This window comes from uncultured Henriciella sp., assembly GCF_964005855.1.
GTDB lineage: Bacteria > Pseudomonadota > Alphaproteobacteria > Caulobacterales > Hyphomonadaceae > Henriciella.
Genome location: NZ_CAXFSW010000006.1, coordinates 54,978 through 112,648, shown reverse-complemented (window position 1 = coordinate 112,648; position 57,671 = coordinate 54,978). Strand labels below are relative to the sequence as shown.

The following is a 57,671-nucleotide window of genomic DNA, read 5'->3' as shown; positions in this document are numbered from 1 at the left end:
CGTCGACCGCATCTATGAGCTGGCCGGCGGCACCGCCGTCTACAGCCAGTCGCCCATCCAGCGCCGCTTTCGCGATGTTCATGTGGCGACCCAGCACATCATGGTCGGTGCTTCCACATGGGAGACGACAGGGCGGCTCTTCCTCGGCCAGCCGGCCGATACGGCCATGCTCTGACGCTCAGTCGTGGCTGGGCAGGACGATCTCTCTGTGCGTCTCGAACAACTCGCCCAGAAACTCGCTGAGCGCCCGGATGCGGGCAAGCGGGGCGAGATCCTCATGGGTGCTCAGCCAGAAGCTGCGCTCGACCCGCACCTTGTCTTTCAGGAGAGGTCGAAGCGTCTCGTCGCGCGCCGCCATGAAGTTCGGCAGGACCGCAATCCCGAGTCCCGCCCGCGCCATCTGCAGCTGCGCAATGATGGATGGGCTGCAGTATTGCAGGGACAGGCCTGGCGCGATCTCTGCGTGATAGCGAAGCTGCGGTGAATAGATGAGATCGTCGACATAGCCGATCAGCGTGTGGGCGGCGAGTTCGTGCGGGGCGCCGGGCACGCCCTTGCGTGCGAGATAGGCCGGACTGGCGAACAGGTGCAGGGCGTAATCCGACAGCTTGCGAACCTTGAGGCGCCCCGATGTCGGCCGGGCCAGCATGATCGCCATGTCAGCCTCGCGCTTGGGCACGCTCGCAAAGCCGGACATGGCAATAAGGTCGAGGGCGATGGCCGGATAGCGGTCCCGGAAGCCTGCCAGTGCCGGGGCAATCAGACTGTTGGCGAGGCCTTCGGTCACGCCAAGGCGCACGCGTCCGCTCGCTTCCATTCCACCCGTATCGGCCTGCGCGTAGATTTCCAGAGCTGACTGTTCGATGGCCTCAGCCCTGGCGACGATCTCTTCGCCGGCCGATGTCAGGATGTGGCCCCGCCGCGTCCGCTCGAAGAGCGAGAGGCCAAGGTCAGCCTCCAGCCGCCGCAGGCGTCGCCCGACCGTTGTGGCATCAAGGCCCGTCCGCGCGGCGGCATCTGACAGTTTCGCATGCCGGCTTATCTCAAGCAGGAGTTTCAGATCATCCCAGTTCATAGCGCGGTCCCTGCCTGCGATATTGCAGGTTCAACCTGCATGTGTGCGTATTTAACTGCGTGAGCGCCAGAGATAAACAGGAACAAAGATAGTTATGGGAGAAAACCAGATGCGCAGCGTTGACCATTTCATTTCCGGCAAGACGGTAAAATCCGGCTCTGGCCGTTTTAGCGATATCTATAATCCGAATACCGGAGAGGTGCAGGCGCAGGTCGGTCTTGCCAATGATGCCGAAGTCGATCAGGCGGTTGAGGCCGCAAAGGCCGCGCTTCCCGGCTGGATGGCGACCAATCCCCAGCGCCGCGCCCGTATCCTGTTCAAGTTCAAGGACCTGCTGGAGCAGAATATCGATGAGCTCGCCGAGCTCCTCTCCGCCGAGCATGGCAAGGTGGTCGCAGACTCAAAAGGCGACGTCCAGCGCGGCATCGATGTGGTCGAGTTTGCCTGCGGTATCCCGCATCTTCAGAAGGGCGAATATACCGAAGGCGCTGGCCCCGGCATCGATGTCTATTCCATGCGCCAGCCGCTGGGCGTCTGCGCCGGCATCACGCCGTTCAACTTCCCGGCCATGATCCCCTGCTGGATGTTCGCGGTCGCGGTCGCCTGCGGAAATACATTCGTGCTGAAGCCGTCCGAGAAGGATCCGTCCGTGCCGGTCCGTCTGGCTGAGCTTTTCCTCGAAGCGGGTGCGCCAGAAGGCGTGCTCAATGTCGTGCATGGCGACAAGGGCTCGGTCGATGCCATCCTGAAGCATCCGGATGTGAAGGCTGTCAGCTTCGTCGGCTCATCCGATATTGCCCAATACGTCTACGCGACAGGCACCGCGCACGGCAAACGTGTCCAGGCTATGGGCGGGGCAAAGAACCACGGCATCATCATGCCGGATTGTAATATGGAGCAGGCGGTCAAGGACATTGTCGGCGCAGCCTATGGCTCGGCTGGCGAGCGCTGTATGGCGCTGCCGGTTGCTGTCACCGTGGGCAAGAAGACCGGCGACGAGTTCGTGGAGCGCATGCTGGAAGCCGCCCAGAACCTGAAAGTCGGTATCTCGACAGACGCTGACGCCCATTACGGCCCGGTCGTTTCGGCCGCACACAAGGCGAAGGTCGAGGACTATATCCGCATGGGTGTCGAGGAAGGCGCTGAGCTGAAACTCGATGGCCGGGGACATACGCTTCAGGGCCATGAGAATGGCTTCTTCGTCGGCCCGTCGCTGTTCGATCATGTGAAGCCGGAGATGCGCAGCTACAAGGAAGAGATCTTCGGCCCCGTCCTGCAGGTCGTGCGCGCCGAGACTCTGGAAGAGGCAGCAGCCCTGCCGTCCAATCACCAGTATGGCAATGGCGTTGCGATCTTCACCTCGGACGGCCGCGCCGCGCGCGAGTTTGCCGCGCAAGTCAATGTCGGCATGGTCGGCATCAATGTCCCGATCCCGGTGCCGGTGTCCTATCACACCTTCGGTGGCTGGAAGCGGTCTGCCTTTGGCGATACCAACCAGCACGGCCCGGAAGGCGTCCGCTTCTGGACCAAGATCAAGACCGTCACCCAGCGCTGGCCGGAAGGCGATGTTGGCGATCAGGCTTTCATCATCCCGACCATGCAGTAGGATAACCGCCTTTCAGACAAGGATGGACGGATGCTTCTGACTGAAGAACAGACGATGATTTCGGACATGGCGAAGAATTTCGCCATGAACGAGCTACGCCCCAATGCGGCGAAATGGGACAAGGATGGCAATCTCGACCGTTCCAAGCTGGAAGCGCTGGGCGAGCTTGGCTTTGGCGGCATCTATACGAGTGAGGAACATGGCGGCTCTGGCCTGACGCGCCTCGATGCAGCCCTGATCTTCGAACAGCTCTCGCGCGGCGACATCAGCCACGCAGCCTTCCTGTCGATCCACAATATGGCGACATGGATGATCGACAGTTTCGCGCATGACCAGCTTCGCGCAAAATATGTCCCGCGCCTGACGGCCACGGAACTTATCGCCTCTTACTGCCTGACCGAGCCGGGGGCCGGGTCTGATGCGGCCAGTCTCAAGACCACGGCCAGGCTTGAGGGGGACGAGTATGTCCTCAACGGCGCCAAGGTCTTTATCTCGGGCGCGGGCTTCTCTGATGTCTATGTCGTCATGGCACGTACCGATGAGGGCGGCGCACGCGGCGTCTCGACCTTCATCGTCGACAAGGATGCGCCAGGGCTTTCCTTTGGCAAGCATGAAGACAAGATGGGCTGGCGCGCCCAGCCCACGGCGATGGTCAATTTCGACGATTGCCGCATCCCGGCGACGAACCGTGTGGGTGATGAGGGCAATGGCTTCAAATTCGCCATGGCCGGCCTTGATGGTGGACGCCTCAACATTGCTGCCTGTGCCCTTGGAGGGGCGCAGGACGCGCTGGACCGCGCCTTCGCCTATGTGCAGGAGCGTGAACAGTTTGGCCGCGCCATCATCGATTTTCAGGCGACGCAGTTCAAGCTCGCCGATATGGAAACCGAACTCGCTGCCGCCCGCGCGCTTCTCTATGAGGCCGCCTCCAAGCTCGACAGGAAAGCGCCGGACGCGACCAAGTTCTGCGCCATGGCAAAGCGCTTTGTCACCGACACATCGTCCAAGGTCGCCAATGACGCGCTCCAGCTGCATGGCGGTTATGGCTATCTCGGCGACTATGAAGTCGAGCGCATCGTGCGCGATCTCCGCGTCCACCAGATCCTTGAAGGCACCAATGAAATCATGCGCGTCATCGTCGCGCGTGAAATGATGAAAGGCCAGGTATGACCGATCAAGTCATCATCGCCCGTAAAGAAGGCCGGGCAGGGCGGATCACGCTCAACCGCCCAAAAGCGCTCCATTCGCTCAATCAGGAAATGTGCGAGCTGATGATTGAGGCGCTGCTCGCCTGGCGCGAGGACGAGGCGGTTGAGCTGGTCGTTGTCGATCATCTCGAAGACACGCGTGGCTTCTGCGCGGGCGGCGATATCCGCATGCTGCAGGACTCCGGCAAGGCCGATGGCAAGGAGGCGCAGGCTTTCTTCGCGGCGGAATACCGCCTCAACACCCTGATCGAGGAATATCCGAAGCCTTACGTTGCCATTCAGGACGGGGTCACCATGGGCGGCGGTGTCGGTATCTCCGTGCACGGCGATGTGCGCGTCGCCACCGCCAACACGGTCTTTGCGATGCCGGAAAGCGGGATCGGTCTGTTCCCGGATGTCGGCGGCGGCTGGTTCCTGCCACGCCTCGACGGTGAGCTGGGCCAATGGCTGGCGCTCACGGGGGCGCGCCTCAAGGGTAAGGATGTCCTCGCCGCCGGTGTGGCCACGCATTTCGTTGAGGATGCATCGGGTCTTGCAGGCAAGCTCGCCGAGCAGGGCCTGGAGGCCCTCGATGGTCTGGAGCAGTCGGCAGAAGGCAGCTTTGCTGAGCACCGCGCCGAAATTGATCGCTGCTTTGCCAAGGAGACGGTCGAGGAGATTATCTCCTGTCTCGAAGCGGGCAGCGAGTGGGCACAGAAACAGGCCGACACCCTGAAATCCAAATCACCGCTCACGCTGAAGGTCGCCCATCGCCAGCTGCGCGAAGGCGGCAAACTCAGTGAATTCCGCGAGAATATGAAGATGGAATACCGCATCGGGGCGCGCATGGTTTGCACCGAAAACTTCATCGAAGGTGTGCGCGCCGTTCTCGTTGACCGTGACAATGACCCCAAATGGGTCCCGGCCGATCTTGCCTCAGTGGATGAAGAGCTGGTCGACAGCTTCTTTGCGCCGCTGGGTGCGGACGAGCTTACATTTCTCTAGGGAGGAGACCTCACAATGACGAAGATCGCTTTCATTGGCCTTGGTAATATGGGCTCCGGCATGTGCGCGAACCTCGCCAAGGCCGGCCATGACGTGCTCGCATTCGACCTGAATGAAGACGCCGTAAAGGCCGCTGTCTCCGCAGGCGCCACAGCCGCTGCAACTGTTGGCGAGGCTGTGAGCGATGTCGATGTGGTCGTCTCCATGCTGCCAGCCGGAAAGCATGTCCATCAGGTCTATTTCGGCAATGATGGCGTCACGGCGCACGCAAAGCCGGGGACGCTTTTCCTCGATTGCTCGACAATCGCTGTGGAGGAAGCCCGCGATGCGGCTGCCAAAGCGGCTGAAGCCGGCTTTTCCTATATGGACGCACCTGTGTCGGGCGGCGTCGCAGCCGCCGAGGCAGGGTCCCTCACTTTCATGGTCGGCGGTCCAAAGGACGGTTTCGAGAAGGCAAAACCCGTGCTCGATGTGATGGGCAAGAACGTCTTCCATGCCGGTGACCCCGGCAATGGACAGGTCGCCAAGATCGCCAACAACATGCTGCTCGGTATCTCCATGATCGGCACCTGTGAAGCCTTCAATCTGGCTGAGAAGCTGGGCCTTGATGCGCAGACCTTCTTCGACATCTCCTCGACAGCCTCCGGCCAGTGCTGGTCCATGACGAGCTATTGTCCCGCGCCAGGCCCCGTTCCTGCCGCGCCGTCCAACCGTGATTACAAGCCGGGGTTCGCCGTCGCCATGATGCTGAAGGATCTGCGCCTTGCCATGGGGGCGGGCGACGATGTCGGCGCTGATACGCCGCTCGGCAATCACGCCCAGCAGATCTATTCCAAGCTCGATGAGGATGGTTTCGGCGATCTCGACTTTTCGGGCGTCATGCGCCGCCTGAAGGGTGAACTCTAGTCTTTCTTCTTGCTGCCCGGATCATCGAAGTCGCGCGTCCACTGGATCGACAGTTCCTGCCCCTGATCCTCGCCCGTATTGGTAGCCGCTTCGACCTCGATATTCTCGATCGGCTCCCATTCGATGGCGAGACCAGGCGCGCCGGCCGCGCCTGAGCGCACTTCCAGATAGACATTGTCTGTCAGATATTTCCCGCTGGTCACCTCGACGCCTCCACCGGCGCCGCTGCCGACATCGAATGTGTCGAGGCCAAGCGCGGTTTCGATCCCGCCGAGCAGGTCAAACCCGCCGCCACCTGAAAGCTGCGCCAGTGCTGCCGCCAGACGTGCTGTCTCTAGCGCCGTCAGCTGCGTCGGCGAGCGGCCGAACAGGACACGCGAGAGGACTTCATCCTCCGGCAGCACCGGCTGCGACGTCAGCTCGATTTCCGGGCGGGAGATCGTGCCGGTGACGTTCAGGATCGCCGTGATGTCGTCGCGGGCCTCATGAACCGCTCGGACGGAAAGCCGCGATTCATCCAGTTCGGGCGCCAGTCTCACTGTGCCTTCCCGGAACTCGAAACGCTTGCCGAGCAGATCGAACCGGCCGCGCACGATTTCCGCCTGTCCGGTAATGACCGGATTGCCAATCGGCCCGACAATATCGGCGTTGAGGCCAAGCTCTGCATTGACGCCGCGCCCGCTGACATCAATCTGGTCCGGGGCGTTGAGGGAGATATCGAGCCGCGTTGCCGCTTCCTCTGCTGTTTGGTCTTCTTCTTCCTGCTTCGGATCGCGGAAGTTGACATCGAGCGTTGGCGGTCCGCCCTGGGGCAGGTTCTCAAGATTGAGCTGACCTTCATCGACGGTCAGGTCTCCCGTTATCTCAAGCAGTTCTGGCTGCTGGTTGAGCGACAGCGTGCCGCTGACCGTGGCGGAGCCTTCGCGCCGTTCTGTCACGACCAGCTTGTCGGCGCGAATTTCCACATCGCTGCGGCCCGAGCCATCGATGGCCATAGAGCCGCTGCCCTCCAGCGTGCCGCCGGCCCGGCCACGCGCGCTGAAGGCGTCCAGGGTCACGGTGCCAGAGCCAAGGCGGGTATCGGCGGAAATGCGGTTCAGCACCATGCCGAGATCGCCATGCTCAAAGACGCCGTCCCTGAACTGAACCGTGCCGGAAAATGTCTCGTCCAGCGTCGGCAGGCGCCCGGAGAGGTCTGCCGCCACCTCGCCCTGCAGCACCATCTGAGGTGGCACGAAGAGGGCGGCAATCGCCTCGATCTCGCCATTGGCCTGCACCGAAAACGGCATTTCAGCGCCGGGAACAGGCTGGATAAAGGGTGCGTTGCCGGATGTCGTCACAGGAATATCGACCGCCGCACGCGCTTCCAGCGTCTCATTGTCGAGGGCGCGCAGATTAAGATCGAGCAGATCGGGGGAGAGCTCGCCGGAAACGAAGAGGTCGACCGGCGCGATGTCCGAGCCTGGCCGGGAAATGCGCTTCATCTCCGCTTCAATGGGGCCGGAGAGGCCACCGCCGGGCGTCTCGCTGAAGGCCAGGCTGAGATCGAGGGCGCCATCCAGTGCGGGGCGCCCCATCAGGACGAGGACCGGGGCAAGCTGCAGGCCTTCGGCGTCGACGCGGATCTGGGTCTCCCCGCGCGTGCTGAGCGACGGGGTCAGGGAGCCGCCCAGTGCCGCAAGCTCTGCAGTCACCTCATAACCGTCTTCATAGGCAGTGTAGCGCAGCTTTTCTTCGGTCACGAAGCCGACATCGCCGAGAATGGCGCTGATCGAGGCGCTGAGATCGGGCGCGCCCTCCGTCAGGCCGCGCACATTGCCGTCTATGTTGAGCGCTGTGGGATATGAAAGATCATCCAGCCGCGTACTGCCTTCCATCTCGACAACGAAGTCCACATTTGACGGTGCTCCGTTGGCCCGGATGATGAGCGCGTCCGCCCGTGTCGGCCCGGCAGACACTTCTTCCAGAATGGCGTCGACAGCCAGCGCCTCGCCATTGATGTTGGCGCTTGCATCGATGCGCCGGGCCGGCAGACCCTTGGGCAGATCGCCGCGCACATTGGCCTCGCCCGTAATTGCCGCGATCTCGCCGCCAGAGCCGCTTAGGTCCGCATCGGCGCGCAGCGTGCCCCAGTTTGCTTCCAGCCCGCTCACCTGCCAGTCGCTGCCATTGAGGGTGAGCGCGGTATCGAAATCGAGCGGCCCGTTGGTCGTATCGGCGTTGAGACGCGCTTTCGCGCTCAGTGCGCCCTCGCCATAGGTCCCGTCCGCGCCAAGATCGATATCGGTGAAGGTTAGCGTGTCATTGGCAAGCTGCGGGGCATTGAGATTGATGACGAAGTCCAGGCTGTCCAGCTGGCCGGAGGCTTCGGCGCCGCCCGTGACGCTCTCCAGCATGTAGCCAGCCACAACCGCTTCGCCAGCCGATAGCTGCGCGGAGGCTGACACGCGCCGGTCGCTGGAGATGCGCCCCGATCCGTTGAGCGAGAGGGTGCCGCTTTCCAGCGTGACCGCGTTAAGGTCGACCGAATTGTCGGCGCGCAATTGTCCCTCCGCGGTCAGGAAAGCCTCATCGGAGGCCCAGTCACTGATCGGAGAGGGCAGGTCTCCGAGCCGGCTTGCAGAGATGCGTGTGTTGAACCGGGTGACGCCGCCGCCTGCACGGTCTGCCTCGAAATTGCCTGCCAGATTGACGGGCCGGGCAAGATCAGCCTCGGCACCATCGATCTGGAAGCTGCCCGACATATCGGCGCTGAGCTGGGGGCCGAAAGCGAGATCGCCTTGTACGGAGACCTGCCCGGCCTTGCCACGCACGCTTGTTTCGCGAAAGTCGAGGGTCTTCGCGCCAAGGTCATAGTCAGCGTTCAGGACAAGCACCGGCTGGCGCCCGGCAACCTGTCCGGCCATGCCGGGCAGGACCGTGCCCTGCGTCTCCAGCGTCGTGCGCACGGACGCAGTGGCGTTGCCATAGATCGCGGTGACCGGTCCGGAAATGGTCTCTGCCTGCAAGGACGGGACATCGACGCCGGCAGCGCGGATATCGCCGTCGAAACGCGCCGTCCCATCGGAATAGACAAGCACACCATCCAGCGTCGCCTGGCCGACACTGACATTCTCCATCTCGGCATAGCGGGTCGGATTGTCGGCGGTCAGGCGAAAATCGCTCGTATAGCCGCCATCGCCGTTTTGTCTGGCAATTGCGCTGAGTTCGAGACCTTCGGCGAGCGCGGTCACATCCAGCACCGGCCCGGTATCATCGCGGGACAAGTCACCCTCGATATTCAGCGTGTCCCCCAGCGTCCCGGCGACAGAGCGGCCCAGCGGATGAAGGCCCGGATGGATCTCCGACTGGAAGCTGATGAGGTCGCCGCGCGCCCTGGCGTCGAGCTGCAGAAGAGATTGGTCGTTCACCTCAATGTCCGCGTCACCCTGCCAGTCATTGAGCGCGCCATCGGCATCAAGCGAAGCGGAAATGGACTGATCCTCTTCCAGCCGGGCAAGGCTGGCAAAAAGACCGCCAGCGGGCCCGTCCAGGCTCAGCTTGCCATCCACGCGGAAATCATCCGACCAGGTAAGGTCGGCGACCAGTTCGTCGCCATTGCCATCCAGGGGCAGAACTTCCAGCTGCGTGCGCCCGCCATCGCGCCCGATCAGGCCCTGACCATTTATATTCAGCGACAGGGCACGCGGCAGGACGCCCTCATCGGCACGCAGCTCACCAATCCTCAGCCGGTCCAGCTTGCCGGTCCGTATAGGCATCGATCCGCCACCGGTGTTGTCCTTCTGCTTGGACTGCAGGATGGGGCGCCGCATGACATGGATAAGATCGGCTTCCAGCGCCTCGATTGTGAGCGCGCGCCGGCGCAGCGCGAAGGGTTTCCAGTCGGCGAGCAGGTTCTCGGCGACCAGCCATACGCCTTCCTCGTCCGAAACCGTCAGGCGCTCGATCCTGAATTTGCCAAGAAGATCGCCGCTCAGACCTTCGACTTCAATCTCTTGGCCCGACGGGTCTGCTGCCTCGATCCGGGTCTCGACAAAGCCCCGGCCGAAGCCTGACTGGGCTGCAAAGCGCAGGGCCAGTAGCAGCACGAGCGCGAGCACCAGCAGCACGCCGACCGCGATCAGCACCCATTTGAGGATGCGGCGTCCAAGGCTTTTCTTCTCGCCGGATGTGTTTGGGGCGGACTGTTCGTTACGCATCAGAATGCCTGCCCGATAGAGATGTAGATCTGGACCGGGTCGTCAAAATCGGTTGGATTCAGCGGCGTGGCCACGTCAAGCCGGATCGGCCCCGCCGGTGTGGTATAGCGTACGCCAAGACCCGCACCATAGCGCGTCTCGCTGTAATCAGAGAACTGGTCGGTCGAGACAGCCCCCGCATCGATAAAGCCAACAATGCCAATCTTGGGACGCAAGGCGTACCGTGCCTCCAGAGACGCCTCTATGAGTGACGAGCCGCCAAGCGGGGTCCCATCCTCCGCGCGCGGTCCGATGGCTTGATAGGCATAGCCGCGCACACTGCCGCCGCCCCCTGAATAGAAGCGGGTATCGACAGAAAGGTTTTCGACATCGGCGCCGACGACCGCGCCCGCCTTGAACCGGCCGGCCAGAACGAAACGTCTCTCATTGAAAGGCAGATAGGCGCTGACCTGGCCGACAGACCGCACATAAGGGCTGGTCTCGTCGCCGAAAGTGTAACTCGGCTCGACCCGGGCATTGGCCCGCCAGCCAGAACGCGGGTCCAGCAGGCTGTCCGTCTTGTCGAGGCGGGCATCGGCAAAGACGGAGAGGATTTGCAGGTCGCGGCTGCCATACTCGTCTTCCTCGCGCGCGATCTCGCCCTGCACGCCGTAGGAATAGGTGAAATCAGGGCCCTGTACGACTTCATAGGCCGCCCCGAGCGACACCGCCTGACGGTCATAGGCATCGGTTGTTTCATTGTTGACGCCCGTCGACAGGACAAGCCCGCGCCCATAGCCGAATTCATTGGGCCGGCGCCAGACCACTTCAAGCGCCTGTTCAAGTTCGGCGACGGTCAGATCCGCTGTCAGGAGGTCGCCGCGGCGGGTCAGATTACGGCGCGCGAATTCCGCGGTCACACCAAAGCCTTCGCTGGTCGAATAGCTGCCGCCGAGGGCAACCGTGTTGCGCGGGCGTTCGGTCAGCTTGATCTCGACATTGCGGATCTCCTCGCCCGTTTCTGTCGTGCCTGAAGGCTCTGAGGCGAGCGAGGCGCGCGCGACGCGAAACATGCGGGTTTCCGCAAGCCGCGTATTGAAAAGCGACAGCTTGGCCGGATCGTAAACCTCGCCCTCCTCATAGGGGACGAGGCGCTGCAGATAGCTTGCCTTTGTCAGGACGTCTTCCTCAGGGAAGGTCGTTTCGCCGAAGACAACGCGGGGACCGGACGTCGTTTCATAGGTCACGCTGATGGTTTCGGCGTCGCGGTCGCCCAGGACGCGGCGCTCGTCCACGCTGGCATAGGGATAGCCCTCATCGCGCAAGGTGTTCACAATCCAGCGTTCGGCGTCGATCACGTTGGAAGGAATGGCAGGCCGGCCGCTTTTGACAGGCAGGTTGTCGCGAATGGTCTTCTGGTCTTCCTCGGTGGGGGCCTCTCCACGAAAGGAGACAGCCACTTTGGCCAGCGCGAAACGGGGTCCGGTATCGATCCGCAGGCGGGCTTCAGGCGCATCGGTGCCGAGAATGGCAAGGTCGATGCGCGGGTCGTAATATCCCTTGCTGTTGAGCGCGGCGCGGGCGGCCTCAGCTGCGCGTCGGCCCTGCCTTCGGGCCTCAAGGGCGGTCTTCGGGGTATTTTCGTCCGGCAACGCATTGCGCACCGCTTCGCGCAACGCCTCGTCCGGCCGGTCACCAGCATACTCAACATCTACGGTCTTGGCTGCCGCCACGCCGGCGAAGATGAGGGCAGCGAGCAGGGAAAATAAAAATCTATTCAACATTCTTCCCAAGCCAGTCCGGCACATTCGCGGCGCGAAAACCGCAGAAAAAATCCCCCAGTCGTCTGGGCCCTTGTACATAAGCGGTATGTCGCGTGCGAACGAATTCAACGTCCGTATTCTGCTTATGTTGCTGGTCAAAGCGCGCAATTTACAGTTCCGACATGTGCGCCCGGCCGACACGGCTTCTGGTCGGCGCCGGACGGCCTTATGACAAGAGACAATGGCAGGTTTTCAGGTGAATTTAGAAAGGGGTTAGGGAAATTCGTGTTAGCTCCCTTTCGGTTGAGTTGCGACGGAAAGGGCAGTGTGGCACGAAACGGGGCCTGAAATTCTTATCTTGGGGAGTCTGTATCTTTGACTGAGAAGAGATCCCCGCCACGCCCCCGGACATCGCCATCGCCCTGGATGAAGGAACCGCCCGTTGGAGAGGCGCTGCGTTACGTCTATCGGGAGACGGTTGGGGAGCCGGTCCCGGAAAGGCTGCAGTCGCTGATCGAACGCCTGCGAGAGCAGGAAAACAAGGGGAAGTAGGGCGCGGCGGAAGCTCGTCCCTGTTGGGAGGTCGGTGATTGGCAGATCACTTGGACATGTCGTTTGTGGCGCGCATGGAAGCGCTTCTTCCCGAGCTTCGGGCCTTCTCCATAAGCCTTTGCAGAAATACCTGCCTGGCAGATGATCTTGTTCAGGAGACCTGTCTCAAGGCCTGGACCTCGCAGGAAATGTTCGATCCGGCCGAGCCGATGCGGCCCTGGCTCTTCCGCATCCTGCGCAATGAATACTATATGCAGCAGCGCCGCTCCTGGCGCAGCGTGAATATCGAACCGGACGCGGTGGCGCGTGCGCTTGTGACCGAGACGAGGCCGGAGTCGGCCAAGGATTTTGCTCGTCTGGAACGCATCATCGCCGAGCTGCCCGATGGCCAGCGCGACGCGCTGATCCTCATTCTTGCAGCCGGCATGACCTATGAGGAAGCGGGTGAGGTCTGTGGTTGTTCGGCCGGAACGGTCAAAAGCCGCGTCAGCCGGGCCCGCGAAACCGTGCGCCAGCGTTTTGTCTCGGCGGAGCGGTCTCCGGATATGTTGCCCTCCTCGGTCGAGGCCGGGTTCCCGGCCCTCCTCTCGCGTCTCGATGAGATGCTGGCCAGCGCCCAGTCGTCGGCGTGACCTCGCCGCACGTCCCAGATTCTGCGTTTCCCCAATGGGCGTTCTCTGACCGGCGGGCGGTTTCTGACCCATTTGAGCCCCTGGATGAGGCTGAAGCGGCTCGCGCCGGGCGCCTGAAACGCAGCGAAGACGCGCAGGACTTTCTGCACGCCCGCTGGCTTGCCCGCTCGCTGGCGGCGCAGACGCTGCCGGGTGCGGGCGATATCCGGATTGAGAGCTTTGACGATGCCCGCCCGCAGATTACGGGGTGGCCGGAGGCGGCGATCAGCTGGTCGCGGTCCGGCCCGCTTGGCGTGGCCGCCATTCAGGCGGGCGGCCTCATTGGGATCGACATAGAGCGGAAGGCTGCGCGGCAGACCGGTCCCATGCTGGAGATGGTGGCCCAGCCCCAGGAGGCCGAGTGTGTGCTCTCACCGGGCGCAGAAACCGAGCGTCTTGAGCGTTTCTACCGGCTCTGGACAGCCAAGGAAGCGGTGCTGAAGGCACGGGGAAAGGGGCTGCGCGGCGGCGCGAAGAAGGTTGAAATACCGGAAGATTTTATCTCAGGCGAGCGGGATGCAGCCACACTGGTGGAGACTTTCGGGGCGTTTCGGCTGGTCAGGCTGGACGTAGGAGCTGAGGCTTGCTGCAGTCTTGTCTTCAGCGTGCGAACAGGGATTTGAACATCCAGCCGGCAAGCGATTTGCCGCTGGTGTGCCGCTCGTCCTGCATGTCAAAAACCATAAGGGAAACAGTGCCAAAGGGCGGCGCCTCGATGCCTTCCTTGCGGATGTCAAAGCCCATCGAGCCATAGAACTCCCGCATCTGGGGTTCAGCCAAAATCGCGATGAAGCGGTGCTGGCCTTTGGCGACATAGCCGAGCACGGCGCGCATGATGGGCCCCAGCGTCTTCGATCCGCGCCGCTCTGGGGCGGTCACCAGTTTTGAAACGATGACACAGCTCGTGCCTGCCGGCAGGATGCCGGGAAGATCAAAAAGCCTAAACTTTTCAGGAGGGTCATCGACCTCGACCGGGATGACCTGCGCGCTGGAGACAAGGTCTGCCCCGTCGAACAATGCATAGGTCTGGCCGAGCCGGTCTGCCTCGTCACGAAGCAGCCGGCTTTCATGATCCGCGCCTGCCATGGCGAATTGCTTTTCGGCGCAATAGACGCGGTAGCGCAGATGCTGGACCAGCGGCAGGGTCGCGTCGGTCATTTCGACAAGGTCGAACTCACTCATAGGGGTCATCTCCGACAGACCAGGCGCGCGCTTGCTTGTCGAAGCGCAAATCGTAACGGCTACGGGCATTTGGGCCGATGACGAAAGGCGGATCGAGGGTCAGTTTCTGGGGGTGGAGGCCCCATCTTCTGGCAAAGAATTCCTTGATGGCAACGCCTTTGACGAGGTCGGCGCCCTTGAGGCCGGGAAGGCCCCAGGCGGCGGCGACCGTGCCGGGTAGCCAGTCGCAGGCGAGGACATCGGCGGGCGCGACCAGCGTCCGGCCATGCTCTTCCCAGCTCAGCGGGGCGACTGTGTCGTCGCTGGCGCCGGTCAGAAAAGCCTTTCGGGACAGAGGGTTAAGCGCACCGAGCTTGCCTTTCGGATAGGCTTTTTCGATGAGGTCGAGCCGCGCCCAGAGGCTGCCGTCTTCGAGATAGGCCTCAATGGTGACGGGCAAATCATCGGAGCCTGGAATACGGGTTTCGGGCCGCCCGCGCACGGTGAGCTGGCCGCTTGCTGGCAGGGCCTGAAGCAGGGTCAGGCGGGTGATGCGGACGGGGTAAATGGCGGTATTCTCCGCATCCTCAAACCAGTCTTCGGGCGTTTCGTGGGGCGGGCCGTGGACGAGGCCATCCAGTATGACGGGATCGAACGGATCCCCGGGATGGATCGCGCATCCCAGGTCGAGAATGGCCTCAAATCCCTTGCTGTCACGGCGCATGGAGATAACCGGCTGCATGGCGGGGCCGTGGAAAAGGTCGCCGGACGCATAAGGATCAGCGCGCTTCTTTCCATGCTTTTTGGCGTCCAGTCTGGGCTTCGGTCCACGTACCGGCTGGCTGATCTTTCCGTTGGAAATTTCATACCAGGGCGCGTCGCCCGAGAGGCTGTCACGGCCGCGCAGCGTCGCGCTGCCGTCAGGGGTCACGCGTGTCTCGACGCTGAGACCTTCGCCGGTGAGGCTGCCCCAGCGTTTTGGGGAAAAGTCCCTTAATTCAATCGGGTATCCTTCGAAACCGGCCGCGGCCGCCTGACGAAGGGCCATTCCGGCTTGTGAAAGCAGCGGCAGGGCGGGGAGGGTGTGCGTTGGTCTATGCGACTGTATCCAGCCGGAGTTTCCATCAGAAAACACGGTGCACTGGCGGTGCATGGACGGTGCATGGGCGGTGCACAGACGGACGCTGAGCTTGCGCATCTCATAGATCTTCATGCCATCGACCCAGAGAACGCCGCGTCCCGTCACGATGGTCGCCTCGTCGCTCTCCTCGACCGAGGTGATCTCTACCATGGGGGTTGCCTGTTTCGCGGTCGGCATGACCTGTCCGCGATAGGTCCAGTTGACCTCGCCCTCTTCAGCAATCGGCTCCCAGACAGGATGGTCGAAACGGTTAGCGAGACCCTTGAGGTCGGCGGCGCGGGCGAGGAGCTGGACCAGCATGTCGAGACCGAGCGAACCGGGCTGGACCGGATCTGAGAAGAAGTGCGCCTTGAAGTACCAGGCATAGGGATCAACCGACTGACGTGCGCGAATACGGCCAAGGCCGGCCTCGCCGCCTGCCGGTTCAAAGCGGTCAATGACGTCGAAGAGGGCAAGCCGGTTTTTCGAGGGCTGAAGCGCCGTTCCGGCTTCGCTTGGCGGGTCGGCCGGGGCGTCGAAGAAGGCGCGGTCGGCCTCGGTCGGTTTGAGGCCGGCCTGCGCGGCGAGTGAGGCCTTGGTGAAAAAGCCGAAGCTCGTCTCAAGCGTGATGACAGGTGTGCCGTCGCCAAGCGTGGCGGTGAGGTCAAAGAAGACGATGGTCATCGGCCCGACGCGAGAGCAGCGGGTGAGCGTCGTGGCCGTCCGGATGGTGCCGTCGCCGGGGCGGATCTGCCGGGCGAGCTTTCCGGCCCCGTCGAGATTGCGGAAGCGGGTTTCGCCGGACAGGGCAAAGCCGCAATAGGAAGCGAGCCAGCCGCAAGGTTGCAGGATGACTTCGGTGAGGACGCTGAACGGCATTGTGCCTGTGCCGCCATCCTCAAAATACCAGGCGTCTTTTGGGATGTCGTATTCAGCGACAGCGGTGAGACCGGCCGCCTGCTGACCGGCGGGTTCTGTCACCGAAAGCACGCGGCTCACCATATGATAGGGCGGCTGGGGCAGACGGGGGACAGCGCCCTTCGTGTCGAAGGGTTTATACATGCTGCCAAAGGCGGCGCTTGGCGCGCCGGAGCCGCATTCCATCAGGGCGGCGCTGTCACCGCGCACATCGCAGGCGTCATTGACGTACCAGGGTATGGCGGCGGTCTTTGGCGTTTTCGGCCATTGGCGGCGCAGACGGATACCGAAGCGCGGGCAATAGAAGACCTTGCGGCCATCAGAGCGGGCAAGGAGGCTGGCGAAGACCATGGGTTCTTCGCCGTCGATCACCTCATCGACGAACACTTCATAGGTCACTTCATGGTCTGCGTCTGGCGTGACCTGGCCCCGGCAATAGAAGGTCGCGGGCTCACCCGGTGCCGGTTCGAAGACATGGCTGTCGCGCTCTACGGTGAGGCCAAGCCCGGCGGCGGTGAATTCCAGCGCCTGAACGGCCGCTTCGGCCATGAGCGTGCCCGGCATGCAGGGGTCTTCATGGAAGTGGCCATCATAGAACCAGGCGTCCTTTGGGACATGGTGGCGGGCCTTGAGATAGCCGCGCCCCCATGGGCCGCCCTCTGGCGCAAATTCCATCACCTCATCGAACAAAGCGAGCTTTCCGGCAGGCAGGCGGGCGGGCCGTGTATGCGGGGCGGCGCGCTCAAAACCGGCCCCGAAACAGCGATAGGTGTCGCCTGCGCGGAATGCTGCGACTTCGGCAGCATCGAAGCTGCGCTTCGTGGAGGCAGAAACCTTGTCGAGGCGCGGGTCTGCGGTGGGCGCGCCTTCGCTGGCATCCCAGAGCACGCCTTTGGAATTGGCCAGCTCCTCATCGGTGAAGAAACCGGCCTGCCCATTGCGGACCGAAAGAAGCAGGCGCTCATCGGCGTAGCAGTCATATTCGAAGAAGAACATGCGCACGCCGGAGAGGTTGGCGTGGCCCTTGATCGAGATCTGAAAGCGCAGCGTCTCCCCGACGCGCGGCAGGCCGCCTTCATGGAAGGTCAGCTCACAACCAAGCAGGCGATAGACCCGATCTGAACAGTTCAGCATGTCGGCGCCCATCCATGAGATGAGCGCAAGGTCTGCCTGTCCTGCCTCGATCAGCGGGCCGGGACGCAGCATGCCGTCGCTGACGGCCCAGAGGTCTTCCGTGACATCGGTCTCGGTCCAGATCGTGCCCTTGCCCTGAACGAGCGCTTCGGCGTCGATGCCCGTGATGCGGTCACAGAGAAGCATGGGTGGACGCGGCATGCGGACCTGACGGCGATACTTGTCCTGCGCAGCGAAGGCCTTGCCGAACACGTCCGAGATGTTCCCGGCGGCGGCCTGTTCGATCTGCGCGCGCGTAAAGGACGGGCCGGTGGGCGTCTTGCGCTCCAGAGGCGCGACGGCTTTTTGGGCCTGCGCGGGGGCGGAGGCGACCCGTTTGGCAGGCGCCGGCTTGGGTGGCGTCGGGGCTGCAGGCTTTGTGTCTGCCGCGGCTGATTTGCGGTCCAGAACAGCCGTGCCCACCGTCTTCACGACAGGCGGGGTCCAGCTGGCGCCGGGGGGCAGTGGCAAGGTGCGCGCCCGGCCGGGTTTCGCAGACGGAAGCGGCCCCGGATCAAAGGAAGGCCGCCTGGGTCGTACAAGGTGGCGGCGTGTGCCGCCTCCTGAGTGTCCGGGGAGTTTCGGCAGGTGCGGCGGGGCCACATGCGCATCGAAGGTCACGGACATCTTGTCCGCGGCTCGCAACGGGATCGTGTTTCTGGCGGCCTCAACCAGCTGCGCCTTGAGCCAGTCGACATCGGGCGCGTGACCGGCGGCGAATAGCTGAGCGGCGAGGCGGCTGATACTGTCGAGTGCGGGCGCGCCGAATTTGTCGGTAGAGAGCGCCATGACGCCCGCACCCAGAGTTTCCTGAATGGCGCCTGTCAGCGTGTCACGCGGCCCGATTTCTACGAAGCTGCGCACGCCATCGGCATAGGCGGCGCGCAGCGTGGAAGGGAAATCAATGGGCGCGATGGCCTGGCCGGTGAGCATGTTTGCGGCGCTGTCGGCAGAGACCTCATAGGCGCCATTAATGGCATTGGCGTAGAAGCGGATGCCGTCCGGGGCCTTTGTCTTGCGGAAGTGAAGCTGGTGCCAGGTCTTCTCATAGGGCCGCATGGCCGGCGTATGCACGGTGAGGTCATGCGGCACGCGGATGGCCGGTGCGCCGAGGCGCTTGATGACGCGCTGGCAGGCGGCGGCCTCCCCGGAGATGACGACATCGCTGGCGCTATAGATGATGGTGATGTCGCAGCGCGGCTCTGGCTTGATGGCATCGCGCACCGAGGCTTCGCTGGTGCGAAGCCGCCAGGTCGCCCAGTCTATCGGCGCCTTTTCACCCCATGCCTTGCGGGCGGTTTCAAACGCGCCGGCGAGATAGCGGTCATACATGCCGCTCTCGCCAATCGTGCCCATCAGGCCGTCCGCGTCTTCCCATGCGCCGAAGGCGATGAGGGAGTTGGTCTCACCGGAGGAGAGGCCCATGGCCACAGCCGGTTTGAGGCCAAGCTTTCTTGTGAGAAGGAGATGCTGGGCCTGCGAGACCAGCGTTGTCGCGCGAAGCTGGCTGAACGCGGTTTCGAGGCCGGTGGCGAGCGTATCGGCAACCGGTTGGGCAGCTGGGAAGCGCTGGGCGACAAGTCTGCCAAGCTCCGGGAAGGCGGAGAAGAGATCGCGCCCCATGCCGGGATAGGCAGCCGCCGCGCCGGTAAAGACAAAGGCAAGCTCACCCGCCGGCGTGCCTTGCCCGAAGAAGAGGCCGCCCGTGTTTTCAAGCCGGCCGGACCACAGACGTGAGGCGGCCTCGAGACGAAGCGCTTTCATTTCTTCAGGGCGGGCAGCGAGCAGGGCTACGCGGTGCTGGCCTTCATTGGCCTGGTCCTGTGCCTCAAGGCTGGCGATCAACGCGTCGGAGCTGTCTGCGCCGTAGGTTTCGAGATGCAGCGGCGGGCGAAGCAGGTCCGGTGAAGGCTGTGGGCGCGCTTTCAGCTTGATAGCGGCGCCGGAAATGGCGGGCTTTGCTTTGGCAGGATCAAGGCGCGGGATGAGGCCGTCGCCGGTGAGCTGGAGACCACGCGATGTCGCTTCGGCCTGCACTGCGAGTTCGACAAGGCTGCCTGCGGCGTGGGCGTGCCCATAGAGGCGGGCGATCAGAGCGTTTGGGGGCGAAGCTTCTGCATCGATGCGAAGGGCGCGTATTTCTGTGGCAGCAGGTGCGTCGGCGCTGCGTTGCAGGATGAGGGCGGCGGCGCCGTCACCGGTACGCTCACTGCCGCTGGCAAGGTGAACGGGATCGGTCGAGAGATCGGCGGCGGCGACGATGGCGGCGTCGATCTCGCCCGCCTGAAGCGCGCGTATGGCAAGCTCTGCCGCGCGAAGGCCGGACGCCTCTTCCTCCATCACGGCAAAGCCCTGGGCGCGCCAGTCGCCGCGCACATTCAGCCGGTTGGCCGAGACGTTGGGCATGGCGCCGAGAACGTCGCCCGCCTTGAGCGGGGGGGCGATGGTATTGCGGGCGGTATCGGCTTCCTTTGAGTTGGGGTCGAGGGCGAGGCGCTTTGCGATCCGTGCACGGAGCATCCAGCGGGTCGCTTCAGGCGAGCAGGCAAAACCTGTGAAGACACCGACGCGTGCGCCGTTCGGCAGCGAGGTGCGGGCGAGGGCTTCGTCGACCGCGTCCCAGAGCGCGACCTGCTGGCCTTGCGCCGAGGCGAGGTCGGACGGCGGCGCGCGCAGGGCTTTCGGGTCGGCATGCGTGGTCTGCATGGGCCCGCGCGGGTCTTTCGGCGGTCGCATGAGGCGCTGCAGAACGGCGGCGACGCCGCGATCCGGGCCAAGGGAGAGGCCGGTCGCGGTAATGGCGATATGGGGCGGCTTCTGGCTGGCCTTGGCCGGCTTCTTTCGGGCGCGCTGGCCGTCATCGGCGGCGAGGATGAGGTGGGCATTATTGCCGCCAAAGCCGAAATTGGAGAGAGCGGCGATCCGGGGGCGGTCTTCCGGCCACTGCCCCTGCCGGGCGGGCGTGAGAGGAGAGCCGTCGAAGCCTGCAATCGTGCCGCCATCGAGCCGGGTTGGCGGGATGATGCCCTCATTCACCGCATAGGTCAGCTTGATGAGGCTCGCCATGCCTGCGGCGGTGACGAGGTGGCCGAGATTGCCCTTGAGCGAGCCGATGGGAAGGTCTTCGAGCCCGGCGAAATGCTGCGCGGTCGCTGCAAGCTCGACCGCGTCGCCTGTGCGCGTGCCGGTGGCGTGGGCTTCGAGGAGGCCGATATCGCGGGCGGGGTTGAGGCCGGAGCCGGCCCAGGCGGCGGCCATGGCTTCGCGCTGGCCGTCCCCATCGGGGGCAAGCAGCGACTTGCGGCGCCCGTCATTGGAGAGGCCGATGCCGCGGATGACGCCGAAGACGCGGTCTGCGAGATCGCAGTCCGACAGGCGTTTGAGGACAATGGCGGCGGCGCCCTCCGCCGGGACAAGACCGTCTGCGCCCTCGACAAAGGGACGTGAGCGGCCTGTCGGCGAGAGGGCGTTCAGGGCGGAAAATCCCTGATGCAGGATGAGATTATCGGCGCCGTTCACAGCCGCCGCGATGGCAATGTCGAGGCTATGATCCTGTAGCCGGTCGCAGGCGAGCTTGATGGCGTAGAGGGAGGAGGCGCAGGCGGCATCGAGGGCGAAGGCGGGGCCGCTGGCACCCAGCGCGCGGGCGAGGAGCCGGGCCGGGCCGCCGGTATTGAAGCGGTTCTGCGGGTGGATGGGAGAGGTGCCGTCCAGACAGATGTCTGCGGCGAAGTCCGAGAGCGCGCGGCTCGGATAGCCGAGATTGCCGGCGATGACGCCGATACGGGACTTGCGCGCTTTTGGCTGTCCGGCTTCGCGCCAGGCTTCGCGGCCTGCGTGCAGCAGCCACTGAAAGACCGGGTCGAGGTCAGCGGCGTCGAGGCCGTCGAGGTCATGGGCGGCGGGGTTGAAGACCTTGTCGAAGCCGGTGACGAAGGCGCCTTTATAGCCCATCGCTTTCCGCTCGGCGTCGGTGACGCCCCATTTGCCGGGCGGGGCATCTGTGATGAGGTTTTCCTCATTCAGCACGGCCTGCCAGAGCGCGTCGGGGGTGAGCGCGCCCGGCAGGACGCAGCCGCGCCCGACAATGGCAATCGGCTCGAATTTCGGCTCAGACATGCGCGATCTCCGCGCCCGCGACGAGTTCAACCGGGCAGGCGGCGCCTGCGAGAACGGCGTCCGCGAAGGCATTGGCGCCGGCGGCCTTGGGAATGAGGGAGACGCCAAGCTCAGCGAACTTGGCGCGAAGGCCATCGTCCACCATGCCCCCATCCCATGGGCCCCAGTTGATGGAGGTGATGGCGGCGGTTGGGTTGGCCGATTTCAGCCACCATGCCATCCGGTTCAGGATCTCGTTCGCCATGGCGTAGTCGGCCTGTCCGGCATTGCCATAGCGAGCGGCCACGGAAGAGAAGAAGACGACTGTCTTGAGCTGGCTGGTGTCGAGCTGCGAGATGAGCGCTTCGAGGCCGGTGATCTTGGGGCCGAAGACGCGGGCGATCTGCTCGGGTGTCTTCTCACGGATGAGCTTGTCGGCAAGAACGCCCGCGCCATGGACGAGGCCGGTGATCTCTCCGAGCCGGGTGCGGATATCGCCCAGCGCGGCGCCGAGGGCGGCGGGGTCCGAGACGTCTGTGGGGATATAGTGCGCCTCACCGCCTGCATGGGCGATGGCGTCGAGCGTATGGCGGATTTCAGCGCCGGAGAGCAGGGCACGGGCGCGCTGGTTCAGGGCGGCGGGGGTGACCTTTTCGCCGGTCTCTTTAGCGGCTTTTGCGAGGGCGCCGCGCAGAGCTTTCTCGTCCGTTGTCTGAGGCAGACCCTCCGGCCACGGCGTAATTTCCGAGCGGCCGAGCAGGGCAAAGCGGGCGCCGGTGCGCCGGGCAAGTTCGATCACGCAGTCTGCGGTCACGCCGCGCGCGCCGCCTGTGACGAGGATAACGTCCTTTGGGCCGAGGTGGCCGGGCTGGTTGCGCGGCAGGGTGAGGCCCGTGTCCTGTGGGACGTATCGGCCGGCTGGGCTGAGGCCGGCAGTAGGCGCGGTGCCGCCGGTGAGGAGTTCTTCGGCGAGGTGGCTGGCGGCGAGATCGGCGCCGAAGCCGGCGGTGTCGATATCGATCAGGCGGACAGTGGCGGCCGGAAATTCGCGCGCGGCAGTGCGAGCGAGGCCGGAGAGCCCGCCGCGCCAGGCGCGGTGGTCGTGCGGCTGGAAGAGCCCGCCTGTGTCCTGGAGCAGGATGAGCGTGCCGCCGTGGGCTTCAAAGTGCGGGGCGACGGATTTCAGCGCGGCGACGGCGTCCGTGTGCAGGGTCTCACGCGGACTGGCGAGGCCGTGGGCAAGGATCAAGGCGCTGGCCTTGCCGGTTGGAGCGGTGACGGCGCTCACCTGAAAACCTGAGGCGTTGAGCGCGGCGACGAAAGGCTGGGCGGCGGCAAGGTCTGGCGTCACCCATTCGATCAGCGAGGCTTCGCGCAGGCCCGGTGTCACCCGGCCTATTGCGGGCTGGCTGACATAGGCGACAGCCTTCAGGGCGAGCGGCGGAACCGTGGACGGTTCTGGCTCGTGAGCTGGCGAAGCGGGGCGGGCAGCGTCAGGCGACGCCGGCGCGCCCCCTAGCCAAAAAAATCGGCGATCTTCCGGATCGAGCGCAGCTCTGCGATCTGTTCCGGTTCGACCTCTGGCAGGTTTGGCATCTGCTCACGCAGGGCAGAGAGGATTTCGACCTGTTTGATGGAGTCGACCCCAAGCTCGCCCTCAAGGTCCATATCGTCTTCGAGCATTTCCGGCGGATAGCCGGTCTTGTCGGCGATGAGATTGCGGACAAGCTCGGCCATGTCGGCGCCGCCCGCAGCCGGGGCGGGGGTGGGGGCTGCCGGGGCCGCGGCGTGGTGGCCGTTGCCGTTTGTATAGCCATTGGCCTGGGCTGCCGGAGCTGGCTGGGCCGGGGCTGGCGCTTCGGCCGTTGCAGCGCCTGCTGCAGGTTTCAGGAAGGCGGCGATCTTCGCGATGGTGCGCAGCTCTGCAATCTGCTCCGGCTCAATCTCCGGCAGGTCGGGCATCTTCTCGCGCAGGGCTGAAAGGATTTCGACCTGTTTGATGGAGTCGACGCCAAGCTCGCCCTCAAGGTCCATATCGGCTTCGAGCATGTCAGCGGGGTAGCCGGTCTTTTCAGCGACGAGGCCGGTGACGAGCGCCGTGAAGTCCTGCGCAGGCGCGGCAGCTGGGGCAGGGGCGGGTGCCGGCGCGGGGGCCGGTTGCGGTGCAGGAGCCGCAGCAGCTGGTGCAGGCGGCGGTGTCACAGGCGCCGGGGCGGGCTTTGGTGCAGGGGTAGGGGCAGGCTGGGGCGCAGGCGCGGCCGCGACAGGGGCGGGCGTGGGGGCCGGTTGCGGGGCTGGCTGCGCTTGTGGCTGGGCCGCTGGGGCAGGCGCCGGGCTGGCCGCGGCAAGCATGGCCTGCGTCGCTTCCATATACTGGGCATGGGCCGTCTGCAGCGCTTGCATGTAGGCCGTGTGCGCCTCTGTCATCTGCGCGTGGATCTGCGCGGCGGTGGAGGCGGGAGCGGTCTGGCGGGGCTCAGTCATGGGTGTCGGTCCTGGCTGGGAAGTCTTTACGGAAGAAGGTGTCGCGGTTGGCGGGGGCGCCGGTTTCGGGTCGGGCGGCGCGGTGTCCACCGGTCTGTTTATCTGTGGCGGCGAGGCGCTGGCCGCCTTCGGAGGGGGCAGGGCGGCCGCGCCGCCTTTTGGCGGATAGGGCTTGTTGTAATTCGCGCCGGTGAGATCGATGGCATGCTTTGAGCGCGGCTTGCGCGGCGCCGGGGCTGGCATGTTGGCAAAGAGTGCCTCGAAATCGACCTCATGGCCGAGCACGGCGAGCTTGCCGATCCCTGCGAGGAAGGCGGCGAGCCCGTTGCCTTTCTTGTCGTCCAGCGCGACGGCGGTCGCCTTACCGGGCAGGATCTGGCCGACAAGGGCGGTGAGCACCGTGCCGGGCCCAGCCTCAACGAAAGTGGTGACGCCCGCCTCATGCATGGCTTCAACGATTTCGCGGAAGCGGACGGGGCTTTCGATCTGTCCGGCGAGCAGGTCGCGCTGTTTGTCATAGGCGAGCGGGTAGCGTTTCGCAGAGGCATTGGCGAAGACGGGGAAATCCGCCTTGTCGAAATCGGTCTTGCCGAGCGCCTTGCGGAAAGGGGCGACCGCGCCCGCAACGATGGGCGAATGGAAGGCCGAGGCGACCGGCAGGCGGCGTGCCTTGATCCCCGCAGCCTCTATCGCCTGCCGGGCCGCTTCGATGGCATCGACCGGGCCAGAGAGGACGGTCTGCGTCGGCGCGTTGTCATTGGCGACAACAACATCCGGGTGGTTTTTGAGGATCGGGGCGAGCTGCTCGCTCGATGCCTGTGTGGCGAGCATGGCGCCTTCATTGTCTGCGGCGGCCTGGCTCATCAGCCTGGCGCGCTTGCAGGCGGTCGACAGCGCATCCTTGTCCGAGAGGACGCCGGCCGCATTGAGGGCCATGATCTCCCCGAAGCTGTGACCGGCCGCCATATCGGCATTGAGACCGGCTTTCTCCAGCACGGCGAGGACGGCCAGCGATGCCGCGGCGAGCGCGGGTTGGGCGTTTTCCATGGCGGTCAGCGTATCGGCCTGCGCCTTGGCTTCGGCCTCGCTGAAGGCCGATGGCGGGAAGGCAAGGCGGTGGAGACCGAGCTTGCCCGCCTTCTTGTGGCTGGCGGCGAAATCCCAGGCGGCACGGGCTTCGGGGAAGGCGAGCGCAAGCTCACGGCCCATGCCGACATACTGGCTGCCCTGACCCGGCATGAGATAGGCGAGCTTGCCGGGACTTGCCGGCGTGAGGCTGACACTGGCGCCCTTGGGCAGCGGTGCGGTTTCGACCGTTCCGGCGCGGATGAGACCGGCAATCTTGCCTGCCTTGGCCGCGAAATCCTTATTGTCGCTGGCGGTTATGGCCGCGCGGCAGGGCGCATCGGCGGTGAAGCCTGCATGGCTGTCGCTGGCCGCGATGGCGAGGTCTTCCTCATGCACCAGTTTTTGGGCCGTCGCCTCCATTGCCGTGGCCAGCGCTTCAGGTGTCTCAGCCGACAGCATGATGAGTTCAGCGGGAAGGATACGCTCCGGATACGGGGCGAGCTTGCCGGTATATTCCTCCAGCGTGACGTGGAAGTTCGAGCCGCCGAAGCCGAAGGAGCTGACCGAGGCGCGGCGTGGATGGGACTTGTCCCGGATCCAGGGGCGCAGCTCCCGGTTCACATAGAAAGGCGAGCCAGCCAGCGCAGGCGCAGGTTGATCGACCTTGATCGTCGGCGGCAGGGCCTTGCGGGAAAGCGCCATGACCGTCTTGATCAGGCTGGCCGATCCGGCGGCCGCCTTGGTATGGCCGATCTGGGACTTCACCGAGCCGATGGCGCACCATGGCGCGTCTATGGTTTCACCGTCCTCGCAGAAAACGAGCTTGAGCCCTGAGAGTTCGGCGGCGTCACCAGCCTTGGTGCCGGTGCCATGCGCCTCAACGAGTTCAACCGAGCGGGGATCATAGCCAGCCTGCTCATAGGTGCGGGTGAGGGCGCGGGCCTGACCCTCTGGCAGCGGGGCATATATGGCGGTCGCGCGCCCGTCAGAGCCAGAGCCGATCCCCTTGATGACCGCATGGATCCGGTTGCCGTCGCGTTCGGCATCGGCAAGGCGGCGAAGCGCCAATATGCCGATGCCTTCGCCCAGCATGGTGCCGTCGGCCTTGTCCGAAAACGGCCGGCAATCCTCTGTCGGGGAGAGGGCCGGCGTCTTCGAAAAGCACATATACATGAGGATGTCGTTCAGCGCATCGACGCCGCCGGCGAGGACGAGGTCGCTGTCGCCTGCGCGAAGCTCATGAATGGCGCCGTGCAGCGCGGAGAGCGAGGAGGCGCAGGCCGCATCTGTGACATAGTTGGAGCCGCCAAGGTCCATCCGGTTTGCGATCCGCCCGGCGACGACATTGCCGAGAAGGCCGGGAAAGGTGCTTTCCTTCCACTCGGAGAAATTCTCCGAAATACGGTCGGCAATAGCCTGGACCTGATCCTCGGGCAGCCCGGACTCGCGCAGTCCCTTTACCCAGGATGGGCGCTGCAGGCGGCCTGACATGTGGCCGACGAGCTCGGTTGCAGAAGCGACGCCCAGAATACAGGAGGTGCGCTTGCGGTCGATTGCGCCCTTGGTGGCTTTCTCCGCCTCATCGAGCGCGGTCTGAGCGACCATCAGGGCGAGGAGCTGCGCGCTGTCGGTCGCGTCGATCTGGTTGGGCGGAATGCCGAAGGCGAGCGGGTCGAAACCCTGCGGTGAAAGGAAGCCGCCGCGCTGGCCATAGGTCTTGTCCCTGGCGCGCGGGTTTGCGTCGTAATAATCCTCGATCAGCCAGTGCGTCGATGGCACCGGCCCCAGCGTATCGACGCCTTCGGCGATGTCGCGCCAGAAGCCCGGCGTATCGCCGCGTCCCGGAAACATTGCACCATAGCCGACAATGGCGATGTCGGTGGGTTCGGACGTTCTGTCTGCCATAATGTTCTCAGCCCCTCAGCCAGAGATTAGTCGAACAGCCCCGCGCGATAGTCGAAAGCCGATTGTGGTATGTTTTCCCCGCGCGCCCGGCGCGCCTGTAGCGCGGTAAGCTGCGCGGCCCCGTCGAGCAGGTTGAGCGCGATCTGTTTCACGCTGCGGTTCTCCAGCGCTTCGAGCGGGCTTCCCTTCACCCACTCATTGAAGGCGCCCATCGCGGGCCCGCACCAGATCTGATAGTCGCGCAGCCGGCTCTCATCGCCTTCGCGCGCCCATTGCGCGCCGAAGAAGAGATAGCGGCGGAAGACGAGCGCCATCTGGTGACGCGGGTCGGCCTCGGCTTTTGCGAGCTCTTTCGGGTTGGTGGCCGCCATGAAAGCGCGTGTCTTTTCCCAGGTGGCGGAGAAGGGCTCTCCCAGGGCGGTCTCGATAAAGGCCTGCTCCTGCGGCGTGCAGTCGGCAAAGCCGGTCCGCGTCTTGTAGATTTCCCGCATGCGGCGTCCGCGCATGGCAAAGAGGGTGCCGCGTTTGAGAACCTGAACCTCTACACCCTGTTCGAACATGTCGGCAGCAGGCGCCATGGCGATATCTGCCGGGCCAGCCTCTGCCAGCAGCTTGCGGCCAGCCAGAGAGAGGCCGGATTCGGTGGCGGCCTGATTGACCGAGCCGGTAATGATATAGGCAGCGCCCATCTGGAATGCTGCGGCCGCCGCCCACGGCGTGCCGATGCCGCCGCCAAGGCCGATGCGTATATCGTCAGGGTTGAGGCCGTGAGTGTCGCAGGTCTCGCGTCTTGCCTGAACGAGCGAGGAAAAGAGCGGCCCGGCGGCGCGGTTGTCGGTGTGGCCGCCGCTGTCAGCTTCGGCAGTGATGTCGAGGGCGACCGGCACGCTGGCGGCGATTTCTGCCTGCTGCGGGGTGATGTCGCCGCGCGCGACGAGCTGTTTCAGAATGGTATCGGGCGCGGGCGCCATGAACTGGCGGGCAACTTCGGCGCGCGAGACCTTGGCGAAGACATGCGTGCTGCGGCGGATGATGCCATCGGCGGCGCGCGACAGGCCTGCCGCGCTGTAGCGGACGATTTCCGGCGAGAGCTGCATGAAGGCCGAGGCCGAAACGCGGGCGATGCCACGTGAGAGGAAGAGGTCCACCACGGCACGCTCATAGCCCGGCTGCTGTGGGGTATGGATGAGGTTGGCGCCCCAGGCGGGCGCGCCCTTGCCGAGCGCGGCCTCGATCTCATCGAGACCTGCGGCAATGGTTTCGGGCTTGAGGCCCGCACTGCCATAGAAACCGACCAGACCTGCCGCAGCCGCGGCGATGACCATCCGGGGTGTGGCGATGCCGCGTGCCATTTCTCCAACGACATAGGCGAAACGGCTGCCATGCGTGCGTGTGAAGGTGTGGTCGCCGAGCCATTCGGGATAGATGGCGCTTTCGGCTTGCTCTGTCGGGCGGTTCAAGTGGGGTGTGCGCGTCTCAACCTTCATGGCTGGGCCGCTGTGGCTATCGGAATTCCAGTGCTGAATCCTCATTCGCCAGCAATTCCCCTTCTGGTTGCGACTAGAGACTGATTTGGGGGGAACTGCAATGATCGGACCAGCGCTTTCTCGCATGTGCAGCATGAAATGCCGTCCGATTTGGCACAGTTGCACGCCAGGCCGCCTAAGCTGTTGCAAGTGCAACAGAATAAGGTCTTACATAGATATCCATCCATGCCGGTTTGGCACAGCCGCCGGTGTCGATCAGCCCCAGGCGCCGAAGGCGTGACTGGTCGCGATGGAAAGCCGGGAAATCAGGGCGGCGCAGAGGCGCAGTGGGGCGATCAGTTCTTCATGCAGCCGGTCATAGCCCGACGCGCCCGAGGCCCCGCTTTCGAAACCCTTTTCTTCCATGCCCGAGAACAGGTCCGCTTCGCCGCGCGAGGGCGGGTAGATCGTCTCCAGCAGGTCGGCCGCCTCATCGATCCGCATGGCAAGAACCAGCGCCATGATGTCCTCCCGGCTGGTGTCGTGGCGGGCCGAGACACCGCGCAGGCGTCCGGTGAGGCTGAGCGCATACATCATGATGGCCTGGCGGATTGCGTGCAGGGCGTGGAAATTGAGCCGGTCCTCATGGCGCCGCTCGACACTTGGCGCGTCGTCGAGCGAGGCGAGAAGGGCATCGAACTCGACAAGGTCCATGCTGAGCCGGTTGGCGATCTTCTGCAGGCTGGTCGAGGTATGCTGGGTGCCCAGAATGTCGGCGATCCTGCGCAGGCTGGAGGGCTGGCCGGTGTCGCCATGGCGCGAGACGGCCAGCCAGACATGCGGCTCGTAAACGCTGGCATAGCCGCGAAGGACGGGCAGGCTGGTCAGCATGCGTGCCCGAACGGCCAGCATGATAAGGGCATGAAGCCGGGGTGAGCGGTTGATGAGATCGCGCATGCGGGCCGTTTCGCGCGGCATGGCAGAACCGATGCCGCAGGCTGAGTTGAGCGGGACGCCAAGCTGCTGGAGCATGGCATTGTGGGAGATGGCGCGGATGGCGGACGGCCCGCTCGGGCCCCCGGCCCGCTTGACGGGCCGCGAGCCGGCCTTGACCAGAAAGCCGGAGGCAAACCCGCTCAGCATCTCGCCATAATCCTCATCGACGAACAGCGACTCATGCCAGCTGCGCAGGGCGCGATAGGCGTCCCAGACAAAATCGGTCTGAGTGTAGAAGGCATCGTCCTCTGTCGGCGGCGGGTCCGACAGGATGTGTTCGCAGAAGGCGGCATAGGTGGCGCGCGACAGCTGCGGCGTGGCGAAGTGAAGAAAGCCGTCGCCGCCCTGAAAGCTCACCTCATGGATGGGCTGGATGTCGCGGGCGAGGAGCTGGTTTCGGGTCCAGGGTGTCAGGAGGTGGTCGTGGCGCTGCTGGAAGCTGCCGGGATAGGCGCCGCGCCCGATGGATTCGCCATGGGTGTTGAAGACCAGAAGGCCGGTGCCGGGCAGGACCTCGCCCAGGGCACGGCCGATCAGGCTGTGGATCCGCTCGATCGCCATATTGCCGGCGACCTGACCGATGAAGCGCCCGGAGTCAGAAAAGCCAAGCTGGATCGAGAGATAGCCGCGCGTTTTTACATAATCGCAGAAGCTCTCTTCCTCCAGCAGGCGTTCGACGAACCGCCCGCCTGTCTCAAGCGCTTCCGGGGTTTCGAAAAGGGGCGAGATATCGAGGGCATGGTCGACGCCGTACTGGCGGGCGAGATGGAGGGCGCCCATGACGGTGGCGGGGTTCTCGCTCTCTGCGATGAGGAAGCGGATGGGAGAGCCGGCATCGATATGTTTGAGGATCTGCGCGCACATCATGAACTGGCGGCGCGCGGTCGATTGCTCAAGGAAGAGGTCGGCGAAGTTGACGGGGCGCACCTCGGTGCTGTCTGCCATTTCAGAAAGCTTGCTGAGGGCGAGGCGGCCGAGCTCGCTGTCTTCGGTTTCAAGGTCGAGGTCGCGCTGCAGGACGGTACGGACCTGGGCGGCGTTGACACGCAGATGGATACGGGCGGTGCCGAGCTGAAGCGCATCGATCTCCGCGCGCAGGATCATCAGGGCGGCGGCGGTGTCGTCAGGTGTTTCGCGGTCTTCGATGAGTGTATCGAGCGGGGATGTCAGTTCGACCGCGTCGACAATCTTCGCGTCCGGGGCTTCGGTCAGGAAGTTGGCCGCATCGCTGAGGGTGTCGGGGTCTGAAAGGTCGCGTCCGAACTTTTCCGCCGCCGTTTCGGTATGCGCCTGCGCTTCGGCAAGGCGGTGTTCCAGCGCGGCGATCTGTTCAAACCCGGCGAAGTTCGACAGGCGCCCGCGATAATAGGCAAGCTGGGCGGCCTTTTCGCGCAGCCGCAAGGTGATCGACTGGGACCAGTGAATGTCGGTGCGCCCATCGAGGTCATAGCCGACCCAGCTTGCGAGCGTCGGCAGGACGGGGCGGAGGCTGCGCCACTCGTCGCCCAGATATTTACGTGCCGTTTCCACGATGAGGCTGGCATAGTGGCCGGCCGCGTCCTGTGCGTTCGCGATGGCGGCCTGGGCCTCTTCATGTTCGTGGGTCAGCGTGATCTGATCGGGCCAGTCCGGCTGCGGATCGTGGGCGGCGGACTCCAGCGCGGCGAGACTGCTTTTGTCCGGCTTGCTCGCATAGGCAGCGAAGGCCTGGCGCAGCGAGAGGGACATGGCAAAGGTCGGATGGGCGGTGAAAACAATGCCGCCTGCGTGCCGGGTGACTGCATCGCGAAAGCGCTGCGGGTCCTTCTTCGCCGTGGCGGCGAGGTGGTCCCGGACAGTGGCGAACGGGTCTTTCCTGTCGCCGATGTCGGCGTGCTGGCGGCTGAACTGCTCGGCGCGCTCGCGCAGGAGGTCGAAGTGGAGCGCGTCGACCGTCTCGCCGATGCGGCCAAGATCGGTGCGCCCGGAATCGAGATCCTGAAACAGCCCCAGCGCGAAAGAGAAGACCGAATTTGTGAGTGGATCGGTCTCGATACTGTCGGCATACCCTCTCAGCGTCTCGCGGATGCGAGCAGGGTCGAGCGGGGTCTGGGTTTTCGGCATGGGCAGGGCTCCGGCAGGTCTTGCGCTTGTCTCCCCTCTTATCTTGTTCAGAGGGAGGCCCTGACCAGCGCGGCGTCAACAAGAGACGCAGTATCGGCCGGCGAAGGACCCGGTTTTGCCGAAAAGCTGTGCAGGCAAGCTAGAGGGAGGCCATGATCCCGCGGCTTGGCGCGACCTTGTTGTCGAGAAAGTCGCGCCAGATTGCGGCGACGGCATCTGCGCCCTTAAGGCGCTCGATCTCGATTTCCTTCGAGGCGTCCTTGGCAAGGCGGGCGCTCGCTTCACTGGCTTTCATGTAGAGGACACCCGGCCCCCAGTCCTTGTTGCGTTTGGCGATCTGCGATGGGGCGAAGAAGAAGCGCGGCTCTGCGCCGGGCAGGCCGGTGGCGCGCCCTGTGCTTTCCCAATGGGTGGCGCCGACCATGCAGCTTTCAACCATGTTTTCCTGGAGGTGATTATGCAGCGTGATGGTCAGATCGCGGTTGCCGGACATGTCGACATAGGCGGTCTTCACCGATGGGTCGATCTTCTCCTCCTCGCCATAGAGGAGAATGTCATCGCAGCATCCAAGGCTTTCCACGAAGGCCTTGTTACCCGGTGACGTAAGACCGATCACCCGCTTTCCGGCTTTCTTGTCCTCATGGATGAACTGGGCGAGGCCGAAGCCGGTTTTCGAGGACACCGACCCGATCACGACCTGATCCGCGCCGAAATAGTCATTGTCGGTGAGGTAATCATAGAGAACGAAGGAGGTGATGAAGAGCGGGAAATAGAGGCTGCGCGCGTCTTCCATCTGCCGCAGGGCGTCTGGCTCTCCGGCGAGGCGGCGGTACTGGTTATAGACGGCGGCGAGGTCTGCGCGGTGCGGGGCGGCGTCCATGAAATAGTCGTCCTTGACGCTGCCCACGGTGAGTACGGTTTCGTTCGCCATCGGGAAAAAGCCATAGAGACGCTCGCCGACTGCAATGTCCGGGCTGCGCGATTCCACGACATTGCCAAAGCCCCAGACCGTGACTTTGCCCCAGCCTTCCCCGGCCGGGAAGAACCGCCAATAGCCGATCGCGTCGCCGGATACGGCGTAGCTCACATTGTTCGAGGTGATCGCGAACTTGTCGATGGCGACACGGACCTGCCCGTCTTCCAGCCGCTTCTGCTGGGCGCTGACGGCTTTTGTCTTGCGGTAGTCGCTGCGGTTGATCCAGAGTTCGCTGACATCGGCCATCGGGGCGGTCCTCCCATAAATCTTTTGTCTGGCGCAAGAATGGACCGTCTGGAGACGAGTGCAAGGGGCGGGGGATTTGCTGCCGCGAGGGCAATCCTTCGCAGGGGCGAATGATTGTCCTATCAAGGGCGGGAAAACATGATTTGAGGAGACGACATGGCTATCAAGACACGCATCACCGAGCTGCTCGGCATTGAGCACCCCATCGTGCAGGGCGGCATGCAGTGGGTTGGCTATGCCGAGATGGCCGCGCCCGTTTCGAATGCGGGCGGGCTTGGTCTTCTGACCGCGCTGACCCAGCCGACGCCGGAAGACCTGGCCAAGGAAATCCAGCGCACCAAGGACATGACCGACAAGCCGTTCGGCGTGAACCTCACCATCCTGCCGGCCATCAAGCCGCCGCCCTATGCCGAGTACCGCCAGGCCATCATCGAGGGCGGCATCAAGATCGTCGAGACGGCTGGCTACAAGCCGCAGGAACATGTCGACGAATTCAAGAAGCACGGCATCAAGGTCATCCACAAATGTACCGCTGTGCGCCACGCGCTGTCGGCTGAGCGGATGGGCGTGGATGCCATTTCCATCGACGGCTTTGAGTGCGCCGGTCACCCGGGCGAGGACGATATTCCGGGCCTTATCCTGATCCCGGCGGCGGCCGACAAGGTCAAGATCCCGATGCTGGCCTCCGGCGGCTTCGGCGATGGACGGGGGCTTGCGGCCGCGCTGGCGCTCGGCGCTGACGGCATCAATATGGGCACGCGCTTCTGCGTCACGAAAGAGGCGCCGATCCACGAGAACTTCAAGAAGCAGATGGTCGAGAATGATGAGCGTGACACCAAGCTCATCTTCCGCACGCTGCACAACACGGCCCGCGTGATGAAGAACAAGGTGTCGGAAGAGGTTGTCGCCATCGAAGCCAAGGGCGGGGCGAAGTTCGAGGACGTCCAGCACCTCGTCGCCGGTGTGCGCGGACGCAAGGCGATGGAAGAGGGCGACGCCGATGACGGTATCTGGTCAGCCGGCATGATCCAGGGCCTCATCCACGACATTCCGAGTGTCGAGGAGCTGATCGACCGGATCGTCGCCGACGCCGAGGAGATCATCAAGAAACGCCTCAACGGTGTGGTCGTCAGCTAGGCCGGCATCTTCGCCATTTCATGAAGGCGTCCTGTTCACTCGCTGAGCAGGACGCCTTTTTTCGTAAGACCCTCAAGACGCGCCGCATCTGCACCGAGCCAGTCCTTTAGCGCCTCGGCATTATGCTCACCGCGGCGCGGCGGGCGCATGCCCGTCTTGAGGCCGCTCTGCGAGCTTGAGAAATTGTAAGGAGACTGCACCGTGCGGCGGGCATTGCCCTTGTCATCTTCGACATCGACCAGAATGCCGTTCGGGCCGACGCTGGTCTGGGCGTAGGACTCCTCGCCGAATTTGCGCACCAGGCCCCAGGCAAGGTTCATCTCATCGAGCGCCTTTGTGAGCGCCTCGAAGCTCGGATAGGAGAGGATGTGGTCGGTGACCGCCTGATGGCGTGCGGCCACTTTCGTTTCAAGGTCAGCGCCTTTCGGGGTCGGGTCGACCAGGCCGGCCTTTTTCGAGAGGACGATCCAGATCCATTTCATGTCGGAAGCAATGAGGATCTGTTTGCCCTCCGGCGCGTCCCAGACGAGGTTTTCCTTCGGCTTCGGCCAGACGCCATCGAGCGCCCAGTGGGCATAGTCATCGGTGGCATGGACGACATTGATCATGGCGATATCGACATGCTGACCCTCGCCGGTCTTCTCCGCGACACGCAGGGCGGCGAGGAGGCCGACAAGGCCGTGCAGGGAGCTGTAGGAGTCAGCCAGGGAGAATTGCAGGTCTGTCGCCGGGCCGCCGCTGATTTCGGCCTGGCGGGCGATAAGGCCGGTCTCGGCGTGGACGACAGGCGCATAGGCGGCGCGTTTCGCCTCCGGCCCCGTCTGTCCGAAGCCGGAAATGGACAGCATGACCAGTTTCGGATTGACCGCATGGACGCTTTCCCAGTCGAGGCCGAAGCGTTTCATCACGCCGGGGCGGAAATTCTCGACCAGCATGTCGGCCTCACGGCAGAGGTCGAGTACAAGCTCGCGCGCGCCGTCTGCCTTGAGGTCGATGCAGACATTCCGCTTGCCGATATTCTGCTGCAGGTAAAAGCCGGCGACGCCGGTGTCCGACTTGCCGAAATGGCGGGTCACATCGCCTTCCGGCGGTTCGATCTTGAGGACGTCTGCACCGAGGTCCGACAGCATGCGCGTCGCGAAGGGGCCTGCCAGGACACGTGAAAGATCAAGGACTTTCAGCCCTTCGAGTGGAAATCCCTTTATGTCCATGGCGCGTTCTCCCTGCTGGTCTTTTCTTGTTGTCTGATCTCTAGACCGGGAGGGCGCCCGCGCACAGGCTGACCCGGCGTCGGGTCAGGGAAGCTGACGCAAATCTGCTGAGGCAGGCGGTTAGGAGGCGGCTTTCTCAAGCTCGCGGGCCAGAAGCTCTTCCCAGTGGTCGCCGAGCCAGAGAGAGCCGTCCGCCGCCGCCTCATCCATGGTGAGGGCGGTCTTGATGGCAGGCCCGACCAGGCCTTCGCCGACCGCGACGATGGCGACATTGTATATGATGAACTGCGCCAGACGTTCGGAGGTATCAGGCGGAAGGTGCTGGCCCATGTGACCGGCGATGAGGGCGGCCATGGCGGGGAGCGGCCGGGTGAAACCTTCAAGCTCCCCCAGCTCCGTCGACAGGACGATCCAGCCGATCAGCTTGGCATAGCGCTCGCTTCGAAGGACAGAATAGACGCGTGACATGACCTTGCGGGCGAAGATGCGCGGCTCATTGTCCGCCTCTTCGCCAAGGGCCGTCATGAGGTCACGGGTAAGCTCGTCGAACACCTTTTCGGCAAGGCCGCGCTTGATCTCCAGAACGCCGCCGAAATGGTGGTAGACATTGGAGACGGCGACGTTCGAGCGGTCGGCAAGGGACTGGAATTTGAGCTCGGCGGGTCCGTCTTCAAGGATGAGGGCTTCGGCGGCGAGAAGGATCTCCTCGCGCGCCTCTTCCGGCGTCCGGCGCTTTCGCTTGGGTCTTGTGGTTGCCAATTCCTGAGTCCGCGCCGTCTGTCGATGGCCCGTGCTTACGTCATTGAACGGCATAGGCCAAGGATTGCTCAACCTCTTGGACGTCCTTGCGGTTGTCATGGTCCCAAGGGTGGAAGCCGGGCCTGAAATAGGTGGCCCATCGCAGCATCATCCTGCGGAAAAGACCGGGGCGCCCCCAGAGAACCCAGTTGAGCTGCAGCCTTGCCCTCAGCGATCGCCCAAGCCCCATATCCTTGAGCATGACGTTGAATATGCGGCGCATGTGGTGGAGGAAGAGAAGGGTCACCATGAGCATGGTCCGCACGCGCAGCCAGTAGCCTTTGCCGCCGGTCACTTCCTGATAGACATCGAAGGCAACCGCCTTGTGTTCGGATTCCTCGATGGCGTGCCAGAGCCAGATGTCGCGATAGGCCTCGCGGGCGCCTTCCAGGAGGTCCGGCTCCGAGAGGAGTTCTTCGGCGAGGATGGCCGTGAAATGCTCAAGCGCGCACGTCGCGGCCAGGCGCTGAAGATCGGTGGTGTGCTTCTGGGCAAAGGCAAAGCGCGCCTCGGTTTCCTCATGCAGCAGTGTGGCCCGGTAGCCATGTTCGGCGAGGCGTTGATTGTAACGCACATGTTCGCGCGTATGCATGGCTTCCTGCGACATGAAGCCGGCCACTTGCGACTGGAGTGTCTCGTCGCGCACATCGCCGCGGAAAGCCTTCACGCTGCGGATGAAGAAACGCTCTCCGGCCGGGAAGGTGATCGACAGCGCATTGAAGACGAGCGACCTGAATGTATCGCCGCCGAGCCAGTCGCGCGTCTCGATATCGGCAAAGGAAAAGTTCTGGTCGCGCGGTGTGATCTCCACGGTGCGCGAAATATCCTTCGAATTCATAAGTCTGCTCCTTGTTGAGCCGCCCCGTCCGCCATTCAGCGAACCCGGTGAAGATATTATTGAAAAATTTTTCTACAAGTATTGTCGAAAAATTTTTTCATAGTAAGGTCTGCGTCATCCGGAGAGTCGCCGGAAGGCCCACCGCTTTTGCATTGCGTGAAAGGATCCAGATCCCATGAAAAAGAGATATCTCGGCGCGGCCGCACTGGCGGGCCTGCTGCTTACCCAGACCGCCTGCCTGGCGGCAAAGGCGGATGAGGATGGTCCGGCGCTGCAGATGCGCACCAGCCTCATCGCGTCGGACGGCTATGTTTTCGGTTTTCCCGTCCTGCTTATGGATCAGACCTATCAGGCGGCGACCGAAAAGCCGTATCTCTGCGGGCTTGGTGGGCCGGTGAACAGTTTCACCCACAAATTCTCTATACCCGGTCCGGATTTCAGGGCGGTGGTGCGTCCGAATGTCGACACGCTCTATTCATCGGCCTTCCTAGACCTCGCGGAGGGCCCGATGGTGCTTGAGGTGCCTGAGGTGAAGGACCGGTTCTATCTGATGGCCATGCTCGACGCCTGGACCAATAATTTCGCCGGGCCGGGCAGTCAGTCGAATGGGGGTGAGCCTGAGACCTATCTGATTGCCGGGCCGGGCTGGACCGGCAAGGTGCCCGGCGGGATGACGCGGATCGATGCGCCGACAAATCTTGTCTGGATCATTGGCCGGACTGAATTGAAGGGCAAGGATGACGTCGCTGCGGTGAATGAGATCCAGAGGTCATACAAACTCCACCCGCTTTCGGGGAAGGCGCCTGCCCCGGCGGAGGGGCCTTGCCGGCCGATTGCAGGGGAGCAGGAGCCCGAAGACGTCATCAAGGGGCTGTCCGGAGCCGAGTTCTTCAGCCGGCTGGACCGCCTGATCGACCTCTATCCGCCGACCCCCGCCGACGAAGACAAGCTGCAAAAGCTGGGATTGATCAATGTCGGCCCTCATGCGGGGGGGCGTGTCGAGCGGCTGTCCGCCTCGAACAAGGATGCCCTAAATGGAGGGATTGAGCGCGGGCAGAAGCTCATCGATGCGGCCTTCGGGTTCGGTAATCGAGGGGCCTGGGCCCCCGATCCGACGAAGGTGCCGCTAGGGGCTTATGGCGACAGCTATCTGGTGCGTGCAGTCGTGGCGCAGATCGGGTTTGGCGCGAACCGCAATGAATATGCCGTCTATCAGAATGCGCGCGAGACCGGCGGTGGCAAGACGCTCGACGGGTCGAAGGGCGTGTATGAACTCCGTTTTGCGCGCGGGAAAACACCGCACGTCAGCGGGTTCTGGTCCGTCACTGTCTATGAAAGCGATGGCTTCCTGTCGGAAAACGCCATCGGCCGCTATGCGCTTGGCAGCAATTCCAGCCTCAGCGCCAATGAGGAGGGCGAGATCGTCATTACCTTTGCGGCCGAAAAACCAGACGGCGTGCCGCAGGAGAACTGGTTGCCTGTCCCCGAGGATACGTTCGAGGTGACCCTGCGCATGTTCGGGCCGGGCGAGGATATTCTGGACGGGACCTGGTCTGCGCCGCCGATTACAAGCCGTTGAAGGGGGCTCAGCCGCTCTGCCCAAGCAGGATGGCGCCGATCAGGCCGGCATCATCCCCAAGGCCCGGGGTCGCGATGAGCCGGCTTGAAGGGGCGTGTTCAAGATAGCCGCCCATCTGTTTGTCGAAGGCTGCGCGGATGCGCGCGATCAAATGCGGGGCAAGCAGCAGGCCCCCGCCGAAGATGATCCGCTCTGGCCGGAAGGTGAGGGTCAGGGCGCGGGCGGCCTGGGCGAGATAGTCGGCCGCGATGTCCCAGACCGGGTGATCTGGCGCGAGGGCTTCAGGGTCGCCAGCCCGGGCGCGTATGGCCCGGGCGGAAGCGAGGCCTTCAAGGCAGTCTGGATGAAAGGGGCAGACGCTTTCGAATGTGTCGTCATCGCGGTGGCGGCGAAGGGCGATATGGCCGAATTCCGGGTGAGAGGGGCGCCCGAGAAAGCCGCCATTCGCGTACAGACCGGCGCCGATACCGGTGCCGACCGTGACATAGGCCGCAGATGCGCAGCCCCGCGCGGCGCCTTTCCTCATCTCCGCCAGCAGGGCGCCGTTCACATCGGTGTCGACCGTGACGGGCAGGCCGAGGGTTTCGCTGAAGCGAGCCCGCAAATTCGTGCCCGACCAGTCCGGTTTGGCCGAGCCGGTGATTGTCCCGTAGCTCTCTGACTGAGGGTCCACATCGATCGGCCCGAAACTGGCGATGCCAAAAGATTTGAGTGTGGCGTTGGCGGCGGCCGCCATGACCCAGTCGAGGCAGACAGAAATCGTTTCATCCGGCGTGCTGACAGGGATGCGGCGCGTCTCGATGAGCGCGCCTGTCCTGTCGGCCAGCCCGCATTTGAAAGTGGTGCCGCCTGCATCGATCCCGCCATGGAGCTTGTGCGCTGTCATACGGTTTGAGACCTTTCGCCCTATCAGACCTGCCAGACTAGGCAGGACGCCGGGCAATGGATAGGTCTTGCGGCGATCAAGGAGAATTGCCCGATGAGTTATGATGACCGCCAGAAAGCCGAAGAGATCGGCGCGCGTGTTGAAGCTTTTGTCCGCGATGTGGTGGCGCCCTATGAGCGCGATCCGCGACTCGAAAACCACGGCCCAAGCGAAGACCTGGTCAAGGAGCTCCGGGACAAAGCGCGCGCCGCGGGTGTGATGACGCCGCACATTCTGGACGACGGCAGTCATCTTTCCCAACGTGGAACGGCCTATGTGCTGCAGAAGACGGGCCTGTCACCGCTTGGACCGGTCGCGTGCAATACCGGCGCGCCGGATGAGGGGAACATGTTCCTGCTGGGCAAGGTGGCCACGCCGGAACAGCATGAGCGCTTCCTGAAGCCGCTGGTCTCCGGGGAGGCGCGCTCGGCCTTCTTCATGACCGAACCGGCCGCTGATGGTGGGGCAGGTTCTGACCCCTCGATGATGAAGACCACCGCCAGGCAGGACGGCAATCACTGGGTCATCAATGGCCGCAAGACCTTCATCACCGGCGCTGAGGGTGCGAAGGTCGGCATCGTGATGGCGAAATCGGATGAGGGGGCGTGCATGTTCCTCGTCGACCTGCCGAATGAAGCGATCCGGATTGAGCGTGTGCTCGACACGATCGACAGTTCCATGCCGGGCGGCCATTCGGAAGTGGTTATCGATAATCTGCGCGTGCCCGCCTCAGACATGCTGGGCAATCCGGGAGAGGGCTTCCGCTATGCCCAGATCCGGCTTGCACCGGCGCGTCTTTCACACTGCATGCGTTGGCACGGCGTGGCGACACGGGCGCAGGAAATCGCGACCGAATATGCGTGCAAGCGTCAGGCCTTCGGCAAGCTGCTGGTCGATCATGAAGGCGTCGGCTTCATGCTGGCAGAGAACAAGATCGACCTGCAGCAATCTGCGCTGATGATCGACTGGTGCGCCGATGCGCTGGACCGCGGCGAGGACGGAAACGTTGAAAGCTCCATGGCGAAGGTCGCGGTTTCAGAAGCGCTGTTCCGGGTGGCTGACCGGTGTGTCCAGGTGATGGGTGGCATGGGCGTCAGCCGGGACACGATCGTCGAGCAGCTGTTCCGCGAGGTCCGCGCTTTCCGCATCTATGATGGGCCGACAGAAGTGCACAAATGGTCACTGGCGAAAAAGATCAAGAAGGCCGAGCTGCAGCGAACCGGGGCCAAATAGACCGGCCCTGAAGGGCCAATAAAGAGAAAAGTTCCCTGCTTTCCCGCTTTTTGTCACAAGAACAGGAAGAGGAACGCTGGAAGCTGAGCGGCCGTTTATACGGCATGAAACGCTCAAAGAGGGAGGCGAAAATTGAAAGATTTTTCGCCTCTGAAAGAAAAAGACTGGTGCGCCGCAAGATCAAGGGGCGCGGGATCCGCGACAAGGCGGTCCTGCGCGCCATGAAAGCGGTGCCTCGTGAGCGTTTCGTGCCGGAGAATCTGCGTGAGTTTGCCTATGATGATGCGCCGCTTCCCATTGGTGAGGGGCAGACGATTTCCCAGCCCTACATCGTGGCCCTGATGATCCAGGCGGCCGCCCTGACCGCGCGCTCGCGCGTGCTGGAAGTGGGGGCCGGTTCTGGCTATTGCGTCGCCATCATGGCGCGGATTGCAGAGAAGGTGTTTGCGGTGGAGCGCAATGAGACGCTGGCCGCTGAGCTTGGGCCAAGACTGGCCGGACTTGGCTGTCAGAATGTCGAGATTTTCGCGGGCGACGGCTCGGCGGGCTGGCCTGAAGAGGCTCCGTTTGACGCGATCATCGTGTCGGCCGTGGCGCCCCATATTGCCGATCCGCTCTTGCAGCAGCTGGCCCCGGGCGGCCGGCTTGTCATCCCGGTGAGCCGGGACGATGGCGAGCAAAGGCTTTTGCGCGTCACACGCCATGGCGAGGAGCGCTTTGAGGAAGAGGATCTGGGCGGCGTCAAATTCGTTCCGCTCATCGGCGAAGAGGCATTTGCCCCCTCGACATGACGCGGCGTGTCAGTGGGCGAGCCCATAGACCTCGACCGCGCGGTTCAGAAGAGCCGTGTCGTCAATGTCGTTGGGGTGGAAACCCTTGCGGAAGAATTTCCAGTAATGGCTCCAGTTCCCGCGAACAAAACCGCCGCGCGCAAATAGAAAGCGGAAGGCCTGGCCGAGTGTGCGCCAGAAGGGCGGCTTATCCCGCCGGTACATGTGCACCAGACTGCGCAACTGGTAGCGCACCAGAAATTCCCAGCTCATGAGGATCATGGCCTTGCGCAGCATGCCTTGTGTACCGCCGGCCGCCTTGTAGACGTCGAAGGCCACCGACTTGTGCTCGATCTCCTCCACCGCATGCCAGCGCCAGACCTGGGCGACTTCCGGGGAGGCGTTCCTGATCCAGCCATCCTGCCTGAGTAACTGGCCTGCGATGGTCGCGGTCAGGTGTTCATAGGCAACCGTCGTCGCCAGCCAGAACAGGGGGTCCATATCCTTTAGCGTCTTGGCGTCGCCGCGAATGGCGCCTTCAAGATAGTCGAGATCATAGCCCTTCAGCTGACAGAGCAATTCGTTGAAACGCTGATGCTCACGGCGGTGGACATATTCCTGTGCCATGAATCCGCGCACCGCGTCGCGCAGCTCTTCGTCACTGACACATTTTTCGTGCGCCTTGACGCTGTCGATAAAGGACTTCTCCCCATAGGGAAAAAGGATCGACATCGAGTTGAAGAAGGCGGTCTGGAACCAGTCATCGCCGTTCCATTCAGCGGCGAGTTCTGAACCAAGCTCAAATCTGAGGTCACGGGGTTTGATGGGGGTCATGTGGATCAGTCCGAGAGTGTGGCCAGGATTGCGAGTTTCTCGACCGGCGGGAGAGGTCCGGCCTCCTTCACGACCTTGAACGCCTCGTCGGCTATTTCGAGCGTCTGGTCGATATCGGCGTCGGTCAGGGCGGCGCAGATGAACATGTTGTGCCAGGGATGGAAGTAGACGCCGCGTTTGATCAGGGCCTGGTTCCACGCATAGCCTTTGGAAAAGCCGGGATCGTCCGCGAACATGATCAGCGGCAGCTCTGCAGGGCCGCTCTGGCGCAGGGCGAAGCCGTGACGGTCCGCTGCTTCGTCCAGCCCGGTGCGAAGACGCTGGCCGAGCGCCTGGGTGCGTTCGAGATAGTCGGTCTCACGGATGAGTTTCATCGTTTCGATGGCCGCCGCCATTGGCGCGGCCGAGAACCAGTAGGAGCCTGTGGCATAGATATGGGCGGCCGCTTCGCGCGCCTTGTCAGAGCCAAGAAGCGCCGAAAGGGGGTGGCCATTGGCAATCGCCTTGCCCCAGCTGGAAAGGTCCGGTTCGATACCGACGCGTGCCCAGCTGCAGTCACGGGCGAGCCTGAAGCCGGCGCGGACATCGTCCACGATCAGCAGGGCGCCGGTCTCGTCGCAAAGCTCGCGGGCACGGCGCGCATAGTCCGGTGCCGGGTCTTCCTGATCGACGAATGTGTCGTGCTTGATCGGCGAGGCGAAGATGGCGGCGAGGTCGTCGCCGGCTTCCTTGACCGCCGCTTCCAGGCTTTCGACGTCATTATAGGTGTAGAAGACCTGGTTGGCGCGGTCGCTGGGCGTGGTGCCGTTCTTCAGCGGCGTACACCAGGGCGCAGCGCCGTGATAGGCGCCTTTTGCCAGGACGATTGTCTTTTTCCGGGTATGCTGGCGGGCGATCATCAGCGCCATGGTCGTGGCGTCTGTGCCATTCTTGCAGAACATCGCCCAGTCTGCGTGCGTGACCATGCGCGTCATCTCTTCGGCGAGCGTCACCATGAGACCGGACGGGCCAGTCATCGTGTCGCCCTTCTTCATCTGCGCGATATAGGCGGCATCAATGCCCTCGTGCCCATAGCCGAACAGGTTCGGGCCGTAGGCGCACATATAGTCAGTATATTTGTTGCCGTCTGCGTCCCACAGATGCGCGCCGGACGCCCGCTCGAAGAATTGCGGATAATCGTCGGGTAGCAGCCGCACCGACTGGTGCCCGTACATGCCACCGGGAATGACGGCTTCTGCCCGTTCGCGAAGCGCCTTGTCTTCAGAATTGGTCCACATCTTCCCCTCGCTGTACGGCTAAATAAGATAGCTTTGACTACCATACTTGACGTAGATATATGCGCAAGATGGAATCTGGGAGAAAAGCGGATGAAACTCGATCTTCTGTGTGTCGGCCTGACGACGCTGGATGTTGTGGGGCGGCCAATCACGGAAATCCCGCCGAATGAGGAAGGGCGCCTGATCGAGCAGATCGCATGCGCCCCGGCCGGCACGGCCGCAGGGGCGGCCTGCGTCGCAGCCCGGCTTGGCGTGCGCACCGGTGTGGCCGGGGCCATCGGCAGCGATCTTACGGGCAAGTTCGTCCGGTTCGCGCTTGAGGATGGCGGCGTGGATACAAGCCTTCTGACGACGCTTGAGGGGTATCCGACTTCCACAACGATCCTGCCCATCGATGAGCAGGGGCGCCGCCCGACGCTGCATGCGCCGGGCGCCGGGTCCGTGCCGCCTCTGAGTGATGAGCTGATGCATGCAGCAACCTCGGTGCGATGCCTACACTATGGCGGTATCGGGGCACCGACCCTGGATGGCGGGCCGGGCGAGTCGCTTCTGAAAGCGGCGAAATCGGCCGGCGTTGAGGTGGTGTGTGATCTGATCGCGCCGGGCCCCACGGCAGCTGAGGAGCTTGCCCGTCTGCTGCCTTATGTCGCCTGGTTCCTGCCGAGCGCCGAGGAGGCACGGCTGCTGACCGGTGAAGAGGATCTTCAGGCAGCCGCAGACGCCTTCCTTGCGATGGGCGCGAAGAATTGCGTCATCAAGGATGGGGGGCGCGGCGCTGTGCTGGCGGCGGGCGAATTGCGCGGACGGCTGCCAGCCTTCAGGATCGAGGTCGTGGACACGACGACCTGCGGCGACTCATTCTGTGCGGGGTTCGTTGCCGCGCACCTTAAAGGCGCGAGCGATTTCGATGCGCTGAGGTTTGCCGCTGCGACCGCGGCCATGGTCGCGCAGGGGCTTGCGACCTATGGCAAGCTGGAAAGCTATGAACAGGTGGAGCGGGCCATGAAGACGCTGCCTCTTGCGGAGACCGGAGCATGATAGACGAACAGGAAGCCAAACTGCGCGAGCAGATTGTCGAGGTGATGGCGGCGATGGATGCGCGCGGCCTCAACCGCGGCACATCGGGCAATGTTTCGGCGCGCCTGGGGGAGGGCGCGCTGGTGACGCCGACCGGCATTCCGCCATCTGCCCTTAAGCCGGAGCATATTGTGAAGCTCTCCGCCGATGGCAGCTATGACCCGGCGGGCATGAAGCCCTCCAGCGAGTGGCTGATGCATCTGAAACTGTTGCAGCTTCGCCCGGATGCCAACGCTGTCGTTCACTGTCATTCGCGTCATGCCACCATCCTCGCCTGCGCCAACATGCCCATACCGGCTGTGCACTATATGGTCGCCGTGAGTGGCGGGTCCTCCGTGCCGGTCGCGCCCTATGCCACATTCGGGTCTGCCGAGCTGGCGGAGGTGGTCTGCGAGGCGCTGGCGGGTCAGTATGCGACCCTGATGGCCAATCACGGGCAGATCGTTGCCGCGCCCAGCCTGCGGGCGGCCTTGCTGATTGCCGAAGAGGTCGAGGAGCAGGCCGCCATCTACTGGGGCACGCTGGCGATAGGCGGCCCGACCCTGCTTGGCGGTGATGAAATGGCGCGCATCGCTGAGCAATTTCGCTCCTATGGGCAAAAGAAGAAAAGTTGAGCTCCGGTGCGGCGTCGCTGTGCTTGCTCATATAGTAATGATCGCTATCATTGCTTTGTGACCAAGATCGGAGTTCCGCATGCTCGCCTGCTATACAGACCGCCTCAGCCTCAGACCCGGTGAGAGCTTCGCGCTCCATATCAGCGTGGAGAACGGCCCCTGCCGGCTGGAGATTGCACGTGTCGGCCTGAACCGTGAAACCGTGCTGACAATGGAAGATATTGAGGCGGGCCATCATCCGGTGCCGCCGCATGCCGACCGGGACGGATGCGGCTGGCCAGCGGCGCTGGAAGTGACCGCGGGCGAGGACTGGCGGTCTGGCTATTACGATATCCTGCTGACCGACGCAGCAGGAGAGCAGACCCACCATTTCGTCTGTATCAAACCGAAGGCCGGTACGACCGGCTCGAAGGCCGTCCTGGTTCTCGCGACGAACACCTATCAGTCCTATAACTGGTGGGGCGGCGCGAACGCCTATTCCAATGTGACCGGGCTGATGAGTGGCAAGGTTCCGTTCGATGAGGCGATGGATCAGGCGATCGGTGTGCTTTCGACCCAGCGGCCTTTTATCCAGATGATCGTCGCCGCGCCGGAAGGCGCCCCGCGCCTGATCAATATGCGCAAGCGGGACTTCAGGGAAAAGCCATGGGCGGCGGACCCCGAATGGATGCGTCACCACCAGATCTCGCCCTATGATGGCTCGGCCGGCTTTATGAACAAATGGGAGCACGCCTTCGCGGCCTGGACGGAGGCGGAAGGCTATGTCTTCGACTATGTGACCGATTACGATCTCGACACCGATCCGGACCTTCTTTCGGCCTATAGCTCGGCCTTCTTTGTCGGCCATTCGGAATACTGGTCAGGCGATGAACGTGCGCAGGTGGAGCAATTTGTCGACAATGGCGGCCATGCCGCGATCCTGTCGGGCAATACGTGTTTCTGGAAGGTCCGCTGGGAAAATGATGGCAAGACCTATGTCTGCCACAAGTGGAAAGGGTTCACGGCGGAGGATGCCGGGCCTGAGAAGGCAACGCATCTCTGGTCTCACCCGGCTTTCGGCGCGCCGGAGGCTGAACTGACCGGGCTGAGCTTCAATTTCGGGGGCTATCACCGGCTTGGCATGTGCGTCTCGCGCGGCTCTTCCGGCTTCACGGTCTATAATGACAAGCACTGGGCCCTGAACGGGACCGACCTGTTCTATGGGGACCAGCTGGGCGCCGATGTGCCGCTCATCGGCTATGAAAGTGACGGGTGCCGGTTCGAGTTCGGTGAGGATGGTCTGCCGAAAGCCATCACCACTGGCGGCGTTCCGGAGAATCTCGAGATCATTGCCATTGCGCCTGCCACGCTCGGCGAGGATCCGGAAAGCGGCTATGCCCCGATGATCCCGCCGGAGAAGCTGGATGTGATTGCCGACTGCATCTATGGCGATGGCTCCCCTGCCATGCAGCAGCGCCTGCTCCGCGGGCATGCGGTGCTGGCGAGCTTCAAGCGCGGCGAAGGCGAGGTGTTCAACACCGGCACGACAGAATGGGCGCATGGACTGGTCGCGAAAGACCCGTTCGTTGAGACCATTACCCGCAATGTGATGGAGCGGTTCGATGTCACGAAGTCGGAAGCTGTGAGCGCTTCAGCCGCAAAATAGGCGGCGGGCGCTGCTCTAGATGTTGAAAGGCGCGGGAGGGACTTCCCGCGCCTTTCTTATGGTCCTAAGTTATCGCGAGGAACGGCGGATCAGTCCGGCACGGGCTCCTTGCCACCGCCCTTGACGAAAAGAAGCAGGATGAAGCCTGCTGCAAAGAGGAGTGTCACGGGGACAAAGCCGGCCTGCTGGGAATGAAAGACGCTGGTGAAAATACCGACGAACATCGGTCCGAGCCAGCTGGTCGAATTGCCGGCAAGGGCAGCAAGGCCGAAGAAGGCGCCCATCTGGCTGGCCGGGGCAAGCCGGGTCAGCAAGGTGCGGCTGGAGGACCAGGCCGCGATCTGGAACACGAATCCCAGAAAGCCGAAGAAGACGAAAACCAGTTCCGGCAGGGTGGTGAACATCGGACCGTCCCAGACCGCTTGCGGATCGGCGACGGTCATGAAGAGGATCTTGGTTGGCGAGGCGCCGATAATCCCGATCAGGCCCACCACGGATCCCGCGATCTCTATCTGGAAGGCGATCTTGGGGCCGAATGTTTCGTCCAGCCAGCCGGCGAGGACGCCGCCGATCAGGCCGGCCACGCAGCCGAGCAGGCCATAGATCAGCATCTGTGTGCCATCCCACCCCATGACGCCTGCCGCATAGACCCCGCAGAGGATCAGCAGGACGCCGCCGGCATCCTGTGCCAGCGTGCGGGCCAGAAGATAGATCATCGCGTCGGAATTCTGCTTCCAGTTCCGGATCAGCCAGAAAAGGGAGCCGACGCCGGCACGGACCGAAGCTGTGCTGGCCTTTGAGCCCGAATGCGGCGCGTCCTTGCTGAAGAGGAAGAGGGGGACGGCGCATATGGCAAAGTTGACGGCGACAAGGACCGGCACCATCCGGTCCGGCTCGAATGCTTCCTTGGAGAGGCCGAACAAGGGCTGGTCTGGCAACATCAGCGCGAAGAGGATGAAGAGAAGAAGAGCGATCGAGGTGACATTGCCGAGGGAGAGCGCCATGCCTGAGGCCATGGGCTGCATGCGTGGCTTTGCCGCCGATGTCAGCATGGAGGAGAAGAGGACCTCGCCGCATGACAGCAGGATGGAGATCAGGCCCAGGATTGCGACGACGACCCAGGGGGACAGGATGGCCCGCCGGGCGCGGCGAACCAGAGGCTCATGATCAACGGAATAAGCAGAAGGGTCAGCAGGCCCAGCCATGGCTTGCGTGGCCCGATTGTGTCGACCGTGGCGCCGAGGACCGGCGCCACGATTGCAACCGTCAGACCGGAAATCATGCCCATCTGGGCAATCATGGCCTGCCCCTTCACCCCGTCCCCGACCACCGTGGTCGCGAAATAGGGGGCGAAAAGAAAGCCGTTGACGAGACCGATATAGGGGTCCCGCCCGGCCTGATAGGTGGCCCAGGACCAGGCCGAAAGGTCCAGCTTCCTGGAGCCGGCGATGGCTTCAGAAGGGCTGGACGGTTCCGGCTGGCCTGCGGACATGATCGCCACTGGACTAGTACCGGTAGCGCAGGAACACGCCGACACTGCGCGGCCGCGAATAGGTCAGCAGGTCGACCCCGAGGCTGTCGATCGGGTTGGCAGAGGTCAGATAGGCCTCATCGGTCAGGTTACGGCCCCACAGGCCCCCTTCGATATGCCCGTCCGGGGAAAGGACCGCTAGCTCTGCGCCAAGCAGCCAGAGTTCCGGATCGGACAGACGCTCGCGGTTGGTGCTGTCGAAATAGACCTTTGAGCGATAGGACGCATCAATGCTCGGCGTGATCTGGAAGCCGGAGTCGAGATCGAACGTATAGGACGCCCGGCTCGTCAGGCTGAATTCCGGCGATTGCGGCATCGTGTTTCCGGAATAATCGTCGCCCAGCGACTGGTAGTCGCCATATTCGGCATGCAGCCAGGCAAGGCCGAGTGACAGGTCGAGATTGGCAACCGGGCGGGCGACGAACTCAGCTTCGGCGCCGTACATTTCCGACGAGGCTGCATTGTCGAGCACCTGAACCGTCAGGCCGCCGCGTTCAACCGTCGAATAGGCCTGGATGTCCTGATAGTCGTAATAGAAGCCAGACAGGTTCATCCGCAGGCGGTTGCCGAGGAGGTCACTCTTCGAGCCAACTTCAAAGGCGTCGACTGTTTCGTTGTTGTAGGGCTCAATCTGTTCGGGGCTGTCGGCATTGCCGCCGAAGAAGCCGCCGGACTTGTAGCCGCGGCTATAGCTCGCGAAGATATTCGTCGTATCCGTCAGGTCGTATTTCAGGCCGAGCTTGCCAGACCAGTCGCTGAACGTCTTGTCGGCCTCATAGGTGAACAGGGTAATCGCCTGTTCTGCCACGGTCGAATAATCCATCGACTTTTCGTCCGCAGACCAGCGAAGTCCGGCCGTCAGGAAGAGGCGGGGCGCGATTTCATAATCGGCCTGGCCGAAGACGGCATAGGAGTCTGTCTTCTGCGTGTACGGATAGCCCAGGAAAATCACCGAATCGTCCGGGCTGGCGCCGGTCGGGTTCGACGGTGAGACGAATAGCGGACGCAGTTCGCGCAGAATGTCATAGGCGCTGTCGCTGGTCGTTTCGTCATTCATGTAATAGGCGCCAAGCACCCATTTCAGCTTGTCGCCATCTGATGCCAGGCGAAGCTCCTGCGAGAATTGCTTCTGATCGTTGAAGTAATAAGCCTCGATCATCTGGAGCGGGCTGGAATCGGTATTCTCGTGAGCCTTGCGCTCGACGTCCTGATAGGCCGTGATCGAGGTGAGGGTGAGACGGTCGCCGATCTCCCGGTCGACGGTGAGGGCGGCGCTCCAGAGCGAGACCTTGTCCTTGCCCTCGAAGTCTGCGGTGATGTGATACGGGTCTGGATCGGTGTCGGCAAAGCCGAGCGCGTCGGTGCACAGGCCGCTGCGGTAAAAGCCCGGCGCGCAAACGCCGTCAGGGCCCGCAGCCGCCGGGTCGGTCGGGAAAAGCTGACGCGATTTCGGCTGAACAACGCCGCCGAGATTGGTGAAGGTGTTCATTGTGAACAGCACGTCTGTCCGGTCGTCCGGCGTGTAGAGAAGCGAGCCGCGCATAGCGTAGCGCTCGGCATTGTTCACCTTGTTACCGGTGACGGTATTGGTGGAATAGCCTTCATCTTCTGCATACTGGCCGGCGAGGCGGAAGGCGAGCTTGTCACCGACCACCGGGCCGCCGACGCCGAACGTGGCTTCCAGAGCGTCGAAGCTGCCATACTCGACCGAGGCATAGCCCTCTGGGGTGAAGGTGGGCTTCTTGGCGATCACATTGATGGCGCCGCCCGTGGTGTTGCGGCCGTACAGGGTGCCTTGCGGGCCGCGAAGAACCTCGACACGGTCCAGGTCGTAAAAGGCGGCGAACTGGGCGAGCGGCGAGCCGATATAGACACCGTCCGCATAAAGACCGACACCGCTGGAAGAGGTCGGGTTGAAGTCATTCAGGCCAGCGCCGCGGATGAAGATCTTCGGGTTCGCGGCGGCATCAGCCGAGGCAATGCGCAGGCTGGGGACCAGATTGTCGAGCGAGGTGATGTTGTCGACGCGTTGTTTTTCCAGGGCTGCGGAGGAAAGCGCCGTAATGGAAATCGGCACATCCTGAACGTTTTCGGCGCGCTTCTGCGCGGTCACGACAATGCTCTCAAGGCGCGCCGTGGCATCTTCTTCCTGGGGCTGCGCATCCGTCTGCGCCGAAGCGGCGCCGGTCCACATGAGCGCGGCGGCGCCCGTTCCGATCAAGAGTTTTTTCATTGCGGTGTCCTTTCCTTCCATCCCAATCGGAAGAATGGATAGCGATCACTAGCACTTTTACAATAGTTATAATTATGGTTTTGGGATGTTTTTCTGCTGTGGATGCTCTATGTGCAACAAAGGCACGGAGACCGACAAAAAATGAGCACACAGAGTAAAGCGCGCTCGCGCAAGACGGTCGAAAAGCGCAAAGTGGCGACAGAGGCCAAGCAGCAACCGCAGCAGACGCGCGCGCAGGACACCTATGAACTGATACTCAAAACGACGGGCCAGCTTCTGGACGAGGTGGGGCTGGAGCGCCTGTCGACCAATCTGGTGTGCAAGCGGGCCGGGCTGACGCCGCCGGCCCTCTACCGCTATTTCCCGAATAAGTATGCCATCCTGCGCGAACTGGGCGACAGGCTGATGGCGCGGCAGGACGAGGCTGTCCTGCAATGGATCGACGAAGGCGGGCTTCAGTCGGCAAGCCATGAAGAGGCGGTTGCCAGCAATGTCCGCCTGCAGGAGCGGGTAAATGACATCACGCGCCAGTTTCCCGGCAACATCTTTGTGCTGCGGGCCCTGCGGGCAATTCCGCTCCTGCGTGAGGTGCGCATTGCCTCGCGGGACATGGTGGCCGAACGGATGGCGGATGCGATCGCCGCTACCGGGCACAAGGCATCACGCGAGCGCTTGCTGGAGGCGGCCTGCCTGACGACGGAATTGATGTATAGCGGGATGGAAATGGTCCTCGAAGAACCGTCACGCGACGGACATCGCATATGCGTCGATCTCGCCCGGATGATGGTGACCTATTACGACCAGCTTGAGAGCTGACGCAAAGCCGGCCCGGAGAGGCCGGGCGTTCAACCGGCCTGCCGTTCCAGTGTAACCGGCAGGTGCCTCATCTGGCACATCGCATGGTTGCCGATCCAGTCATCGATATCCCCGGCGGCCTGGATGCGTATCCCGGATTCGATCAAGCCTGCGAGCAGGCATTGCGCGGCCAGACTGGCGGCGAAACGGCCCGGACAGATATGAGCGCCCCCGCCAAAGGTTGTGGCGCCTTGCTGGGACCGGTCTGGATCAAAGCGGGCCGGTTCCGGGAAGGCCTCAGGGTCGCGATTGCCGGCGCCCCACATCATCAGGACATTCGTGCCTGCGGGAATGGTGAGCCCCGCATGTTCAATATCGGTGCGAACATATCGGTTGAGGCCGATAACAGGCGGCTCGATGCGCAGACACTCGGCCACCACTGCGGCGAGCCTTTCCGGCGGCGCATCCTGCAGGTCAGCCATGACGTCCGGGTGATCAAGGAGTGTGCGGACGGTATTGGCGACAGCAACGGCTGCGGTGTGGAAACCATCGAAGAGGTTGCCGGCGACGAACGCGCCTGCCGTCTCTGGGACATGGCCGCCATAGTCGAGGTCGTCGGGAATATCCACGCCTTCAAGATCCGTTGCGATTTCTTCGACGAAGGGACAGCCGCCGCGCTGCAGTGATCGCATGCTGGCTGTCTCAACGATAGCGCGGTAGGTTTTTGCAGCGGCGTCGGCGCGGCGGAACGCCTCTCCGCCTGGCTGGAGATACAGCATTGGCGTCATCTTGCGGGCATGGACCGCAGCTTCAAGCGCCTCTTCATCTGTCATGCCGAGCTGATTGCCCCAGAAGCGGCCGATCAGGGGCTCGGCGATGTCTTCCACAAGGTCTATGGTTTCGCCGACAGGCAGGTTTTGCAGAAGACCGGCCGCAATAGCCTGGGTGCCCTCACGCCTTGCGCCGACCGGCCTGGGGCCGACCTGTTTGAGCAGGATACGGCGGAGGACCGGATTCAGGGGCGCGTTGCTGCTGAAGAGCTGGTTCTGGATGAGATTGGCGATAGCATAGCCGACAGGTTCTTCGCTGTCGGGGCGGTCCTCCAGAAGACCGGGAAATAGCTGGTTCGGCGCGAGCGCGGACAGTTCCGGCATCGCGGCCGTGGCCCGAAGATCCGCTTGGCGGAAAATGACAAGCGTACCATCGTTGCTGCGCAGAAAGCGCGGACCGCCGGGCTGGAAAACCCTGTCGCAGAACTGGCGGAATGCGATCCGCCCGCCATCGAAGCCATAATCTTCCAGTGTCGCGAGCGTCTCTACGTTCAGGATTGGCGGTTGGTCGGCTGTGACGTCCTCCGGCATGTGCTCTGTCCCTCCGTGGGTGTCTGCCTTCCTTTGGAGAGGCGGCAAAATATCGGTCGCAATAAAGATAGCTATAGCTACCTTACGGGTCTTGTACAGCCCGGGTGCCGGGTTCTCCGTCCGCGGGAAGGGCCGGACCGGCGACACCCGCCGGAAAGTTATCGTTGTTTGTGAACAAGCAGCTTCAGGGTTTCACGCCTCTATCGTGACCGTTGGGTGGGTCTGATATCTGTCGACCGCATCCATATCGACCTCTACGCCCCAGCCGGGCCCATCCGGCAGATGGGCGTAGCCGTCCTCATAGGTGATGCGTTCTCTAAGAAGGTCATGCTCCAGCATTGTGTGGCCCTGAAGCTCGGTCGCATTCCGGATATTGCGGGCGCGGGCTGCATGCGTGTGCAGGATGACCGCGCTGCCAAGGCCCGAAGGCTGATTGTGCAGGCAGACATCGATGCCTCTGGCGGCAGCATAATCGATGGCCTTGAGCGCATGCGTCAGCCCGCCCGGACGTTCGGGATTGATGCCGAACGTTCTGACCGCCCCCATTTCGGCAAGGGTAATCATGTCGCGCAGGCCGAAGCAGCCTTCATGCGCCATGAGCGGCACGTCTGTGCGTGACTGGACCCAGGCCATGCCGGCAAAGTCGTCGGCTTTTACGGGCTGTTCGGCAAAATCGATACAATAGGGCTTGATGGCCTCAATGCATTCAAGCGCCTCATTGGGATTGTAGGCCTGGTTATAGTCGACGCGCAGGCCGGCATCCGGGCCGATCAGGTCCCGCACGGCGCTGACGATCTCGACATCGCGGCGCCGTCCGTCCCCAAGCTTGCAGCGGAAGGATTTGATCCCGCTTTCCATTCCGGCTTTCACAAGCTCGAGAATGGTATCGGTGGCGGTCAGCGGCAGCACCATGCTGAGCGGGATACGGTCTGTCTGTTGCCCGCCGCAAAGGTCGTGGACAGGCCGGCCGATGGAGCGCGCTGCGACATCGAACAGGGCGAGGTCCAGCAGGCCCTTTGCCATTTCATTGCGGGCGACATTGTTATCGAATTTCTGATGGATCAGCTCACGGTCAAAGGGCGACCGGCCAAGGACGAAGCGGCCAAGCTGGGTCTTGATCACTTCGGCCATGAGCGCCGGAGAGGTGGAGCTTTCGACAAGCCAGACATAGACATCGCCGAAACCGACCACGCCGTTCTCGGTGGTCATCCGGCAGACAAGGAAGTCCCCGCCGAGCCAGTGATCGTCGACATCCAGCCCCATTGCCACCTTGCCGGTGCCCCCCTGAAGGACCTGGCGCACACGTTCCTGGAAGGGCACGAAGACCGGAAAGAGCTCGATCCTGGTGATTGGGTCGTGGGCCTGTTTCATTGCGGGTACCTTTTTTCAGGAGAGAGGCTTTGAAGTCCGGCCAGCGCACGGTCGAAGACGTCGCGGGCGCGGGTGAGGACCGCGTCTTTCCAGGCTTTGTCATCTGGATAGAAGACGCGCAGGAGCCGCTGGCGGATGTCGCGGCCGCGCTCGCTTTCGACATCGCCGTGATGGGTGAGCCAGTTATCCTCGATCAGCATGCCGAGGACGGCTTTGGCCGGCTCTGTGCCGTATTCCAGGGTCATGGGGATGACCCATGTCCGGGCGCCCAGATGGTTTTCCATCCCCGCATTCATGTAGCCGCCGAGGATGGTATCCGAGGCGCTGTGCGGGCGCGGGGTCACGAACATGTCGCCGAACCATTCAGCCGTCAGTGCCTTATGGGGCTCTTCATCGTCTGCCGCCATCATCAGGAGGCCGAGGCCGGACGGGCCGAGACCGGTGTGCACATCTATCTGAACCACGATGGCCGCATGGGAGAGATAACTGTCCCAGATCTTTTCCATCGTCCGGCGCGACCAGGCAGGTTCCCGTCCGCCAAACTGGATGCCATCGGGAAACTCATACTGGCCGCCGGTCACCGCTTTCATGAAATCGAGCGCTTCCATGGAGGCGCGCAATTCCTCGACCCTGGCAATAATCGTGTCTGCGCCCTCGGGCGGCAGTTCATCCGGGTTCAGGAGGTCGTAGAGCTCGCGGTATTTTTCATTCTGAGGCAGGCCCGCATCGAAATCGATGAAGTTGCGGTTGAGGTCCACATTGTTCTCGTTCACGCGGCGCAGGTGCGAGAAGCCATAAGGGTTCACCGCATGGATGAGCAGGATAGCCGTATCCTCTGCAAGTGGGGGCGCATCCTCAATGAACTGACACTGGGCGGCTGAGCCGCAAAACCCCTCCACCCCGTGGATGCCGCTGGAAATGGTCAGCACACGGGTGGCATCCTTTGGACCTTTCCAGAAGACGTCCGTGTAGACCGGCTCACCGTCACGGCCCGAAACGGGGTGCTTAAACGCCTCATGCGTCCAGTCGCCCGCCGCAGCGGTCTTCTGCAGGATGAGCTTCCTTGCGGTTCTGTAGTCCGGTGAAAAACAGGATGTCATTTTCCGGTATCTCCGTAGGGGGCGGGAGGGGGCGTTCCGACTTCAGCGACTGACGAACTCACCGCGGATTATTGTCTCCCGGACTTTCAGCCCGGCGATTTCCTGCGGGGATACAGAGAGCGGATCGGCGTTGAGGATGACGAGGTCGGCCTGCTTGCCGTGTTCAAGCGTCCCCTTGAGGTCTTCCTCGAACTGCAGCCAGGCGGCGTTACGTGTGTACATGGCGAGGGCATCCTCAATCGAGATGCCCTGCTCGGGGTGGAAACCGCCGCGATTGACGGCAAAATCGAGGGCGGCGACGACATCGGTCGACTCGATGGGCGCGTCCGATGAGCCAGCCACGACAATGCCGGCGTCAATGAAATCGCGGAAAGGGTAGGCTTGGGCGGCGCGGGCTTCGCCGAGCCGCCGGGGCAGCCAGTCGCTTTCCGAGCGGATAAAGAGGGGCTGTGTGCAGATGCTGAGCCCGGCTTTGGCGATCCGCGCGACGAGGTCTTTCGAGGCGATCGAGGCATGTTCGATCCGGTGGCGGTGACCGGGGCGCGGATGTGCGTCGAGAAGCCGCTCGAACAGGCGCACACAGTTTTCGATGCCTTTGTCGCCAATGGCGTGGATGCAGACCTGATAGCCAGCGAGATGCGCCGCTTCCATACGCGCATAGATCTCGTCATCCGAGAGCGTCATATAGCCATGCGAGCAGGTCTTGTCGGCATAGGGTTCGGTCATGCAGGCGGTGCAGGAGCCGAAAGTGCCGTCTGCAAAGATCTTGAAGGCGCGCGTAACCGTATGCTGGTCCGGATCGTTGAGCGGCGACTCGATAGCCGACTTTATGCCTTCCATCGTCTTGCCGATGATGATCGCATAGACCGATTGCGGGATAAGGCCGCGAAGCTGAGGGAAGAGCAGCGCTTCCATTCTGCTGGAGGCACCGCCGGGGCCTTCCTCGTCACTCTGAAGCATGGCCCCGATCGAGGTGATGCCGGCCTCTGCGAGCTGGTCGAAGACCCCCTGGCTGGCGGCGAGCATGCGTTCGGGGCGAGGCGAGGGAAAATGCTGCATCGGCAGGCCGATGGCTTTTTCCTCAAAGATGCCGTTCAGGCTGCCATCCTGATAGCGCCCGATCACGCCGCCATAGGGTGCCTCCACGCTCTCTTCTATCCCAGCGGCATCGAGGGCCTTTGTGTTGACGATCACGCTGTGGCCATCGCGCGAATAGATGAGCACCGCTTTCCCGGGAAACATCCCGTCGAGTTCGCGGCGGGTCAGTTGTTCACCGGCGGGCAGGGATTTGGCTTCGAACTGCACGCCCATCAGCCATTCTTCCTCAGACAGGTCAGCGAGTTTCGAGGTGAGACGGACCTTTACCTCTGCCAGGTCCCTGGCATGCTCCAGATCGGCATTCATCGCGAAGAAAATCATCGGCATCGGGTGCAGGTGCGGGTCGATGAAACCCGGCAGGAGCGCCTGGCCCTCAAGGTCGTGCTCTGTGAGGTTCACGCCGTGCCGGTGCGCCCAGTCGAGCGCTTCCTGACGGGGGCCGGTAAAGGCAATGCGTCCTTCATGCGTCACCAGGCTTTCAGGCGAGGTTTCGCCCTTCGCCATCGTCACAATCGGACCATTGAAAAAGAGATAGGCGGTCACGTTCTGGCCCTCCTGTCATTTCACGTCTTCGGCGCGCCACGAGGGGAAGATGTCAGGACGCTTCCGAAAAGTCTATAGTAAAAACTATATTCAGCAAAAAGTCGGGGCGGGCAGGAACGAACGGCGCGTAAATGCGAGGCATGGAAGCGAAGTGCGGGCTTTGCTCAGACGGATGTGCCGGGGAGGGCGGCTGATGAGCGGGAGGCCGTTTCCGGCGCTCTGCTCTAGAAGAATCCATAGACGCTGGTGAGGGCGTCGGCTGTATGATTCAGGACATCATCTTCATGCCTGAAACCGGTCTCGAAGAGCATTTCGATGGCAGCATAACGCAGCTCGATGCCGAGACGGGCCCGCACAAGCGTGCCCTCGAAATCATCGGTCAGGCCCTGCTCGACCATATACCGTGCCAGAAGCTGGGCCATCTCCTCATGCGATTTGAGGCGGACATCGATCAGTTCGGGAATGGCGCGAAGCGACACCAGCAGGGCGTAGCCACCCCTGAAATTCTGCGTCATCCGGTAGGATTGCCTGACCGATGTAAGACAGGCGGCGCGCAACTCTGCCTCGGTCGAGATGGTGAGGCCCGTATCGCGTTTCAGGACTTCGTTCTGCGCATCCATCATGCGCGTGCCAAGCTCGCGCAGGACGACATGCTTGTTTTCAAAATAATGATAGAAGGTCGGCGGTGTGACGCCCGCGCGTTCGACAATGGCATTTGAGTTGAGCGCCTGCAGGCCCGCTTCGGCAAGAATATCCTGCGCAGCTTTCAGCAAACGCTCACGGGTCGGGAGTTTTTTCTGTTTGCTGGCATCGCTCATGGGCTGGCCTCTACTACGCCTTGGCCGGACGGAACATGCGCGGGCCGGCAGGCCGGGAACTGGAATGTGAAGGCGGTAAAGGGTTTGGACTGAACTCACAATCTTCCGATGAGGTGCGATTTCACCGTACAAACCGACCGCAGACTGTACACATCCTTTCCGAACAGGCACAGCACACCCGGTATAAAGCTCTCGCAAGCCATTTCGTATGACAATGACCCTGGAT

At 63.0% G+C, this 57,671-nt stretch carries 41 protein-coding genes (2 of these 41 cut by a window edge); 17 read left to right on the top strand and 24 right to left on the bottom strand.

The genetic code is table 11. The features are described 5' to 3' along the window. Nucleotides 1-175, top strand: partial view of an acyl-CoA dehydrogenase family protein gene (locus ABNU55_RS09730; RefSeq protein ID WP_290754017.1) — the end only. Its footprint begins 1,019 nt before the window's first position; 175 of the gene's 1,194 nt are visible here — the last part of the coding sequence; its start codon lies beyond the left edge, outside the window; the stop codon is at nt 173-175. A gap of 3 nt (nt 176-178) precedes the next feature. On the opposite strand, the gene ABNU55_RS09725 is transcribed toward ABNU55_RS09730, so the two are convergent. After that, nucleotides 179-1,075, bottom strand: coding sequence for a LysR family transcriptional regulator (locus ABNU55_RS09725; RefSeq protein WP_290754020.1), 897 nt, complete (start codon nt 1,073-1,075; stop codon nt 179-181). A gap of 109 nt (nt 1,076-1,184) precedes the next feature. Between ABNU55_RS09725 and ABNU55_RS09720 the strand changes: the two genes are divergently transcribed. From ABNU55_RS09720 to mmsB, 4 genes are read left to right on the top strand one after another with little or no spacing between them, the layout of a single operon-like run. Further along, nucleotides 1,185-2,681, top strand: coding sequence for a CoA-acylating methylmalonate-semialdehyde dehydrogenase (locus ABNU55_RS09720; RefSeq protein WP_290754022.1), 1,497 nt, complete (start codon nt 1,185-1,187; stop codon nt 2,679-2,681). Nucleotides 2,682-2,711: 30 nt separating this feature from the next. Then, nucleotides 2,712-3,851, top strand: coding sequence for an acyl-CoA dehydrogenase family protein (locus tag ABNU55_RS09715; RefSeq protein WP_290754025.1), 1,140 nt, complete (start codon nt 2,712-2,714; stop codon nt 3,849-3,851). Beyond that, nucleotides 3,848-4,873, top strand: coding sequence for an enoyl-CoA hydratase/isomerase family protein (locus ABNU55_RS09710; protein WP_290754027.1), 1,026 nt, complete (start codon nt 3,848-3,850; stop codon nt 4,871-4,873). The genes ABNU55_RS09715 and ABNU55_RS09710 overlap by 4 nt, the downstream gene beginning before the upstream one ends. A 15-nt stretch (nt 4,874-4,888) precedes the next feature. Then, a complete protein-coding gene (gene mmsB / locus ABNU55_RS09705) occupies nt 4,889-5,779 on the top strand; it encodes a 3-hydroxyisobutyrate dehydrogenase (RefSeq protein WP_290754029.1) in 891 nt (296 codons plus the stop codon). Here mmsB and ABNU55_RS09700 read toward each other — a convergent pair. Then, the gene (locus ABNU55_RS09700; protein ID WP_290754031.1) at nt 5,776-9,978 is read right to left on the bottom strand and encodes a translocation/assembly module TamB domain-containing protein; all 4,203 of its coding nucleotides are present in this window, start codon (nt 9,976-9,978) and stop codon (nt 5,776-5,778) included. The two genes, mmsB and ABNU55_RS09700, sit on opposite strands and share 4 nt — an antisense overlap. Beyond that, nucleotides 9,978-11,741: an autotransporter assembly complex family protein gene (locus tag ABNU55_RS09695; protein WP_290754034.1), complete on the bottom strand. Its 1,764-nt coding sequence runs from the start codon at nt 11,739-11,741 to the stop codon at nt 9,978-9,980. The genes ABNU55_RS09700 and ABNU55_RS09695 overlap by 1 nt, the downstream gene beginning before the upstream one ends. A gap of 405 nt (nt 11,742-12,146) precedes the next feature. Between ABNU55_RS09695 and ABNU55_RS09690 the strand changes: the two genes are divergently transcribed. Genes ABNU55_RS09690 through ABNU55_RS09680 form a run of 3 tightly spaced genes read left to right on the top strand, consistent with a single transcriptional unit; the run spans nt 12,147 to nt 13,566 of the window. After that, nucleotides 12,147-12,272 (top strand): NepR family anti-sigma factor, encoded by a 126-nt coding sequence (locus ABNU55_RS09690; protein WP_290754036.1) that lies wholly within the window; start codon nt 12,147-12,149, stop codon nt 12,270-12,272. Nucleotides 12,273-12,310: 38 nt separating this feature from the next. After that, a complete protein-coding gene (locus ABNU55_RS09685; RefSeq protein ID WP_290754039.1) occupies nt 12,311-12,904 on the top strand; it encodes a sigma-70 family RNA polymerase sigma factor in 594 nt (197 codons plus the stop codon). Next, the gene (locus ABNU55_RS09680; RefSeq protein ID WP_290754041.1) at nt 12,901-13,566 is read left to right on the top strand and encodes a 4'-phosphopantetheinyl transferase superfamily protein; all 666 of its coding nucleotides are present in this window, start codon (nt 12,901-12,903) and stop codon (nt 13,564-13,566) included. Before ABNU55_RS09685 ends, ABNU55_RS09680 begins: the two co-directional genes overlap by 4 nt. Here the strand turns inward: ABNU55_RS09680 and ABNU55_RS09675 are convergent. From ABNU55_RS09675 to ABNU55_RS09645, 7 genes are all read right to left on the bottom strand, one after another. Continuing rightward, complete coding sequence (locus ABNU55_RS09675) at nt 13,544-14,125, bottom strand: GNAT family N-acetyltransferase (protein ID WP_290754043.1); 582 nt, start codon at nt 14,123-14,125, stop codon at nt 13,544-13,546. The two genes, ABNU55_RS09680 and ABNU55_RS09675, sit on opposite strands and share 23 nt — an antisense overlap. Continuing rightward, nucleotides 14,118-21,434, bottom strand: coding sequence for a beta-ketoacyl synthase N-terminal-like domain-containing protein (locus ABNU55_RS09670; protein ID WP_348764338.1), 7,317 nt, complete (start codon nt 21,432-21,434; stop codon nt 14,118-14,120). Before ABNU55_RS09670 ends, ABNU55_RS09675 begins: the two co-directional genes overlap by 8 nt. Continuing rightward, nucleotides 21,427-22,803: an SDR family NAD(P)-dependent oxidoreductase gene (locus ABNU55_RS09665; RefSeq protein WP_348764337.1), complete on the bottom strand. Its 1,377-nt coding sequence runs from the start codon at nt 22,801-22,803 to the stop codon at nt 21,427-21,429. The genes ABNU55_RS09670 and ABNU55_RS09665 overlap by 8 nt, the downstream gene beginning before the upstream one ends. A 125-nt stretch (nt 22,804-22,928) precedes the next feature. Next, nucleotides 22,929-26,870 carry a beta-ketoacyl synthase N-terminal-like domain-containing protein gene (locus ABNU55_RS09660; protein ID WP_348764336.1) on the bottom strand — a complete coding sequence of 1,314 codons (3,942 nt, stop codon included), beginning with the start codon at nt 26,868-26,870 and terminating at the stop codon, nt 22,929-22,931. A 26-nt stretch (nt 26,871-26,896) separates the two neighbouring features. Beyond that, complete coding sequence (locus tag ABNU55_RS09655) at nt 26,897-28,357, bottom strand: PfaD family polyunsaturated fatty acid/polyketide biosynthesis protein (RefSeq protein ID WP_348764335.1); 1,461 nt, start codon at nt 28,355-28,357, stop codon at nt 26,897-26,899. Between the two features lie 255 nt (nt 28,358-28,612). After that, complete coding sequence (locus tag ABNU55_RS09650; RefSeq protein ID WP_290751516.1) at nt 28,613-31,435, bottom strand: phosphoenolpyruvate carboxylase; 2,823 nt, start codon at nt 31,433-31,435, stop codon at nt 28,613-28,615. A gap of 139 nt (nt 31,436-31,574) precedes the next feature. Beyond that, a complete protein-coding gene (locus ABNU55_RS09645; RefSeq protein ID WP_290751519.1) occupies nt 31,575-32,657 on the bottom strand; it encodes a DUF2855 family protein in 1,083 nt (360 codons plus the stop codon). A 156-nt stretch (nt 32,658-32,813) separates the two neighbouring features. On the opposite strand from ABNU55_RS09645, the gene ABNU55_RS09640 reads away from it, so the two are divergent. After that, nucleotides 32,814-33,794: a nitronate monooxygenase family protein gene (locus ABNU55_RS09640; RefSeq protein WP_290751521.1), complete on the top strand. Its 981-nt coding sequence runs from the start codon at nt 32,814-32,816 to the stop codon at nt 33,792-33,794. Between the two features lie 35 nt (nt 33,795-33,829). On the opposite strand, the gene ABNU55_RS09635 is transcribed toward ABNU55_RS09640, so the two are convergent. The 3 genes from ABNU55_RS09635 to ABNU55_RS09625 all read right to left on the bottom strand — a co-directional run bounded on the left by ABNU55_RS09635 (nt 33,830) and on the right by ABNU55_RS09625 (nt 36,641). Beyond that, nucleotides 33,830-35,005 (bottom strand): CaiB/BaiF CoA-transferase family protein, encoded by a 1,176-nt coding sequence (locus ABNU55_RS09635; protein WP_290751523.1) that lies wholly within the window; start codon nt 35,003-35,005, stop codon nt 33,830-33,832. Nucleotides 35,006-35,125: 120 nt separating this feature from the next. Further along, nucleotides 35,126-35,764: a TetR/AcrR family transcriptional regulator gene (locus tag ABNU55_RS09630; protein ID WP_290751526.1), complete on the bottom strand. Its 639-nt coding sequence runs from the start codon at nt 35,762-35,764 to the stop codon at nt 35,126-35,128. 40 nt (nt 35,765-35,804) lie between these two features. Next, a complete protein-coding gene (locus ABNU55_RS09625) occupies nt 35,805-36,641 on the bottom strand; it encodes a metal-dependent hydrolase (RefSeq protein ID WP_290751528.1) in 837 nt (278 codons plus the stop codon). A gap of 175 nt (nt 36,642-36,816) precedes the next feature. Between ABNU55_RS09625 and ABNU55_RS09620 the strand changes: the two genes are divergently transcribed. Beyond that, nucleotides 36,817-38,220: a DUF1254 domain-containing protein gene (locus ABNU55_RS09620; RefSeq protein ID WP_290751530.1), complete on the top strand. Its 1,404-nt coding sequence runs from the start codon at nt 36,817-36,819 to the stop codon at nt 38,218-38,220. 7 nt (nt 38,221-38,227) lie between these two features. On the opposite strand, the gene ABNU55_RS09615 is transcribed toward ABNU55_RS09620, so the two are convergent. Further along, nucleotides 38,228-39,106, bottom strand: coding sequence for an ROK family protein (locus ABNU55_RS09615; RefSeq protein ID WP_290751531.1), 879 nt, complete (start codon nt 39,104-39,106; stop codon nt 38,228-38,230). A gap of 93 nt (nt 39,107-39,199) precedes the next feature. Here ABNU55_RS09615 and ABNU55_RS09610 point away from each other — a divergent pair, with 93 nt between their 5' ends. Together ABNU55_RS09610 and ABNU55_RS09605 are read left to right on the top strand one after the other, a co-directional pair. After that, the gene (locus ABNU55_RS09610; protein WP_290751533.1) at nt 39,200-40,378 is read left to right on the top strand and encodes an acyl-CoA dehydrogenase family protein; all 1,179 of its coding nucleotides are present in this window, start codon (nt 39,200-39,202) and stop codon (nt 40,376-40,378) included. 104 nt (nt 40,379-40,482) lie between these two features. Beyond that, nucleotides 40,483-41,169 (top strand): protein-L-isoaspartate(D-aspartate) O-methyltransferase, encoded by a 687-nt coding sequence (locus tag ABNU55_RS09605; RefSeq protein ID WP_290751536.1) that lies wholly within the window; start codon nt 40,483-40,485, stop codon nt 41,167-41,169. Between the two features lie 9 nt (nt 41,170-41,178). On the opposite strand, the gene ABNU55_RS09600 is transcribed toward ABNU55_RS09605, so the two are convergent. Then, nucleotides 41,179-41,982, bottom strand: a complete 804-nt coding sequence (locus ABNU55_RS09600; RefSeq protein ID WP_290751539.1) for a metal-dependent hydrolase — start codon at nt 41,980-41,982, stop codon at nt 41,179-41,181. 5 nt (nt 41,983-41,987) lie between these two features. Continuing rightward, the gene (locus ABNU55_RS09595) at nt 41,988-43,259 is read right to left on the bottom strand and encodes an aminotransferase class III-fold pyridoxal phosphate-dependent enzyme (RefSeq protein WP_290751542.1); all 1,272 of its coding nucleotides are present in this window, start codon (nt 43,257-43,259) and stop codon (nt 41,988-41,990) included. Nucleotides 43,260-43,349: 90 nt separating this feature from the next. Here ABNU55_RS09595 and ABNU55_RS09590 point away from each other — a divergent pair, with 90 nt between their 5' ends. From ABNU55_RS09590 to ABNU55_RS09580, 3 genes are all read left to right on the top strand, one after another. Continuing rightward, the gene (locus ABNU55_RS09590) at nt 43,350-44,297 is read left to right on the top strand and encodes a PfkB family carbohydrate kinase (protein ID WP_290751544.1); all 948 of its coding nucleotides are present in this window, start codon (nt 43,350-43,352) and stop codon (nt 44,295-44,297) included. Beyond that, on the top strand, nt 44,294-44,950 hold the full coding sequence (locus ABNU55_RS09585; RefSeq protein WP_290751547.1) for a class II aldolase/adducin family protein: 657 nt from the start codon (nt 44,294-44,296) through the stop codon (nt 44,948-44,950). Before ABNU55_RS09590 ends, ABNU55_RS09585 begins: the two co-directional genes overlap by 4 nt. Before the next feature lie 79 nt (nt 44,951-45,029). Continuing rightward, the gene (locus ABNU55_RS09580; protein WP_290751549.1) at nt 45,030-46,595 is read left to right on the top strand and encodes a N,N-dimethylformamidase beta subunit family domain-containing protein; all 1,566 of its coding nucleotides are present in this window, start codon (nt 45,030-45,032) and stop codon (nt 46,593-46,595) included. Nucleotides 46,596-46,684: 89 nt separating this feature from the next. Here the strand turns inward: ABNU55_RS09580 and ABNU55_RS09575 are convergent, their stop codons facing one another. From ABNU55_RS09575 to ABNU55_RS09565, 3 genes are read right to left on the bottom strand one after another with little or no spacing between them, the layout of a single operon-like run. Beyond that, nucleotides 46,685-47,800, bottom strand: a complete 1,116-nt coding sequence (locus ABNU55_RS09575) for an MFS transporter (RefSeq protein WP_290751552.1) — start codon at nt 47,798-47,800, stop codon at nt 46,685-46,687. After that, complete coding sequence (locus ABNU55_RS09570) at nt 47,689-48,087, bottom strand: hypothetical protein (protein ID WP_290751554.1); 399 nt, start codon at nt 48,085-48,087, stop codon at nt 47,689-47,691. Before ABNU55_RS09570 ends, ABNU55_RS09575 begins: the two co-directional genes overlap by 112 nt. Before the next feature lie 13 nt (nt 48,088-48,100). Then, nucleotides 48,101-50,359: a TonB-dependent receptor gene (locus ABNU55_RS09565; RefSeq protein ID WP_290751557.1), complete on the bottom strand. Its 2,259-nt coding sequence runs from the start codon at nt 50,357-50,359 to the stop codon at nt 48,101-48,103. A gap of 141 nt (nt 50,360-50,500) precedes the next feature. Here ABNU55_RS09565 and ABNU55_RS09560 point away from each other — a divergent pair, with 141 nt between their 5' ends. Then, a complete protein-coding gene (locus ABNU55_RS09560; protein WP_290751559.1) occupies nt 50,501-51,175 on the top strand; it encodes a TetR/AcrR family transcriptional regulator in 675 nt (224 codons plus the stop codon). A 29-nt stretch (nt 51,176-51,204) separates the two neighbouring features. On the opposite strand, the gene ABNU55_RS09555 is transcribed toward ABNU55_RS09560, so the two are convergent. The 5 genes from ABNU55_RS09555 to ABNU55_RS09535 all read right to left on the bottom strand — a co-directional run bounded on the left by ABNU55_RS09555 (nt 51,205) and on the right by ABNU55_RS09535 (nt 57,445). After that, the gene (locus tag ABNU55_RS09555) at nt 51,205-52,515 is read right to left on the bottom strand and encodes a cytochrome P450 (protein WP_290751562.1); all 1,311 of its coding nucleotides are present in this window, start codon (nt 52,513-52,515) and stop codon (nt 51,205-51,207) included. A 192-nt stretch (nt 52,516-52,707) separates the two neighbouring features. Next, the gene (locus tag ABNU55_RS09550; protein ID WP_290751564.1) at nt 52,708-53,886 is read right to left on the bottom strand and encodes a mandelate racemase/muconate lactonizing enzyme family protein; all 1,179 of its coding nucleotides are present in this window, start codon (nt 53,884-53,886) and stop codon (nt 52,708-52,710) included. Further along, on the bottom strand, nt 53,883-54,986 hold the full coding sequence (locus tag ABNU55_RS09545) for a DUF2817 domain-containing protein (protein ID WP_290751566.1): 1,104 nt from the start codon (nt 54,984-54,986) through the stop codon (nt 53,883-53,885). The genes ABNU55_RS09550 and ABNU55_RS09545 overlap by 4 nt, the downstream gene beginning before the upstream one ends. A gap of 42 nt (nt 54,987-55,028) precedes the next feature. Further along, nucleotides 55,029-56,627: an amidohydrolase gene (locus tag ABNU55_RS09540; protein WP_290751569.1), complete on the bottom strand. Its 1,599-nt coding sequence runs from the start codon at nt 56,625-56,627 to the stop codon at nt 55,029-55,031. A gap of 224 nt (nt 56,628-56,851) precedes the next feature. Then, nucleotides 56,852-57,445 carry a TetR/AcrR family transcriptional regulator gene (locus ABNU55_RS09535; protein WP_290751572.1) on the bottom strand — a complete coding sequence of 198 codons (594 nt, stop codon included), beginning with the start codon at nt 57,443-57,445 and terminating at the stop codon, nt 56,852-56,854. A gap of 208 nt (nt 57,446-57,653) precedes the next feature. On the opposite strand from ABNU55_RS09535, the gene dusA reads away from it, so the two are divergent. Then, nucleotides 57,654-57,671: the 5' portion of a tRNA dihydrouridine(20/20a) synthase DusA gene (gene dusA / locus ABNU55_RS09530; RefSeq protein ID WP_348764334.1), read on the top strand. The gene runs 984 nt beyond the window's last position; 18 of the gene's 1,002 nt are visible here — the first part of the coding sequence; the start codon lies at nt 57,654-57,656; the stop codon falls past the right edge of the window.

What these genes read in the sequence shown, in the direction of transcription:
- ABNU55_RS09725 (WP_290754020.1), bottom strand. Translation starts at nt 1,075, where the DNA reads ATGAACTGGGATGATCTGAAACTCCTGCTTGAGATAAGCCGGCATGCG.
- ABNU55_RS09720 (WP_290754022.1), top strand. Translation starts at nt 1,185, where the DNA reads ATGCGCAGCGTTGACCATTTCATTTCCGGCAAGACGGTAAAATCCGGC.
- ABNU55_RS09715 (WP_290754025.1), top strand. Translation starts at nt 2,712, where the DNA reads ATGCTTCTGACTGAAGAACAGACGATGATTTCGGACATGGCGAAGAAT.
- ABNU55_RS09710 (WP_290754027.1), top strand. Translation starts at nt 3,848, where the DNA reads ATGACCGATCAAGTCATCATCGCCCGTAAAGAAGGCCGGGCAGGGCGG.
- mmsB (WP_290754029.1), top strand. Translation starts at nt 4,889, where the DNA reads ATGACGAAGATCGCTTTCATTGGCCTTGGTAATATGGGCTCCGGCATG.
- ABNU55_RS09700 (WP_290754031.1), bottom strand. Translation starts at nt 9,978, where the DNA reads ATGCGTAACGAACAGTCCGCCCCAAACACATCCGGCGAGAAGAAAAGC.
- ABNU55_RS09695 (WP_290754034.1), bottom strand. Translation starts at nt 11,741, where the DNA reads ATGTTGAATAGATTTTTATTTTCCCTGCTCGCTGCCCTCATCTTCGCC.
- ABNU55_RS09690 (WP_290754036.1), top strand. Translation starts at nt 12,147, where the DNA reads ATGAAGGAACCGCCCGTTGGAGAGGCGCTGCGTTACGTCTATCGGGAG.
- ABNU55_RS09675 (WP_290754043.1), bottom strand. Translation starts at nt 14,125, where the DNA reads ATGAGTGAGTTCGACCTTGTCGAAATGACCGACGCGACCCTGCCGCTG.
- ABNU55_RS09670 (WP_348764338.1), bottom strand. Translation starts at nt 21,434, where the DNA reads ATGTCTGAGCCGAAATTCGAGCCGATTGCCATTGTCGGGCGCGGCTGC.
- ABNU55_RS09660 (WP_348764336.1), bottom strand. Translation starts at nt 26,870, where the DNA reads ATGGCAGACAGAACGTCCGAACCCACCGACATCGCCATTGTCGGCTAT.
- ABNU55_RS09655 (WP_348764335.1), bottom strand. Translation starts at nt 28,357, where the DNA reads ATGAAGGTTGAGACGCGCACACCCCACTTGAACCGCCCGACAGAGCAA.
- ABNU55_RS09650 (WP_290751516.1), bottom strand. Translation starts at nt 31,435, where the DNA reads ATGCCGAAAACCCAGACCCCGCTCGACCCTGCTCGCATCCGCGAGACG.
- ABNU55_RS09645 (WP_290751519.1), bottom strand. Translation starts at nt 32,657, where the DNA reads ATGGCCGATGTCAGCGAACTCTGGATCAACCGCAGCGACTACCGCAAG.
- ABNU55_RS09640 (WP_290751521.1), top strand. Translation starts at nt 32,814, where the DNA reads ATGGCTATCAAGACACGCATCACCGAGCTGCTCGGCATTGAGCACCCC.
- ABNU55_RS09635 (WP_290751523.1), bottom strand. Translation starts at nt 35,005, where the DNA reads ATGGACATAAAGGGATTTCCACTCGAAGGGCTGAAAGTCCTTGATCTT.
- ABNU55_RS09625 (WP_290751528.1), bottom strand. Translation starts at nt 36,641, where the DNA reads ATGAATTCGAAGGATATTTCGCGCACCGTGGAGATCACACCGCGCGAC.
- ABNU55_RS09620 (WP_290751530.1), top strand. Translation starts at nt 36,817, where the DNA reads ATGAAAAAGAGATATCTCGGCGCGGCCGCACTGGCGGGCCTGCTGCTT.
- ABNU55_RS09615 (WP_290751531.1), bottom strand. Translation starts at nt 39,106, where the DNA reads ATGACAGCGCACAAGCTCCATGGCGGGATCGATGCAGGCGGCACCACT.
- ABNU55_RS09610 (WP_290751533.1), top strand. Translation starts at nt 39,200, where the DNA reads ATGAGTTATGATGACCGCCAGAAAGCCGAAGAGATCGGCGCGCGTGTT.
- ABNU55_RS09605 (WP_290751536.1), top strand. Translation starts at nt 40,483, where the DNA reads ATGAAACGCTCAAAGAGGGAGGCGAAAATTGAAAGATTTTTCGCCTCT.
- ABNU55_RS09600 (WP_290751539.1), bottom strand. Translation starts at nt 41,982, where the DNA reads ATGACCCCCATCAAACCCCGTGACCTCAGATTTGAGCTTGGTTCAGAA.
- ABNU55_RS09595 (WP_290751542.1), bottom strand. Translation starts at nt 43,259, where the DNA reads ATGTGGACCAATTCTGAAGACAAGGCGCTTCGCGAACGGGCAGAAGCC.
- ABNU55_RS09590 (WP_290751544.1), top strand. Translation starts at nt 43,350, where the DNA reads ATGAAACTCGATCTTCTGTGTGTCGGCCTGACGACGCTGGATGTTGTG.
- ABNU55_RS09585 (WP_290751547.1), top strand. Translation starts at nt 44,294, where the DNA reads ATGATAGACGAACAGGAAGCCAAACTGCGCGAGCAGATTGTCGAGGTG.
- ABNU55_RS09580 (WP_290751549.1), top strand. Translation starts at nt 45,030, where the DNA reads ATGCTCGCCTGCTATACAGACCGCCTCAGCCTCAGACCCGGTGAGAGC.
- ABNU55_RS09575 (WP_290751552.1), bottom strand. Translation starts at nt 47,800, where the DNA reads ATGGCTGGGCCTGCTGACCCTTCTGCTTATTCCGTTGATCATGAGCCT.
- ABNU55_RS09570 (WP_290751554.1), bottom strand. Translation starts at nt 48,087, where the DNA reads ATGTCCGCAGGCCAGCCGGAACCGTCCAGCCCTTCTGAAGCCATCGCC.
- ABNU55_RS09565 (WP_290751557.1), bottom strand. Translation starts at nt 50,359, where the DNA reads ATGAAAAAACTCTTGATCGGAACGGGCGCCGCCGCGCTCATGTGGACC.
- ABNU55_RS09560 (WP_290751559.1), top strand. Translation starts at nt 50,501, where the DNA reads ATGAGCACACAGAGTAAAGCGCGCTCGCGCAAGACGGTCGAAAAGCGC.
- ABNU55_RS09555 (WP_290751562.1), bottom strand. Translation starts at nt 52,515, where the DNA reads ATGCCGGAGGACGTCACAGCCGACCAACCGCCAATCCTGAACGTAGAG.
- ABNU55_RS09550 (WP_290751564.1), bottom strand. Translation starts at nt 53,886, where the DNA reads ATGAAACAGGCCCACGACCCAATCACCAGGATCGAGCTCTTTCCGGTC.
- ABNU55_RS09545 (WP_290751566.1), bottom strand. Translation starts at nt 54,986, where the DNA reads ATGACATCCTGTTTTTCACCGGACTACAGAACCGCAAGGAAGCTCATC.
- ABNU55_RS09535 (WP_290751572.1), bottom strand. Translation starts at nt 57,445, where the DNA reads ATGAGCGATGCCAGCAAACAGAAAAAACTCCCGACCCGTGAGCGTTTG.